This window comes from Paenibacillus methanolicus, assembly GCF_008124765.1.
Taxonomy (GTDB): domain Bacteria; phylum Bacillota; class Bacilli; order Paenibacillales; family Paenibacillaceae; genus Paenibacillus_Z; species Paenibacillus_Z methanolicus.
Genome location: NZ_VNHS01000015.1, coordinates 56220 through 113890, shown reverse-complemented (window position 1 = coordinate 113890; position 57671 = coordinate 56220). Strand labels below are relative to the sequence as shown.

The 57671-nt window shown below is 59.3% G+C and carries 49 protein-coding genes, 1 other RNA gene and 2 riboswitches (2 of these 52 cut by a window edge); of the genes, 12 read left to right on the top strand and 38 right to left on the bottom strand.

Going from position 1 to position 57671, the window contains the following annotated elements; translation table 11 throughout:
- The 10 genes from BCM02_RS31620 to rpoE all read right to left on the bottom strand — a co-directional run.
- Positions 1-1373, bottom strand: the 5' portion of a protein-coding gene (locus BCM02_RS31620; RefSeq protein ID WP_148933116.1) for an ATP-binding protein. 85 nt of this gene lie to the left of the window's left edge; only the first 1373 of its 1458 coding nucleotides appear in the window; it begins with the start codon at positions 1371-1373; its stop codon lies off the left edge, out of view.
- Between the two features lie 161 nt (positions 1374-1534).
- Positions 1535-1799, bottom strand: an RNA gene (ffs, locus tag BCM02_RS31615) — signal recognition particle sRNA large type.
- An 85-nt stretch (positions 1800-1884) separates the two neighbouring features.
- A complete protein-coding gene (locus BCM02_RS31610) occupies positions 1885-2328 on the bottom strand; it encodes a hypothetical protein (RefSeq protein WP_148933115.1) in 444 nt (147 codons plus the stop codon).
- A gap of 72 nt (positions 2329-2400) precedes the next feature.
- Positions 2401-2598: a 50S ribosomal protein L31 gene (rpmE, locus tag BCM02_RS31605; protein WP_148933114.1), complete on the bottom strand. Its 198-nt coding sequence runs from the start codon at positions 2596-2598 to the stop codon at positions 2401-2403.
- Between the two features lie 116 nt (positions 2599-2714).
- Positions 2715-3962 (bottom strand): radical SAM family protein, encoded by a 1248-nt coding sequence (locus tag BCM02_RS31600; RefSeq protein WP_148933113.1) that lies wholly within the window; start codon positions 3960-3962, stop codon positions 2715-2717.
- Between the two features lie 25 nt (positions 3963-3987).
- Positions 3988-5331, bottom strand: coding sequence for a transcription termination factor Rho (gene rho, locus BCM02_RS31595; RefSeq protein ID WP_148933112.1), 1344 nt, complete (start codon positions 5329-5331; stop codon positions 3988-3990).
- Positions 5332-5431: 100 nt separating this feature from the next.
- Entirely contained in the window at positions 5432-6685 is a 1254-nt protein-coding gene (locus tag BCM02_RS31590; RefSeq protein ID WP_148933111.1) for a UDP-N-acetylglucosamine 1-carboxyvinyltransferase, read from the bottom strand.
- Positions 6686-7326: 641 nt separating this feature from the next.
- Entirely contained in the window at positions 7327-7725 is a 399-nt protein-coding gene (locus BCM02_RS31585; RefSeq protein WP_148933110.1) for a response regulator, read from the bottom strand.
- A 162-nt stretch (positions 7726-7887) separates the two neighbouring features.
- A complete protein-coding gene (locus tag BCM02_RS31580) occupies positions 7888-9492 on the bottom strand; it encodes a CTP synthase (RefSeq protein WP_148933109.1) in 1605 nt (534 codons plus the stop codon).
- 212 nt (positions 9493-9704) lie between these two features.
- Complete coding sequence (gene rpoE, locus BCM02_RS31575; RefSeq protein ID WP_148933108.1) at positions 9705-10253, bottom strand: DNA-directed RNA polymerase subunit delta; 549 nt, start codon at positions 10251-10253, stop codon at positions 9705-9707.
- A 524-nt stretch (positions 10254-10777) separates the two neighbouring features.
- Between rpoE and BCM02_RS31570 the strand changes: the two genes are divergently transcribed.
- Positions 10778-11917, top strand: coding sequence for a S8 family peptidase (locus BCM02_RS31570; RefSeq protein WP_148933107.1), 1140 nt, complete (start codon positions 10778-10780; stop codon positions 11915-11917).
- Between the two features lie 225 nt (positions 11918-12142).
- Here BCM02_RS31570 and argS read toward each other — a convergent pair whose 3' ends face one another.
- From argS to speE, 6 genes are all read right to left on the bottom strand, one after another.
- Entirely contained in the window at positions 12143-13822 is a 1680-nt protein-coding gene (argS, locus tag BCM02_RS31565; protein ID WP_148933106.1) for an arginine--tRNA ligase, read from the bottom strand.
- 87 nt (positions 13823-13909) lie between these two features.
- Positions 13910-14380, bottom strand: coding sequence for a YwiB family protein (locus tag BCM02_RS31560; RefSeq protein WP_148933105.1), 471 nt, complete (start codon positions 14378-14380; stop codon positions 13910-13912).
- Between the two features lie 480 nt (positions 14381-14860).
- Entirely contained in the window at positions 14861-15385 is a 525-nt protein-coding gene (locus BCM02_RS31555; RefSeq protein WP_148933104.1) for a DNA-deoxyinosine glycosylase, read from the bottom strand.
- Between the two features lie 127 nt (positions 15386-15512).
- Positions 15513-15773 (bottom strand): DUF7667 family protein, encoded by a 261-nt coding sequence (locus BCM02_RS31550; protein ID WP_187434508.1) that lies wholly within the window; start codon positions 15771-15773, stop codon positions 15513-15515.
- Between the two features lie 458 nt (positions 15774-16231).
- Entirely contained in the window at positions 16232-17101 is an 870-nt protein-coding gene (gene speB, locus BCM02_RS31545; protein WP_148933103.1) for an agmatinase, read from the bottom strand.
- Positions 17102-17114: 13 nt separating this feature from the next.
- Positions 17115-17942, bottom strand: a complete 828-nt coding sequence (gene speE / locus BCM02_RS31540; RefSeq protein WP_148933102.1) for a polyamine aminopropyltransferase — start codon at positions 17940-17942, stop codon at positions 17115-17117.
- A 210-nt stretch (positions 17943-18152) separates the two neighbouring features.
- Between speE and BCM02_RS31535 the strand changes: the two genes are divergently transcribed.
- Complete coding sequence (locus BCM02_RS31535; protein WP_148933135.1) at positions 18153-20249, top strand: transglycosylase domain-containing protein; 2097 nt, start codon at positions 18153-18155, stop codon at positions 20247-20249.
- Between the two features lie 143 nt (positions 20250-20392).
- On the opposite strand, the gene BCM02_RS31530 is transcribed toward BCM02_RS31535, so the two are convergent.
- The 12 genes from BCM02_RS31530 to BCM02_RS31475 all read right to left on the bottom strand — a co-directional run bounded on the left by BCM02_RS31530 (position 20393) and on the right by BCM02_RS31475 (position 28590).
- Positions 20393-21322 carry a type II secretion system F family protein gene (locus BCM02_RS31530; protein WP_148933101.1) on the bottom strand — a complete coding sequence of 310 codons (930 nt, stop codon included), beginning with the start codon at positions 21320-21322 and terminating at the stop codon, positions 20393-20395.
- A 3-nt stretch (positions 21323-21325) separates the two neighbouring features.
- Entirely contained in the window at positions 21326-22285 is a 960-nt protein-coding gene (locus BCM02_RS31525) for a type II secretion system F family protein (protein ID WP_148933100.1), read from the bottom strand.
- An 8-nt stretch (positions 22286-22293) separates the two neighbouring features.
- Positions 22294-23724, bottom strand: coding sequence for a TadA family conjugal transfer-associated ATPase (locus tag BCM02_RS31520; protein WP_148933099.1), 1431 nt, complete (start codon positions 23722-23724; stop codon positions 22294-22296).
- 36 nt (positions 23725-23760) lie between these two features.
- A complete protein-coding gene (locus BCM02_RS31515) occupies positions 23761-24615 on the bottom strand; it encodes a CpaE/TadZ family protein (RefSeq protein ID WP_246183643.1) in 855 nt (284 codons plus the stop codon).
- Between the two features lie 85 nt (positions 24616-24700).
- Complete coding sequence (gene cpaB / locus BCM02_RS31510; RefSeq protein WP_148933098.1) at positions 24701-25441, bottom strand: Flp pilus assembly protein CpaB; 741 nt, start codon at positions 25439-25441, stop codon at positions 24701-24703.
- A gap of 41 nt (positions 25442-25482) precedes the next feature.
- Complete coding sequence (locus BCM02_RS31505) at positions 25483-26400, bottom strand: pilus assembly protein TadG-related protein (RefSeq protein WP_148933097.1); 918 nt, start codon at positions 26398-26400, stop codon at positions 25483-25485.
- Between the two features lie 9 nt (positions 26401-26409).
- Positions 26410-26790, bottom strand: coding sequence for a TadE/TadG family type IV pilus assembly protein (locus BCM02_RS31500; RefSeq protein ID WP_148933096.1), 381 nt, complete (start codon positions 26788-26790; stop codon positions 26410-26412).
- Positions 26787-27299: an A24 family peptidase gene (locus BCM02_RS31495; protein WP_148933095.1), complete on the bottom strand. Its 513-nt coding sequence runs from the start codon at positions 27297-27299 to the stop codon at positions 26787-26789. Before BCM02_RS31495 ends, BCM02_RS31500 begins: the two co-directional genes overlap by 4 nt.
- 87 nt (positions 27300-27386) lie before the next feature.
- Positions 27387-27581, bottom strand: a complete 195-nt coding sequence (locus BCM02_RS31490; protein WP_148933094.1) for a Flp family type IVb pilin — start codon at positions 27579-27581, stop codon at positions 27387-27389.
- 95 nt (positions 27582-27676) lie between these two features.
- The gene (locus BCM02_RS31485; RefSeq protein WP_148933094.1) at positions 27677-27871 is read right to left on the bottom strand and encodes a Flp family type IVb pilin; all 195 of its coding nucleotides are present in this window, start codon (positions 27869-27871) and stop codon (positions 27677-27679) included.
- Between the two features lie 95 nt (positions 27872-27966).
- A complete protein-coding gene (locus tag BCM02_RS31480; protein WP_148933093.1) occupies positions 27967-28161 on the bottom strand; it encodes a Flp family type IVb pilin in 195 nt (64 codons plus the stop codon).
- 54 nt (positions 28162-28215) lie between these two features.
- Positions 28216-28590, bottom strand: a complete 375-nt coding sequence (locus BCM02_RS31475; RefSeq protein WP_246183642.1) for a DUF192 domain-containing protein — start codon at positions 28588-28590, stop codon at positions 28216-28218.
- Positions 28591-28646: 56 nt separating this feature from the next.
- Positions 28647-28737, bottom strand: a riboswitch (cyclic di-GMP riboswitch).
- A 426-nt stretch (positions 28738-29163) separates the two neighbouring features.
- Here BCM02_RS31475 and BCM02_RS31470 point away from each other — a divergent pair.
- Positions 29164-29859 (top strand): hypothetical protein, encoded by a 696-nt coding sequence (locus BCM02_RS31470; RefSeq protein WP_148933092.1) that lies wholly within the window; start codon positions 29164-29166, stop codon positions 29857-29859.
- 206 nt (positions 29860-30065) lie between these two features.
- Here BCM02_RS31470 and BCM02_RS31465 read toward each other — a convergent pair whose 3' ends face one another.
- Together BCM02_RS31465 and BCM02_RS31460 are read right to left on the bottom strand one after the other, a co-directional pair.
- On the bottom strand, positions 30066-32285 hold the full coding sequence (locus BCM02_RS31465) for a methyl-accepting chemotaxis protein (protein ID WP_148933091.1): 2220 nt from the start codon (positions 32283-32285) through the stop codon (positions 30066-30068).
- 298 nt (positions 32286-32583) lie between these two features.
- Positions 32584-33120, bottom strand: coding sequence for a YwhD family protein (locus BCM02_RS31460; RefSeq protein ID WP_148933090.1), 537 nt, complete (start codon positions 33118-33120; stop codon positions 32584-32586).
- A 182-nt stretch (positions 33121-33302) separates the two neighbouring features.
- Between BCM02_RS31460 and BCM02_RS31455 the strand changes: the two genes are divergently transcribed.
- From BCM02_RS31455 to BCM02_RS31445, 3 genes are all read left to right on the top strand, one after another.
- Positions 33303-35372, top strand: a complete 2070-nt coding sequence (locus BCM02_RS31455; RefSeq protein ID WP_148933089.1) for a M1 family metallopeptidase — start codon at positions 33303-33305, stop codon at positions 35370-35372.
- A 39-nt stretch (positions 35373-35411) separates the two neighbouring features.
- On the top strand, positions 35412-36236 hold the full coding sequence (locus BCM02_RS31450) for a hypothetical protein (RefSeq protein WP_148933088.1): 825 nt from the start codon (positions 35412-35414) through the stop codon (positions 36234-36236).
- Positions 36237-36508: 272 nt separating this feature from the next.
- Positions 36509-36662, top strand: a riboswitch (cyclic di-AMP (ydaO/yuaA leader).
- 4 nt (positions 36663-36666) lie between these two features.
- Positions 36667-37167 carry a C40 family peptidase gene (locus tag BCM02_RS31445; RefSeq protein ID WP_246183641.1) on the top strand — a complete coding sequence of 167 codons (501 nt, stop codon included), beginning with the start codon at positions 36667-36669 and terminating at the stop codon, positions 37165-37167.
- A gap of 258 nt (positions 37168-37425) precedes the next feature.
- On the opposite strand, the gene BCM02_RS31440 is transcribed toward BCM02_RS31445, so the two are convergent.
- A complete protein-coding gene (locus BCM02_RS31440) occupies positions 37426-37869 on the bottom strand; it encodes a hypothetical protein (protein ID WP_148933087.1) in 444 nt (147 codons plus the stop codon).
- 113 nt (positions 37870-37982) lie between these two features.
- On the opposite strand from BCM02_RS31440, the gene BCM02_RS31435 reads away from it, so the two are divergent.
- Positions 37983-42527, top strand: a complete 4545-nt coding sequence (locus tag BCM02_RS31435) for a DEAD/DEAH box helicase (protein ID WP_148933086.1) — start codon at positions 37983-37985, stop codon at positions 42525-42527.
- 42 nt (positions 42528-42569) lie between these two features.
- Here the strand turns inward: BCM02_RS31435 and BCM02_RS31430 are convergent, their stop codons facing one another.
- From BCM02_RS31430 to BCM02_RS31410, 5 genes are all read right to left on the bottom strand, one after another.
- On the bottom strand, positions 42570-46670 hold the full coding sequence (locus BCM02_RS31430) for an efflux RND transporter periplasmic adaptor subunit (RefSeq protein WP_148933085.1): 4101 nt from the start codon (positions 46668-46670) through the stop codon (positions 42570-42572).
- A 239-nt stretch (positions 46671-46909) separates the two neighbouring features.
- Complete coding sequence (locus tag BCM02_RS31425; RefSeq protein ID WP_246183640.1) at positions 46910-48952, bottom strand: bifunctional diguanylate cyclase/phosphodiesterase; 2043 nt, start codon at positions 48950-48952, stop codon at positions 46910-46912.
- Between the two features lie 322 nt (positions 48953-49274).
- Positions 49275-49706, bottom strand: a complete 432-nt coding sequence (locus tag BCM02_RS31420) for a universal stress protein (RefSeq protein WP_148933084.1) — start codon at positions 49704-49706, stop codon at positions 49275-49277.
- A 358-nt stretch (positions 49707-50064) separates the two neighbouring features.
- Positions 50065-50739: a PspA/IM30 family protein gene (locus BCM02_RS31415; protein WP_148933083.1), complete on the bottom strand. Its 675-nt coding sequence runs from the start codon at positions 50737-50739 to the stop codon at positions 50065-50067.
- Positions 50739-51263, bottom strand: coding sequence for a hypothetical protein (locus tag BCM02_RS31410; protein WP_148933082.1), 525 nt, complete (start codon positions 51261-51263; stop codon positions 50739-50741). The genes BCM02_RS31415 and BCM02_RS31410 overlap by 1 nt, the downstream gene beginning before the upstream one ends.
- Before the next feature lie 166 nt (positions 51264-51429).
- On the opposite strand from BCM02_RS31410, the gene BCM02_RS31405 reads away from it, so the two are divergent.
- Together BCM02_RS31405 and BCM02_RS31400 are read left to right on the top strand one after the other, a co-directional pair.
- Positions 51430-52104 (top strand): response regulator transcription factor, encoded by a 675-nt coding sequence (locus BCM02_RS31405; protein ID WP_148933081.1) that lies wholly within the window; start codon positions 51430-51432, stop codon positions 52102-52104.
- Positions 52097-53500: a sensor histidine kinase gene (locus tag BCM02_RS31400; RefSeq protein ID WP_148933080.1), complete on the top strand. Its 1404-nt coding sequence runs from the start codon at positions 52097-52099 to the stop codon at positions 53498-53500. The genes BCM02_RS31405 and BCM02_RS31400 overlap by 8 nt, the downstream gene beginning before the upstream one ends.
- Positions 53501-53592: 92 nt before the next feature.
- On the opposite strand, the gene BCM02_RS31395 is transcribed toward BCM02_RS31400, so the two are convergent.
- Complete coding sequence (locus BCM02_RS31395; protein ID WP_148933079.1) at positions 53593-53919, bottom strand: antibiotic biosynthesis monooxygenase; 327 nt, start codon at positions 53917-53919, stop codon at positions 53593-53595.
- Positions 53920-54270: 351 nt separating this feature from the next.
- Between BCM02_RS31395 and BCM02_RS31390 the strand changes: the two genes are divergently transcribed.
- Genes BCM02_RS31390 through BCM02_RS31380 form a run of 3 tightly spaced genes read left to right on the top strand, consistent with a single transcriptional unit; the run spans position 54271 to position 57397 of the window.
- On the top strand, positions 54271-54765 hold the full coding sequence (locus BCM02_RS31390) for a DUF4358 domain-containing protein (RefSeq protein WP_246183639.1): 495 nt from the start codon (positions 54271-54273) through the stop codon (positions 54763-54765).
- Between the two features lie 6 nt (positions 54766-54771).
- A complete protein-coding gene (locus BCM02_RS31385) occupies positions 54772-56154 on the top strand; it encodes an MBOAT family O-acyltransferase (protein ID WP_148933078.1) in 1383 nt (460 codons plus the stop codon).
- Positions 56155-56173: 19 nt separating this feature from the next.
- Positions 56174-57397: a DHHW family protein gene (locus tag BCM02_RS31380; RefSeq protein ID WP_148933077.1), complete on the top strand. Its 1224-nt coding sequence runs from the start codon at positions 56174-56176 to the stop codon at positions 57395-57397.
- A gap of 119 nt (positions 57398-57516) precedes the next feature.
- Here BCM02_RS31380 and BCM02_RS31375 read toward each other — a convergent pair whose 3' ends face one another.
- A protein-coding gene (locus BCM02_RS31375) for an ABC transporter ATP-binding protein (protein ID WP_148933076.1) crosses the window boundary here: on the bottom strand, positions 57517-57671 show its 3' end. 886 nt of this gene lie beyond the right edge of the window; only the last 155 of its 1041 coding nucleotides appear in the window; its start codon lies off the right edge, out of view — the gene reads right to left on this strand; its stop codon occupies positions 57517-57519.

Genomic DNA, 57671 nt, shown 5'->3' with positions numbered 1-57671 from the left:
TCATGAACGATGCGCTGACAGACGGAAAGTCCTAGGCCGGTACCGCTTGGTTTGGTCGTCACGAACGGATCGAAAATCTTCTCCAGCATGGCCTCCGGAATTCCGTCTCCGGTGTCGTGCACTTCGATCATTACCATTGACCGCCCCTCTTCCATCCCGCATCGGCCTTTGATCGTCAATATCCCCCCGTTTGCCATCGCTTCGATCCCGTTCTTGCAAATGTTTAAAAACACTTGTTTCAGCATCTCCCGATCTGCGAGCACAGGCTTAGCGCGCGATTCAACCTCCCAGTCGACCACCACGTTATGAAGAAGCGCCTCGCTCGAGATCATCGGCAGCAGATCCTGCAGCACCTGAGCCACGTCGACGTGATCGTAAAGAATGTTCTTCGGCTTGCTGAGCAGTAAAAATTCGCCGACCAGGCTATTAATCCGGTCGAGCTCCGTCAGCATGATTTCGGTATACCCGGCTTCCTTCACCATTCCCTTATCGGTCATCGTCTTCCGGAACATCTGGAGAAACCCGCGGATGGCCGTGAGGGGATTGCGAATTTCGTGGGCCGCGCCCGCGGCGATCTGGCCGATCATCGACAGCCTGTCGCTCCGCTGCACCTGCTGTTCTAACGAACGCAGATTGGTGACATCCTTAAAAATAACGTATGCGCCTTCCGCCATGCCGGACGGCCCTTTAAGAAGACCGACGTCCATCAGCATCTCGCGCCGCTCGTCCCCCCGCATCCACGTAAACGGATGATTGCGGACGGATACGCCTTCCGAAAGCGCATGCCGAATTAATTCGAACTTCCGCCCCGGCTGTTCGAAAAATTTGCCCACCGGCTCTTCGAGCGCGGCGGCCGCATCCACGTTCAGCACTTGGCATGCTAGTTGGTTAATATCCATAATTCTCGAGTCGGAGCGCAGCAAAATAACGCCTGTCTCTTCATCCAATAGCATGGTCTCTCCGAAACGTTCCAGCAAATTAACGCCGCTTCTCTCACCGTGCTCCTGAAGTACCAGCATCAACTGCATTCCGGTCTCGGTCTCCGCGCGAAGGACGAAAGCGGTTACGATCATCGGAATACCGTCCACTCGATTAAGCATTAATAGCGGCAGCGCATCCGCACCGCCCAACTCCGGCTGCTTTCCGGCCTGCACCAATTGTTCAAATGATTGACTTTCAAATATTCGCTCCGCGCCAAATCCCATGAGCATCTGCCTCGAATATCCGCTCCGGTGTTGGAAATATGCGTTATAATTCGTGATTCGCCCGCGCTCGTCGAGCACGAGGACCATCGTGTCCCTAAGACGATTGATATGTACATCGAGCGCTTCCATGCTGAGCCGGACTAGCGGTGCAGGCGGAATACGATTCATGGTTCATCCCTCTTTTTATGCGATCCCTTGCGACGCTTTCGCGCCAATACGATAAGTACCTTCTACCATTCGCGACCGGATTGGCAAATTCCTGCCAAAATGCAAAAAACACCTTTGCGACCCGCAGGCTAGCAAAGATGTTCAACGTTTCTTGTATTGTACCGTGCACCTGCCTTCGATACATGCGATCCGGGCGGCAACTTTACTCCCAGCTCGGGACAGGCACCCCTCCGGCACATGAACTAACTTGCTTATGGCTGCTTCCTTCCGGACCTGACCCGTTCACAAGCGTCCATTGCGGAGGACCCATCCGTCAACACTGTTCGTAAAGACCAGCCCCACATCGACATAACCTCGGGCAGGAATTCAACCTCGCTAAAGCGGATTGCGAGTTACAGGGCACCGCTAACTCCCCATCTAGCACGGCAGAGATAAGTATATCGCGTTCTGTCCGAAGATGCAACCTCAAGGGGAAAGTTACATGCAGTGGCAAAACACGGCTTCCTTCCTCTTATTTCACCGTATTGACGTGAATCGTGTAGCGAGGCATGTTGTACCGAAGCAGTCCGATGGCGCGATGACGCAGCTGCATTTCGTCTACGCCCGGCTTCGGTCTGATCGTTACGTAAAGATTCGGCCCCTGAAAGGAAATGCTCATCTGTTGAATGCCTTTCAGCGTTTTCAACTGCTGCGTCGCCAGACCGGCATCCGAACGATAGTTAAGCTGCGTACCGTTCCGCGTCAGCAAATGCGGGTTGCTATTGGATAGTCCCAAATAGCCGTCATTCCCATAGGACTTCGCCTTAGTGCCGCGATTGCCGTTGTCGTTGTCTCCCGCACACCCGGATGCCAGAAGCGCCGCCGCCAACATCATGACCGCAAGCAGCACAAGCGAACGAAACTTCCGGCCCGTGCCGCCGAATCGTCTGCCGCGTTTGTTGTATAGGTTCGCCATATAAAAAAACCTCCTTCAATCCATAGGATGGCTGAAGAAGGTTCTTGTATTCTGCTAAATATCGGCAGATGATTAGATACCGTATTTCTTTTTGAACTTGTCGACGCGGCCACCTGCATCTAAGAACTTTTGCTTACCCGTGAAGAATGGGTGACAAGCGGAACAAATCTCAACGCGCAGGTTCTGTTTGACAGAACCGGACTCGAAAGTGTTACCGCAAGCGCAAGTTACAGTAGTGACGTGGTATGTCGGATGAATACCTTGTTTCATCGTTCATTCACCTCTTTCTGCCCTGAGCCTCATGCGTGCCCAGAGTAATAACGCACATAGCGGATTATAGCATGTCAAGACGGAAGTCGCAATGTCTACGCTATGCGGAATATGGATTATTTCCTAGGTGCTGGCGGAACATGAGTGTAGGATCCAATCACCACGTCTGGCAGCTCTTCTTTGAAAATTTCGAGCATTTGCTTCATCCCGTAAATCTCGCCTTTCGCTTTCGGAATAAGCTCCAAATAGCTCTCGGGGTCGATGTTCAGGTTGCGCATTTGGATCAGCCTGAGGCCGGTTCGCTTGACGAAGCCGATCATCGCCTCCATCTCTTCCTCACGGTCGGTGACGCCCGGGAAAATGAGATAGTTGATCGACGTATACACGCCCTTGTCCGATGCGTATCGCAGCGATTTCTCGACATTCGCCAGCGTGTAGGCTCTCGGCTTGTAGTAGGCGTTGTAGTGATCGTCCAACGCGCTGATCGTGCTCACCCGCATCAAATCGAGACCGGCGTCGACGATTGCGCGCATATGGTCCGTCAGTCCCGCATTGGTATTGATGTTAATGTAGCCCATATCCGTGCGACTACGTACGATCCGCATCGCTTCCACGATGATTTTGGCTTGTGTCGACGGTTCGCCTTCGCACCCTTGGCCGAAACTAATGATCGACTCCGGCGAATTCAGGTGCTCCATCATCACCTCGACCACTTCATCGACGGTCGGCTTGAAATTCATCCGGGTCTGCGGAGCCGGGAAGCCGCTGTCGTCCGGTTGTTCGGAAATACAGCCGAAGCAGCCGGCATTGCACGAATACGAGACCGGTACCGCGCCTTCCCAGCGCTGCAGGAACGTATTCGAGGAAGTCAAACACTCGTAACCGAGCGCGCAGTGAGAAAGGTGCTTATACAAGCGGTTCTCCGGGTATTTCGCTAGTAGGCGCTCTACACCGGTATTAACGTCGCCCCGGTCGCAATTATCCGGGTTCCAGCGTTCCGGATCGTCGGTCGCATGGGCCGCCACGTAGAAGCCCCCGTCTTTCCAAACAACGGCGGAGTAGCCAAACAGCGGCAGCTTCTGCGTCTTGTCCGTCTTCATATAACCCGGGATCGCCAGGCGCGTGAAGCCCTGCGGAAGCAGCGCCCCTACGGCCTGCACGTCGCCGGGAAGCGGCCGCATGTTGCCCGAAGCGTCGATGCCGATCGGACGCGTATGCGGAAGCCCCACCAGCGTGGCCCCTTCGGGCAGCGGGATCAGCTCCTCGTCCATCAGCTCCACGACCATGTCGCCGCTGCGCCCGAGGGCCGTCCAATCAGGATGATCATACAAGTTGCCTTGCTCATCCGCATATACGAGATTCATGATGTCCTCCTAAACTGTCTTGCCGTTACGATACCGGCGTCGTACGCGTCGTCGTCCGGCGTCCCGCGCTCGAACCGCTCGAGCTGCCGGCGCCGCTGCGCGCAGAAGGCCCGGATGGCACGTTAGACGTATCAAGCGAAGTCAAAAACTCTTCGTTCGTCTTGGTATCCGCCATTTTCTTCAAGAAGCTGTCGACGAATTCCATCGAATCGTTCATGCTCTTGCGGATCGCCCACACTTTATCGAGCGCTTCTTTCGTTAAGAGCATCTCTTCGCGGCGCGTGCCGGAGCGACGCATGTCGAGCGCGGGGAAAATCCGGCGTTCGGCCAGCTTCCGATCCAGATGAAGCTCCATGTTGCCCGTGCCCTTGAATTCCTCGTAAATAATATCGTCCATCCTCGAGCCCGTCTCCACCAGAGCCGTCGCCAGAATGGTCAAGCTACCGCCTTCTTCGATATTCCGCGCGGAACCGAAGAAGCGCTTGGGACGATGGAAGGAAGCCGGATCAATACCGCCGCTGAGCGTCCGTCCCGACGGAGGCACGACCAAATTGTACGCGCGGGCAAGCCGCGTAATGCTATCGAGCAGGATCACGACATCCTTCTTGTGCTCGACGAGGCGCAGCGCCCGTTCCAGCACCAATTCCGCGACTTTGATGTGATTCTCCGGCAGTTCGTCGAACGTCGAAGCGATGACTTCCCCTTTGACGGAACGTTGCATGTCCGTAACTTCCTCCGGCCGCTCGTCGATCAGCAGCACGAACAACTCGATCTCCGGATGATTGATCGCAATACTATTCGCGATTTCTTTCAGTAGCAGGGTTTTGCCGGCTTTGGGCGGCGCCACGACCAGACCGCGTTGTCCGAGGCCAACAGGTGCGAGCAAATCCATGATACGCGTCGAAATTTTAGTCGGGGAGTGTTCCAGCACCAATTTCTTTTGCGGATAAAGGGGAGTCAAGGCAGGAAAATGAAGTCGTTCTGCAGCTTGTTCGGGGCTTTGTCCATTGACTGCATTTACCTGAAGCAGGCCAAAATAGCGTTCATTCTCTTTCGGAGCCCGGCACTTGCCGGATACGAGGTCTCCCGTCCTCAAGTCGAACTTGCGAATCTGCGAAGCGGAGATGTAGATATCCTCGGTACTTGGCAAATAGTTGATCGGTCTTAAGAATCCGAAGCCTTCCGGCAAAATCTCGAGCACGCCTTGCATGAACATTAGCCCGCTCTTCTCGGCTTGCGCGCGCAATATCGCAAAAATAAGTTCCTTCTTCTTGAGCTGCCCGTAGTACGGGATCTGGTATTGCTTAGCCAGCTTATACAGCTCGGTTAGCTTCATCTCTTCCAGATCAGCGATCTGAAGATCTGTCATATTCTCACCACTTTGTCCATGATCTTGATTCCATCCATCATTGCCGGAAATGGCCCGGTCTATTCCGTCCCGGGCCTTCCGGTGCCAAGCGGCCCTGCGATTACTCGTTCTCGCGCCAAACGTCGGCGCCAAGCGCGCGAAGATTCTCGACCAGGTTGTCATATCCGCGGTCGATGTACTCCACGCCGGAAATCTCGGTCACGCCGTCCTCTACCGCCAGCGCCGCCACGACAAGCGAGGCCCCGGCCCGAAGATCGGCGGCGCGCACCTTGGCCGCGTTCAGCGGACCGCCCTCGATAATGGCCGAGCGGCCTTCCACGCGAATGTTCGCGCCCATGCGAGAGAGCTCTGGAACATGTTTAAACCGATTGCTGTAAACGTAATCACTTAGTATGCTGACTCCCGCTGCCTGCGTCAGCAAGCTGGTCATGGGAGATTGAAGATCGGTTGCAAAACCCGGGTACACGAGCGCCTTCACGTCGACCGCTTCGTATCGAGGCTGACCGACAATCCGGATCGATTCGTCCATCTCGTAGACGTGGACGCCCATCTCTTGCAGTTTTGCCGTCAACGCCTCCATATGCTTCGGAATGACATTATCGATAAGAACGTCGCCACGCGTCGCCGCGGCCATGATCATATACGTACCGGCCTGAATCCGATCCGGGATAATCGAGTGGCGGCAGCCATGCAGGCGATCCACGCCTTCGATTCGAATCGTCTCGGTGCCCGCGCCTTTAATCTTGGCGCCCATGGCGTTCAATAAGGTCGCTACATCTATGATTTCCGGCTCTTTAGCCGCATTCTCGATAACCGTCGAGCCTTTGGCCCTGGAGGCCGCCAGCATAATATTGATGGTCGCGCCCACGCTTACGACGTCGAGATAAATCTTCGCGCCCCGCAGCTCCTTCGCGACAATGCGAACGGAACCATGGTCGTTGGTGACCTCCGCGCCAAGCGCCTCGAATCCCTTGATATGCTGTTCGATCGGCCGCGGCTCGAAGTTGCATCCGCCCGGCAAGCCGATGGTCGCCTCGCCGAATCTTCCCAGCATCGCGCCCATGAGGTAGTACGACGCTCGAAGCAACTTGACGTTGCCGTTGGGCATCGGCTTCGAGGTCATCGTGGCGGGGTCGATCACGAACGCATCGCCGTCCCAGCCCACGCTGCCGCCGAGTTCTTCTAAAATCTCGCTGTATACCGCCACATCGCTAATGTGCGGCAGGTTGTCCAATACGACCGTCGACTCCGCCAAAATGGCAGCCGGAAGAAGCGCTACCGCGCTGTTCTTGGCGCCGCTGATCTGAACGGTGCCGCGCAGCGGGCGTCCGCCGCGAACCATTAATTTTTCCATGAACTCTTAAATCCTCCCATTCGGAAAGACACTAGCGTTTCTCCCAAAAGTGAAGTGTACCGTGAATTTTCCGGATTGCTGTACGATTGCGAATTGCGACTCTCGGAACTGACTCCTGTGCTGTAAGCAAGAATGAGGGCACGGTGAAACGGTTGGCGCCGTTTATGGCGTCGACGAGAGTTTCATCCAGGGGAACTACAAGATGATGGATAAGCGTAGAACTTATACATTCTTGTATTTCAAAAAACGCCGGAAGCAACGCATCCCGCCCCCGGCGAGAGAGCGGCAGGCTAGCGTGCGAACAGCTAAGCCGCCGTCCTCTGTCGAGATGCGGGATCTCGCCGCCGATGAGCAGCGTTCGCTTCCTATGTCATGTAACGCGTTTCCATGTCGGCTTCTTTACGAAAAATGGACTTGACTTGTTATCCTGTGCCATTATACCACATCGCCGTCCCGTTTTGTACAACCCGCCAATCCCGTAACAACCGCTCAATGAAAGGGGGATTCGCACCTCCGCTGCGCATGCAAGGCGAACGGCTGGCGCCGTCTTTTGCGGCGAGGGGCGTTTCATTTCGGGAAATTATAAGTTCATTAATACAGGCGGAGCTTATCCATTCTTAGCACAAAAAAGGACCCTGAAATCAGGATCCTGTCGCGAACCAGTTGCCCGATCCTTTGCCGCGAAGCTGCATGTTTACCGCAATCCTCATCTCGTCAATGTCGAACGGCTTCGTAAAATGCATCAGCGCGCCATGATCGGTCGCTTCCTTAATCATATCCAGCTCGCCGTATGCGGTCATCATGATGACTTTGATGTCCTTGTTAATGGCTTTGACGTGCTTCAATATTTCGAGCCCGTCCATGCCGGGGATCTTCATGTCCAGCAAGACGAGGTCAGGCGATTCGGATCTGACGATTTCGAGCGCCAACTTGCCGTTGGAAGCTTGAAAAGTATTGTAGCCTTCGCTGCTGAACACTTCCATCAGCAAGACACGAATCCCGTTCTGGTCATCGACGATCAACACTTTCTTATTATCCAACCTGAAAACCTCCCATAAATCCGCGACGCCAGGCGACACGATTTGGTCAACTCTTCCATAATCGTTAATATATTCGCGCGCTTAACCGCAATATCCTGCTTCGGCCTCGAAAAAAAACGGGGAATCTGCTCTCGGCAGACTCCCCGCATCTCTGACTGGCGCTTATGCTTCCGATGCTTCCAGTGCCGCTCTCACGAAACCGCGGAACAGCGGCTGCGGACGGTTCGGACGGGACGTGAATTCCGGATGGAATTGAACGGCCAGGAACCATGGGTGATCCGGCAGCTCCACCATCTCGACGAGACGGCCGTCCGGCGACGTGCCGGAGATGCGAAGGCCGGTCGCTTCGATCCGCTCGCGGAATTCGTTGTTGAACTCGTACCGGTGACGGTGACGCTCGTAAACGAGCTCGTCTCCATATTCGCGCTCGGCCAGCGAGCCCGGAACGGTCTTGCACGGGTAGAGCCCCAGGCGCATCGTGCCGCCCAGATCCTCGATATCCTTCTGCTCCGGCAGCAGGTCGATTACCGGATAAGGCGTCGACGGGTTGATCTCCGAGCTGTTCGCGTCCAGCAAGCCCGTCACGTTGCGCGCGTGCTCGATGACGGCCACCTGCATGCCCAGACAGATGCCGAAGAACGGAATGCGTTGCTCGCGCGCGTAACGGATCGCGTTGATCTTGCCTTCGATACCCCGATCGCCGAAACCGCCCGGCACGAGGATGCCGGAGACGCCATGCAGCTTGTCCGCCACGTTCTGCTCGGTTACTTCCTCGGCGTTCACCCAACGCACTTTCACTTCCGCGTCCCATGCGAAGCCTGCATGGCTAAGCGACTCCACGATGGAGAGGTAGGCGTCGTGAAGAGCGACGTACTTGCCGACGATCGCAATCTCGGTCGTACGCTTCAAGTTCTTCACGCGGTCCACGAGCCCTTGCCATTCGGTCATGTCCGGCTCGCCCGCGTTCAGCTTGAGGTGGTTGACGACGAAATCGTCCAACCCTTGCTCGCGAAGCATGAGCGGCACTTCGTAGAGCGTCGGCGCATCGATGCACTCGACGACCGCGTTCGCGTCGATGTCGCAGAACAGCGCGATCTTGCGCTTCAGTTCTTCGGCGATCGGCTGCTCGGTCCGGCACACGATGACGTTCGGCTGGATGCCGATGCTGCGCAGTTCCTTCACGCTGTGCTGCGTCGGCTTCGTCTTCACTTCGCCCGCCGCCTTGATGAACGGAATCAGCGTGACGTGCACGTACATGACGTTGTCGCGGCCGATGTCGCTCTTGATCTGACGGATCGCTTCGAGGAACGGCAAGCTCTCGATATCGCCTACCGTGCCGCCGATCTCGGTAATGACCACGTCCGAACCGGTTTCTTTGCCTGCGCGGAACACGCGGTCCTTGATTTCGTTCGTAATATGCGGAATGACCTGTACCGTGCCGCCTAGGTATTCGCCGCGGCGCTCTTTGGTAATAACGGTCGAGTAAATCTTGCCGGTCGTGACGTTGCTGTTCTTCGACAGGTTAATGTCGATGAAGCGCTCGTAGTGGCCTAAATCAAGGTCCGTCTCCGCGCCGTCGTCCGTCACGAATACTTCGCCGTGCTGGTAAGGACTCATCGTGCCCGGGTCCACGTTAATGTAAGGATCGAACTTCTGGATCGTCACTTTCAGACCCCGGTTCTTTAGCAAACGGCCGAGCGACGCCGCCGTGATACCTTTGCCCAGAGACGACACGACACCGCCGGTTACAAAAATGTACTTGGTCACTGATGATACCCTCCACGCTAGTAAGTTAAAGTATAGGTTTTCCCAAATTCCGCACAAAAATGGTGCTTAAAAAAGAAAAAAGTGACACCCGAATACGGGGGCACTTTTTGACTTTTGTCGTATATCTAATGTCCGAACTTGAAGCCCATGCAATAGTTTAATATGCCGGACATCCCGTGTCAAGACCGCAAAACCAGCGATTTACGTCTCGTTTACTTCTCGTCCTCGGATTCCGATTCTTCCGCTTCTTCTTCCTCGGCTTCCTCGTCGTCCGACTCCTCGTCCTCGAGCTCTTCGTCGTCGATGAGCACTTCCTCGTCGACTTCTTCCTCGGCTTCGACTTCTTCGTCGAAGATTTCTTGATCCTCGTCGTACAGATCGAAATCCTCTTCGTCCGCCGCGTAGGTTTCTTCTTCCTCGTCGTCGCTGTAGAGATCGTCGTCGTCGTCGTCGTTGATAATGCGCGGACGCTTCGCGTTTGTAACCGGATCTTCGTTGCGTTCAACCGGGTACCAGCGTTTCAATCCCCACATGTTGCTGCCGACGCACGCGAAACGGCCGTCGATGTTAATTTCCGTATATACTTGCGCAATCACCTGGTTGATTTCTTCTTGGGACAATTTCCGGACCTTCGCGATCTCCATCATCAGGTCCCGGTAATAAAACGGCGTATTGGCGGCTTTCAGCACTTCAAACGCCAAGTCGACCATCGGCATTTCCTTCACGCGCTCCGGATCGAGTTTCAACGTGAACTCGCTCATGGGTACACTCCCTCTCGTACGAATACGAATCGTCTCTTCGCTGCTGTTTGCGTTCCTTTTTCAACCTATAGTAAAACCTATTTTTTTCAAAAAAGCAAGCTTGGACGGCGGGCATGCGGGAAATGCCGCGCAGCCCGCGGTTGCGCGATCGGATTTGCACCCGCGAGAGGACGCGCGACAAACAAGGCGAAACGGCTGTCGCCGTCTTTTGCGGCGAGGCGCGTTTCATTCCGGAGAGTTCGAAGCTGATGTATGCACGCGAAGCTTATAAATGCTTAGAATACGAAAATAGCGGAGGGCTGGGCCCTCCGCTTCGACTGTATCCCTCCCGCCGCCTGCTTGCGACAAGCCGCTTTGCGGGAATCAAGAACCGCTCCCGCGGCTCTTCCTATATAGTATGAAGGTCCGCGCGAAATGACACTGTTCGCCGCCTATTTTGCAAAAAAAGGTCACTCGCTCATACGGCTTGGAACGCTCGGTCATACAATACCTCAGCAGTTCCGCCGTAGGAGGGGACGCCAAATTTGGACAGAACCGAGATACTCCGTTGGTTGCATCGTAAACTGGCCGCGCCCGCTACGGGCACGAAGCGGCGGATCGTCCGTTTCCGGCGGCACGGCGACTACAAGCGGTTTCTGAATGTCTGGACCGAATGGGCCGCATCATCCGCAAAACGGGAACGCGTTCGCCATCTGCCGCTTATTCAAGGTTTCTCGTTCCCCGATGAGGGGGGGGCTTCGTCCGGCTTCCCCGTAAAAGCCGTCTGGCTGGAAGCGGATCAGCCGGTCGCCGTCGACGCGCCGAACATCATGCCCAAGCCGACCACCGCGGACCGGGGCATCCCTTGGGGCGTGCAGAAAATCAAGGCGCCGCTCGCTTGGAGCTCGACGACCGGCCACCGGATCAAAGTCGGCGTCATCGACACGGGCGTCGACTTCAATCATCCCGATCTGAAGCAGTCGCTCGGCCGGGGGATCAATCTCCTCAATCGCAGCGCGCTGCCGTTCGACGACAACGGGCACGGCACGCATATCGCGGGCACGATCGCCGCAGCCAACCAGGTGCACGGCATGATCGGCGTCGCGCCCAGGGCGACCGTCTACCCCGTGAAGGCATTCGACAACAACGGAAGCGCCTTCGTCTCGGATATCGTGCTCGGCATCGAGTGGTGCGTCAATAACGGCATGAACGTCATCAATATGAGCTTCGGCATGAAGTCGCGCAGCAAATCGTTGCTCTCCGCCGTCAACCACGCGTATAACTCCGGCGTCATCATCGTCGCGTCCTCCGGCAACGATGGCAAGCGAAAGGCCGTCGATTATCCGGCCCGTTACCCGCAGACGATCGCCGTCGGCGCCACCACCCGGCTGAGGCGGGTCGCGCCGTTCAGCAACCGCGGCATGCATATCGATATTTACGCGCCCGGCGACAAAATCCTGTCGGCTTGGCTGCGCGGGAAGTACAACGAAATGAGCGGCACGTCCATGGCCACCTCGCATGTTAGCGGCGCCATCGCGCTACTGCTCGCCCAGCATCCGGATCTGTCGCCCGGCGACATCAAGACGATTCTGAAGAAGTCGATGGTGCCGCTGCGGGGCACGAAAGTACCGCGCGTGACCGGCGAGCTCGACATCGTGCGCATGCTGCAGGCCGCCGAGCGTTAGCCCGGCTGGCGTGGGGATTCGCAAAGCATGCCGGCTGCGATAACGTTAGCGGGACTTTCACGAATCGGGAGAGTACTAGTCTTTGAGATGCGATCGACGTGCGCGCCGGCCGCAGCGCGCGGAAACCGTGAACGGTCTACGTTCGGGCAATCAAGAACCCGGGAGCATGCGAGGCTAAGTTGCGCTCGCTCCCGGGTTCTTGATTTTGCGCAAGGCAGGACAGGTCTACATGCGCTCCGGCGCCGATACGCCGATCAGGCGCAGCACGTTGGCCAGAACGGTGCGGACGGCCGATAGCAGGGCGAGGCGCGCCTGCGTCTGGGCGGCGTCCTCCGTGATGACCCGCTCCGCCCGGTAGTAACTGTGGAACAGCGCGGCCAGCTCGTAAACGTAGCGCACGAGGCGGTGCGGCGCGTATTGCTCCGCCGCTTCGGCGATCTCCTGCGGCAACTCGCCCATTTTGCGAAGCAGATCATACTCGTGCTCGGTCGATAACTTGGCGAGGTCCACCTCTGCCAAATTCGCGAGCGCCACGCCTTGCTCTTCGGCTTGACGGAATACGCTGCAGATGCGCGCATGCGCGTATTGCACGTAGAACACCGGGTTCTCGTTGGACGTCGAAATCGCCAAATCCATATCGAAATCCAGGTGCGAGTCCATGCTGCGCATCGTGAAGAAATAACGGATCGCGTCGACGCCGACTTCGTCCATCAAATCTTCCATCGTGACGGCTTTGCCCGTTCGCTTGGACATCTTCACCTTCTCGCCGTTCTGGAACAGGCTGACCATCTGCGCGATCAGGACGACGAGCTTCTTCGAATCGTTGCCGAGCGCCTCCATCGCCGCCTTCATGCGCGGAATGTAGCCGTGGTGGTCGGCGCCCCAAATGTTGATCATCCGGTCGTAGCCGCGCCCGTACTTGTCGCGGTGGTACGCGACGTCCGGCGTCAGGTACGTGTACGAACCGTCGTTCTTCACGAGCACGCGGTTCTTGTCGTCTCCGTACGCCATCGTGTTCAACCACGTCGCGCCGCCTTCCTCGAACACTTGGCCGCGCTCGCGCAGCGCCTCGAGCGCCTGCACGACTTGGTTCGTCTCATAGAGCGACGTCTCGCTGTACCAGCTGTCGAAGCCGACGCGGAATCGTCCCAGGTCGCGCTTGATTTTGTCCAGCTCCCGCTCTAAGCCGTATTGGCGGAAGAACGCGTAGCGCTCGTCTTGCGGTAGCGACAGCAGCCGGTCGCCTTCCTGTTCGGCCAGCTCCTTGGCGAAGCCGACGATATCCTCGCCGTGGTAGCCGTCGGCCGGCATCTCGGCGTCTTGGCCGAGTGCCTGCTTGTAACGCGCTTCGATGGACAGCGCCAGGTTCGCGACCTGGTTGCCGGCATCGTTAATATAGTATTCGCGCGTGACGTCATAGCCCGCGAAGTCGAGCACGTTGCACAGCGCATCGCCGACGGCCGCGCCGCGCGCGTGGCCCAGATGGAGACTGCCCGTCGGGTTGGCGCTGACGAACTCGACCTGCACGCGCTGACCGCCGCCGGCGCTTACGCGGCCGTATCCGTCGCCTTGGCCGAGCACGTCCGCGATGACCGGATGCAAGTAGCTGCGGTCCAGGCGGAAGTTAATGAAGCCCGGGCCCGCGATTTCGGCGGACTGAATCGAGGCTTTCGCCGCATCGAGATTCGCCACGATCGCTTCGGCGATCTGGCGCGGGTTCTTCTTCGCGATCTTGGTCAGCTGCATGGCGGCGTTCGTCGCGAGGTCGCCGTGCGCCTTCTCCTTCGGCACTTCGATCGCGAATACCGGCAGTTCTTCCCGGCTTGCCAGCCCTGCCGCGACGACCGCGTCGGCAATGGCCTCTCTTACTTGGGCATGCAGTTGTTCCAATACGTTGGTGGTCATTCGAACATCTCCTTCATATAAGTTGGGCGTACCGCCCCGGTTGTTTATTTATCATTGAACATCCCTATGTATCGGCGCAGACGTTACCTACGGCGTATTGGCCGATTCCTCGGTCTCGGCCAGCAGGCGGATGCGGAACTGTCCGACCGATTCCCCGCCGACCCATAACATATACCGCCACTCGAGGAGCAGCGGCAGCGAAGGCCTTGGCAAATTGTCCGCCGTGCCCGTGCTGCTCTCGTCGCCGGTCTGCATCCAGAGCAGCAGCGTCTCCGTCTCCAGCGGGAACGTCGCATGCTCGGACTTATACCGGCCCGGCAGCCGCTGACCGGCCGCGAAGCTCTGTTCGGCCTCGATGCCGCCGTGCCGGGTCAGCCGCAGTTCGCCTTCCCGCCATCTTACGGTCGTGCGTACTTCGCCGTACGTCTCGTCCCGCTCTTCGTACCGGATATAGACCGTCCTGTCTTTCCGATACCACTCGCCGGTGAGCTGATGCGCCTGTTTCTCGCCGTCCACGTCGCTCTCGAGCGTAATCCGAATGTTTGCTTTATCGTCCATAGACGCTAATCCCGTCTCCCTCCATTACGCGATAGGCCGTGCCCCGCGCTTCGTCCCCGCAAGGCGAACCGGCTGCGCCGTCTTCGTCGCGAAGCTCGTTTCGTTCCGGAGAATTCTAAGCTCGTTTATACACGCGAAGCTTATAAATTCTTAGAATTCAAAAAAGCCTTCGTCTCCGGAAAGAGACGGAAGGCTATCCGTGGTACCACTCTTCTGAAACCCGCGTCGGCCCGCACTCGCCGGGCGGCGTTCCACTTGACAGGATAACGGCCTGTGCCGGGTCTCCCTACCGGCGAGCGCTCGCGGCCTCTCGCTTCAGGAAACCGACTCCCGGGTGCGCTTCCGGCTGCGCTTCCGTACCGGCTCCCACCACCCCGGCTCGCTAAAACGGCTTCTCGCTAGCGTACTCTCCCGATCATTGTCGCTGAATTTGGTTCTATTATAGTCGTCACCCGCCAAAAAAAGCAAGGGGCGGCATGATCAAGACGACGACGCGACGCGCGCATAGTCGACGATCGGCCGCCACGCTGCGATACGATCGTCGGCCCCGCGCATCTTGGGCGTCGGGATCGGACTGGTGGACGGCAGCTTCAGCAAAACACGTCCTTTCGTGCATGAATGATGGCGAAAATGCTTCATGAAGGTATCGTGCGCTTTGCTGCCGTTAAAGACGAGGCATCGAATGCCGGGATACGCGGTTAGCAGCTCCGGAATTGCATTGGGCTTCTCGCCTTTAATATTCGCGTCCAGGCTGCCTTCCCGCTCGCCGGCGGCGATGACGTCCCATAGCGCCAGCCGGTTCCGGGCCGCGAAAGCCAGCCGCTCGCCATAATCCGGATCCGGCGAAGCCCCGTCGCCGAATAGGGCGTATACGACCGTCCAAAAGTAATTGCGGGGATTGCCGTAGTACTCCTGCACCTGCAAGGAAGCATCTCCGGGCAAGCTCCCCATAATCAGTACCCGGGCCCGCTCGTCGATCACGGGCGGAAATGAGTGTTTACGCATGGCTCTCTCCCCTTACGGCGGCCTGGAGAGATAGACGCCGCTTCCCCATGCCGCGCGAGGGAGGAATGCTCCCGGCAGACGGGCTTCATGCGCGCAGCCCGGCCCGTATGCCGCAGCCGTCGGCGTCTTATGCCTCCTCCGTCCGGCGCGATGCCGGCGGTTGGCCGTTCATTTTTTCGATCCGCGCGCAAATCTCGTGCTGCCACTCCGCATCATTCGTCATGGAAGCCAGCAGCGACAGGTTGTACAAGTGGGCCAGCTGCCTGCAGAAGACGGCGTTCGCCGCCAGGCAGTGTTCGAAATCGGCCGATTCTTCCTCCGTCAGCTTCCGCTTCGTCCGCAGAATATACAGCTCCGCCAATCGTTCATGTACCGGTAAAATGCCCATTGCCCAGAACTCCCTTCTCTTTTAGGCCCATCACCTTAGGTAAATGCTGCTCCCCTATCGGGATCGCAAACCAATTACCCTAGGTAAATGCTGCTCCCCTATCGGGAGCGCAACCAATTACTCTAGGTAAATGCTGCTCTCCCTACCGGGAGCGCAAACCAATTACCTGTTACTAGCCAGTATGGCCAATAGAGAAAAGATTCATAGGCTGGGCGCGCCGAAAATTTCGCCCGGTTGGCGGGGGCCTGGCGAGCAAACGGACGGCATTGATCGGTACAGCAGCTATCGAAGCCGCCTGCCGGCGTTGGTCGCCGCTATGCGACCGGCGCTCGTAAGCTGCGAGCGGTGCGGGACAGAATCCCCGCCCTCGCTCGATCTCTCCTAAAACAAACCGGCCCGCCCTTGCATCAGGATGCAGGACGAGCCGGTGCGGACGCCGGGCAATACGCCCGAACGAATTACTTAATAAAGCCGAGCAGCATCTCGCGAATGACCTTCGATGCGACGATCTGCGTCATCTCCGAGTGGTCGTAAGCCGGAGCAACCTCGACGAGGTCGCAGCCGACGACGTTCACGCCGGAATTCGCGATCGCGTGGACCGCTTCGAGCAATTCCTTGCTCGTAATGCCGCCCGCTTCCGCCGTGCCCGTGCCGGGCGCCGCGGACGGATCCAATACGTCGATGTCGATCGTCAGGTAAACCGGACGGCCCGCCAGCTCGGGCAGCGCCTTCTTCAGCGGCTCGAGCACCTCGTACGGATGGAAGTTGATGTTCTCGCGCGCGTACTGCCACTCTTCGCGGGAACCGGAACGGATGCCGAATTGGTAGATGTTCTTGCCGCCCATCAGGTTCGCTGCCTTGCGCAGCGGCGTGGAGTGGGACAGCGGCTCGCCTTCGTAGTTCTCGCGCAGATCCGCGTGAGCGTCGAAGTGGATGATCGCCAAATCCGGGTACTTCTTGTACACCTCTTGGAAAATCGGCCAGGATACGAGATGCTCGCCGCCAAGACCGACCGGCATTTTGCCGTCGGCCAGCACGCCGCTCACGAATTCGCCGATGATGTCGAGCGAACGCTGCGCGTTGCCGAACGGCAGCAGCAGATCGCCGGCGTCGAAGTAGTCGATGTCTTCGAGGCTGCGGTCGAGGTACGGGCTGTACTCTTCCAAGCCGATCGACACTTCGCGAATGCGGGCCGGGCCGAAGCGCGAACCCGGACGGAACGAGACGGTAAAGTCCATCGGCATGCCGTAGATGACCGCTTTGGAAGCGGCGTAATCGTCGGAGCTCAGGATAAAGACGTTACCGGAGTATTTTTGATCCAGACGCATGGGCGGGTCCTCTCTATTTCACCAGGTCTTCCACAAACTTCGGCAGCGCGAACGCCGCTTTGTGCAGACGAGGGGAGTAGTATTTGGTATCGATCTCCGGGATGGACGACTCGTCCACCGCGAGCGGGTCATGTTTCTTGCTGCCGAGCGTGAACGTCCACAGGCCGCTTGGGTATGTCGGCACGTTCGCCCAGTATACGCGAACGATCGGGAATACTTCCTTCACGTCGCGATTAACGCTCGAGATGAGGTCGGACTTGAACCAAGGGTTGTCCGTCTGCGCGACGAAAATGCCGTCTTCCTTCAGGGCGTCGTAGATGCCTTGGTAGAAGCCGCGCGTGAACAGGTTGACCGCTGGGCCGACCGGCTCGGTGGAGTCGACCATGATGACGTCGTACGTGTTCTTGTGGTCGTGGATGTGCATGAAACCGTCGTTCACGATGACTTCCACGCGTGGGTCGTCCAGCCCGCCCGCGATGTTCGGCAGGTATTGCTTCGAATATTCGATGACTTTGCCGTCGATCTCGACGAGTACGGCCTTCTCGACCGAAGGGTGCTTCAGCACTTCGCGGATCACGCCGCCGTCGCCGCCGCCGACGACGAGCACGTGCTTCGGATTCGGGTGGGTATACAGCGCAGGATGGGCAACCATTTCATGATAGACGAACTCGTCCTTGTCGGTCGTCATGACCATGCCGTCCAGTACGAGCATCGTGCCGAATTCTTCGGTCTCGATCATGTCGAGCTTCTGGAAATCGGTCTGCTCGCTCACGTACGTCTCTTTAATTTTGGCCGTAATGCCGTAGCTGTCGGTTTGTTTCTCGGTATACCACAATTCCATGGCTGTTAGGTCCCTTCTTTCTTGTATGTTGGATTCCTATTATTCGTTAGGTCGATGGTTCACACTGTATTATAGTGCTTCCGGGGGAAAAATCAACCTTTCGCGTCTGCCTGCACAAAAAAAACATTTTCGCTCCCGAGAGGGGTGAATAGGCGCCCCTCGCGTTTTCCATACTAAGGAAAAAGAGATGCGAACGTGAGGGATGCCACCATGACCAAACCCGCTTCCAAACCGGCGGCGCGCAAACGCGGCACGCCTTGGCGCGTGCGAGCCGAACGGTGGATGCCGCTGATCCGCCGCCTTCGCAAGGCAGGCTTCGTCGCCGGATGCTGCACGCTGGCGATGCTTCTCGTCGCCTTCGGCTTCCTATATTATCTGCGCCATCAAACGCTGCCCGCCGCTTCGATCACGCAATCGTCCCAGATGCTCGACCTGCAGGGGAACGTTATCGATACGTTCCATACGGGCGAGAATCGGCAGTCCGTCCCGCTCAAGGCGGTCTCCCCCTTCCTCATCGACGCGACGCTCGCCATCGAAGACCAACGGTTCTACGACCATCTCGGCTTCGACGTGAAGGGGCTTGCCCGCGCGGCCGTCGTCAATCTGGAGCATATGGAGACGAAGCAAGGCGCCAGCACGATTACCCAGCAGCTGGCGCGGAATCTATACCTGACGCACGAACGGACGTGGAACCGCAAAATCAAAGAAGCGATGTATACCGTTCAGCTCGAGATGAACTACACCAAGAACGAGATTCTCGGCATGTATCTGAACCAAATTTATTACGGGCACGGCGCTTACGGGGTCGAGGCCGCGGCACGACTGTACTTCGGCAAACACGCCTCCGAGTTGACGCTGGCCGAGAGCGCCATGCTGGCCGGCATTCCGAAGGGGCCCAAGTATTACTCGCCTTATAATGATATGAAGAACGCCAAGGACCGACAGCGCACGATCTTGGGAACGATGGCCGCGCAAGGCTATATTACCCGGGAGGAAGCGGACGCGGCGGGCAAGGAGCTGCTGGCATTCCAGCCGCTGGGCGGCGGGCAGCAGGACGGTACCGCGCCTTACTTCCGCGACTACGTCCGCAGCATCGCCGTCGACCAACTCGGCATTAACGAGCGGCTGTTCAGCGAGGGCGGCTTGCGCATCTTCACGACGCTCGACGAGGAAGCCCAGCTCGCCGCGGAAGACGCGGTCGCCAAGGGCATTCCGACTTCGTCGCAGCAGCAGGCGGCGCTCGTGTCGATCGATCCGCGAACCGGATACATCAAGGCGTTGGTCGGCGGACGGAACTATAAGACGAACCAATTCAACCGCGCGCTCGCGAAGACGCGGCAGCCCGGCTCGTCCTTCAAGCCGATCCTGTACTTGACCGCCCTGCAACAAGGATCGATGACGCCGGTCTCCCGGTACAAAAGCGAGCCGACGATCTTCACCTATGACGAAGGCCGCAAGACGTACGCGCCGCACAATTACAACGATAAGTACGCCGAGGACTACATCGACATGCGGCAGGCGATCGCGAGTTCGGACAATATCTACGCGGTCAATACGATCATGTCGGTCGGGGCGGACAACGTGATCGACATGGCCCGCCGCCTCGGCATTACGGCCACCCTGCAGCCGGTGCCGTCGCTCGCGCTCGGCACGTTCCCGGTCAGTCCGTTCGAGATGGCGTCCGCCTTCGGCGTGTTCGCCAACGCGGGCCAGCGCGTCGAACCGACCGCGATTCTGCGCATCGAGGATAGCAAAGGCGAGGTGCTGTACGAGGCGAAGCCGGTGCACAGCCAAGTCGTCGATCCGGCGCACGCGTACGTGCTGACGAGCTTGATGGAGAGCGTGTTCGAGACGGGCGGCACCGGCAACCGGGTCGCGGCGCTGCTCAAGCGGCCCGTCGCGGGCAAGACCGGCACGACGGCGACCGATGCCTGGCTCGTCGGCTATACGCCCGAGCTGGTCACGGCGGTCTGGGTCGGCTACGACAAGGATCGGAAGCTAACGCCGACCGAAGCGCACCGCGCCGCCCCGATCTTCGCCAACTATACCGAGCACGCGTTGGCCGCCGTGCCGCCGAAAATCTTCCCCGTGCCCGGCGGCGTATCCACCGTGTACGTCGATCCGAAGACCGGCAAACTGGCCGGCAAGGGCTGCCCGGACCGGCGGCTGGAGACGTTCGTCACCGGCACCGAACCGGCGGAGTTCTGCGGGGCTCACGGCGATCAAGCCGCATCCGGCGGCGAAGACGCGGTCAAGGAGACGTCCAAATCGTGGTGGTCGCAGTTGAAGCGATGGTGGACGGACTAACGGACCGTCGACAGCTGCAGCATGCGCGCACGGCAAGTTGTCGCAATCGGAAAGAGCCTCAGACCCATGCGTTCGGCACGGGTCTGAGGCTCTTTGGGCGTTGTCGGGCGGCGAGGTTGCCGTCCGCTGGCGCTGTGCGCCCTCTACTTAGAGAATGTCTCGATGAACTGAATGACCGCCGGGCCAAGCAGCACGATGAAGAGACTGGGGAAGATGAAGAGCACGAGCGGGAACAACATCTTGATCGGCGCCTTCATGGCCTCCTCTTCGGCGCGCTGCTTGCGGCGATCGCGCACCTCTTGCGATTGGACGCGAAGCACCGTCACCATGCCGATGCCGAGCTTCTCCGCCTGCAGGATGCTGCTGATCAGCACGCGCAGCTCTTCCAGCGGCAGCCGGTCCCTTACGCCCGCCAGCGCTTCGCGGCGCGTCTTGCCCAGGCGGATCTCCTCCAGGCAGCGCCGGAATTCGCCGGCGAGCACGCCTTCCTTGCGGGCGACCAGCTTATGAAGCGCGGAATCGAACCCGAGGCCGGCCTCCAGGCTGACCGTCAGCAGGTCGAGCACGTCGGGCAGCTCGCGAAGCGCAAGCTTGGTCCGGGCTTTGGTCTTCAGCCGCAAATAATAGCCGGGCAGAACCAGCGCGAGCCCCAGGCCGGCGAAAGCCATCGTCAGCCATCCGCCCGCCGCAAGTCCAAGCAGATAGCCGTAACCTCCCGCCGCGCACGGCAGGAGCGCCGCCAACGCGATTTGCAGCAGCCGGTAATCGACGGGATTCATCTGGAACGGCCGGCCCGCCTGAAGCAGCGCCAGCTCGATGCTGGCCTCCTTGCGCTCCTCCAGTCGACGGCTGAACGCGCGCCGCAGCATCCGCAACCCCGGCTTCAGCAGCCGGTTCAGGAAGGAGCTCTCTTCGCCGGTCACCGAGGTGGGCTCCGGCTCCCGCCGTTTCTCCTCCAACGTCCCGCTGACCTGGGCTAGCCTGCGCTTCAGCCGGCTGCCCCTCTCCTCCCGCAGGACGTACAAACCGTAGATCGCCAGCGTGACCGTTAAGCAGAACGCCGCATACAGCATCGTTTACACCTCGATTTGGGTCATTTTGCGAATCAACACAAAACCGATCATCCCCGACACGCCGCCGCCGGCCAACAGCCCCATGCCGATCGGGTGCCGGAACAGCGTGCCGATATAGTCGGGTTCGATCAAATAAAGCAGCACGCCGAGCACGAGCGGCAGCAAGCCGATGACCATGCCCGAGAGCCGACCCTGCGCGGTCAACGTCGTCACTTGCCGCTGGATGCGTCCCCGGTCGCGAAGCGTCTGCACGATCGTCTCCAGAATGACTGCCAGATTGCCGCCGATTTGACGCTGGATGAGAATCGCCTGCACCAGCAGGTCGAGATCCTCGCTCGGCATACGCTCGCGCCAGTTGCCAAGGGCATCCTCGACCGACGCGCCGTACTGCATTTCCTTGAGCACGATATCCGCTTCATCGCGCATCGGTCCCGTCGACTCCTCCACAACCGTCTTGAGCGCCTGCACGAAGCTGAAGCCGGCCCGCAGCGAGCCAATGATGGTGGTGAGCATATCCAGCAGGCTGTCATTGAAGGCGGCCAGCCGCTTGCGGCGAAGCCGATCTACCATCCAACCCGGGAACAAGAAGCCCGCGACCGCGCCGACGGCCAACAGCGCCGGCTGGCCCGTCAGCAAGTACAAGAGACCGCCGCCAAGCGCGATGCCCACCCACTGAAAAAGGATGTATTCCTCCGGCTTCATGGTAATCCCCGCCCGGCTTAGACGCTCTTCGAGCCGCTGACTCTTCTTCTTGGTCAGCACCCGCTCGCGCACCGCTTGCTTGGACAGCTGCAGCTGGACGAGCAGGCCGAACTTCCGGCGTCCGAGCGGCTTCTTATCGTGCAGCACCAAATAATGCCGCAACCGTTTCTCCATCCGCTTATCCGTCTGCAACAGCTGCAGCACGGCAATGAACAGCATCAGGCTGGTCGTGAAGACCATCGCCGTGAGGATGACCGCCATATGCCCACTCACTCCTCTTCAATAAATACGGAAGCCGGAATATGCATGCCCGAGCTCTCCAGACGCTCGTAAAACTTCGGCCGGACCCCCGTAGGCGCCAGCTTGCCTACAATCTTGCCCCGCTCGTCCACCCCGGTCTGCCGGAAGGCGAAAATGTCCTGCAGCACGATAACATCCCCTTCCATCCCCTGCACTTCGGTAATGTTGGTAATCTTGCGGGTGCCGTCCTTCAGCCTCGACTGCTGAATGATAATATCGATCGCGCCCGCGATCTGCTCCCGGATCGCTTTCACCGGAAGCTCGATCCCCGCCATGAGCACCATCGTCTCCAGACGAGCGATCATATCGCGCGGGCTGTTGGAGTGACCCGTCGCCAAGGAGCCGTCATGACCGGTATTCATCGCCTGCAGCATGTCGAGCGCTTCGCCGCCGCGCACCTCGCCGATGACGATCCGCTCCGGGCGCATCCGCAGCGAGTTGCGGACGAGGTCGCGAATGGTAATGGCCCCCTTGCCCTCGATGTTGGGCGGACGCGATTCCAGCGACACGACGTGCTCCTGCCAAAGCTGCAGCTCGGCCGCGTCTTCGATCGTCACGATCCGCTCGTCGCTGGGGATGAAGCCCGAGAGCACGTTGAGCGTCGTCGTTTTGCCCGAGCCGGTACCGCCGCTGACGAACATGTTCAGCCGCGCCTTGACGCAAGCCTCCAGGAAGATCGCCATATCCCGGGTAATGGTGCCGAAATCGACCAAATTCTCGATCGTAAAGGGATCCTTGGAGAATTTGCGAATCGTGATGGTCGGCCCTTTCAGCGATAAAGGCGGGATGATGACGTTGACCCGCGAGCCGTCCGGCAGCCGGGCATCCACCATGGGGCTGCTCTCGTCGACGCGGCGTCCGATCGGCGAGACGATTTTGTCGATGATGTTCATCACATGCTCGTCGTCGCGGAACTGCACGTAGGACAGCTCGATTTTGCCATTACGCTCCACGTACACCTGGTTGGGGCCGTTCACCATGACCTCGCTGATCTCCGGATCGAGGAGCAGCGGGTTAATGGGGCCAAAGCCGGTCAGATCGTGCAAAAGCTCTTCGACGACTTTCTTGCGGTCGACTTTACCACGCAGCGATTCATCCTCCATGATGATTTCGATGGCCATGGCGTCAATCTTGGGGATCACCGCCTCGACGTCCTCGTCCTTGAGGTCGTTCAGCACCTGCTTATGCAGCTTGTTCTTCAGCTCCTGATGCTTCGAGATCGGCGCCTGCGCTTCCTTCGGACGCGGATCGGTGCCCCGAATCTGCCGAAAGGTCGCCAGCAAATCCTTCCTCGGCGTCTTGCCCGCGGGATCCGCGGCGGGAGCTGCGCCAACTTCGCCCTCCGTCGGTTCCGCTCCGGAGGCCGCGGCTTTGGCTTGTATTTTATCGAGTAAGCTCATGGTTTCGCCCATCTCCTCGCCTTTGGTATCGGCCCGCTACGCTTTGGCCGTCTTGCCGAACAGCTGCTGGAAGAAGGAGCCCTGCTTCGGCCGGAACGTCGAGATTTCCCGCCGCGATATGAGCTGCTCCGCCATCTTGAACACCGTCTTGGCCAATTCCGACTTGGCTTGATTCAGCACGAACGGAATGCCGATATTGAGCGACTGCGCCACCAATTGAAAGTCGTTCGGGATATAGGTCGCGCTCTCCATGCCGAGAATTTCCGGCACGTCCGCGGCCTTCAGCACGCTCTCCATCGTCGATCGGTTCACGACCAGCTGCGTTTTGTCCCGAAGACCGAGCACCTCCAGCGTCTCCAGCATCAGCTTCGTATTCTTGACCGCCGTCATCTCGAGCGTCGTCAGCATGAAGACATGGTCCGCCTTCTCGATCAGCTGCAGCGTCCGCTCCTGGAGCCCCGCCCCCGTATCCACGATGACATAGTCATGATGGGCCAATAACAAGTCGCACACCCGGTCAACCACCTCGGCCGTCACGAGATCCGCCAATTCCGGTCGTTCCGGCGCGGCCAGCACCTTGACGCCCGAATGATGGTGAATGAGATAACCCGCCAGCGCATGGCGGTCCAGCTGCCCCAAATGACCGATGGCATCCTGAATGGTAAAGGTCGGATGTAGGTCGAGCGCAAGCGCGACGTCGCCGAATTGGAAGCTGGCATCCAGCATGGCGATCTGAATATTTTTTTTGGTCAGGGCAACTGCCAGATTAACGGCCAGCACGGTCCGCCCGATTCCTCCCTTGGCGCTGCAGACGACGATCATCTCGCCGCGCTTGCCCTCCGATGCCGCAGCCATGCCCTGCTCTCCGCCGCCGTGATCCGCTTGATTCATCTCGGCCATCCTCCTCTACCCCATTTCCGCTTTCGCCCGATGCCGGCGACGTCATACGTCGGCCGCGGCTCGGTCCCCGTTACCACTACGACTTGTTCGTGCTCCCCGCGGTTTTGGCAGCCGGTTGACCCGCCGTCTTCCCCGCCGCGCCTGCCGGCTCCTTCGGTCCGACCGCTACGCTGCCGCGCAGCATCAAGCTCACCGTGCCCGCTTCATCTGCATGAACCACCTTAACGCCATCGGCGGGTTTCACCTCCAGCGTGACGGTCGCGTACTCGACGTAAGGCGTATCCGACCTTGCTTCCACCATGCGTCTGCCGATGGCGAGCACGCGCACGTTCTCCAGCAGCATCGTGGACTTCATGGTCTGAGCCGTCTTCTCCTGAACGGTGTAGACCACGTCTACGTAGTCGCCGGGCTCGATGAGGTTCGAGACGGATTGGACCAGGTTGACCCCGACCGCGGCCGCCCGGTAGCCTTCCCGGATTTTCTTGGACACGACCAACGCTTCATCTTGCCGGTCCTGCAAATGATGGGGCAGAATGACCTCGCCCGGCACCAGCGCAGAAGCGGTTACTTTGCCCGCGGCCGCCGCCGGGTCCCGCAGCGCCGTGGCATTGATGGCCATGGCCGGCACCTCGACGAGCTGAAGCATGCCGCCGGATAGCTGCGTGTTTTCCGCCACCGCCTGTTTTGCCGCCAACACGCGAATCATCGTTTTACCCGAATCGGCCCGCTCGTCCACCTTCTTCATATAAGTGAAGAATAGCGCCGTGGTCGCCAAGCCCATGATAACCGCGGCGAATAATATGATTTTTGATCTCATGCGCGTTCCCCGTCCTCCGCTGTCTCTTGATGTCTGCAACGCTATTCAATTAACCGGATCGCATAAGCGCCTTTATTCACGATGTCCGTCCCGGCGTAACCGGTTCCTGCCCGCTCGATGAACATCCCCGTGATGGCGGTGTCCTTGCTCGACATCGGTTCGAGAATGTAGAAATAGGCGAACCCGGTAACCTCGATCGTCTTGAGCTGATTGGAGCCGTAATGGTAGGGCTTGTACACGGGGATCAGGATGACCCGGGAGGAGTCCCGGTGCCAAAATTCGCCCGCCGGATACGGGTCCTGGTCGATGCGCAGGTTGATGCTGTCGCGCGTCTTGCCCGCCACGTTGCCGGTCTGGGTGTCGATGATATCGCCCGTCTCGATCTCGCTCGGGTACCCGTACTTCAGATTACTCTCGTACGTCGAGGCGCCTGGCCCGCCGAGCGCCAGAATGCCGAAATACCCGGCTTCCACCCCGGAGCTGTCGACCTTCAACTTGTACGGCTTCAGGTATTCGAGCGTAATCGATTCGTCGATACCAAGCGGCGCGACCCCGGCGGCTCGGCCCATCGGCATGATCCGCGCCGCCGCTTCCGCCGTGACGGTCGCGGTGGCCTTCCCGAGCAGCTTGGCGAATCCCAGCCCGATCTCCTTCTTCAGCTTCACGCGTACGGTGGACATCGGCACGATCTCGGCGCTGATCAAACTGCCCTGTTCCCCGTGCGCCTCGAGGATCGATTGGACCACCGCCTCGGCCGCCCCGGAACGACCCGTCAGTTCCTGCGCGCCCGACAGCGCGGCCGCGTTGGCCGTCTTCTGCAGGTGGCTCTTCTCCGCATACATGATTCCGCCGTCTACGACCAACCCGGCGATGGTAAGCAGCAGCAGCATCGACAAGCCTGCCAATACGATGGTGCTTCCGCGTTCTTCTTCTATAAAAGCGGCCAATCTTTTGTTCATCGCGTCCTCCTACTCCACCCGAATCGTGGAATGGGCTGAAAGAATCGGGGCCGGAATAATCCGCGTCATGACGGGCGTCAGAAGCGGCAGCGAGTAGCGAAGCGTCACCGTCACGTTATCGCCTGACGCCCGGGCCGCCTCATTCGGCGTAATCGCGACGGTCATGTCGGCGGGATCCCCTACCCGAAGATGCGCTTTGGCATAGGCCGTCATCTCTCCGTCGCTTCGGCCTAGCCCTCCGAGGCGGGCCGTCTCCTGCACGGTCATCTGCAAGCTCGAGTAAGCGAAGAGCAGCCTTCCCAAATCCGCGATTCCGCATAACAGCAACAGCAGCAGCGGCAACAACAGCGCAAACTCGACCATCGACTGGCCACGCTCATCCCGGATCATCCCGCTCCCCATCCTTCCAGCATAAACCCGAGCAGGCAACCGCTCGCGATCGCCACCCCGTAAGGATACGTCCCGGAGGCGAGATGTCCTTGCATCGGCAGCTTCAGCCTGAAGCGGATGCACACCAAGACGTACTGCATATATCGGATTCGCGCCCGAAAACCATCCTTAAACAGCACGATCGCCAGCGCCATGACCGCCCCGGCCAGCGCCATGTATACCGAGGCGGTCAGCACGAAAACCGCACCCTTCAACGCCCCAACCACCGCCAACAGCTTAACGTCCCCGGCACCCATGCCGCCAAGCAGGTAGGGGATCAGCAGAATCGCGAGCCCCGCGCCAAGTCCCATCAGCATTTGGAGCAATCCGCTCCAGCCTGCCGTTACGGTATGAAGCACGGCCGCCAGCAGCAGCGCCGGTGCAATGACGTTATTATAAATTTTGCGACTGCGCAGGTCGGTCACGACGCATAATACCAACACGAGCAGCAAAATCGCATTTGCCCACATATCCGCGGCCTCCTCTCGACTTGTTGTCACCTATAAAAGGAAGGGCCGCGCGCCACTAATTGACGCACGGCCCTTCAGCAAGGAAGATTAAGGCGTTCCGCCCATTTCCGTCACGCCGGTATTGACCGTATCTTCCGCATTGTCGAACAAGTCGATGATGTGGCCGCGCAGCGTGATCAGCGCCGTTACCACCGCGACCGCGATCAACCCCAATACCAATCCGTACTCTGTCATCCCTTGACCTTGCTCATCATTCCAGAAGCGGCGAATGCTGTTCATCATGTTGTTTGCCTCCTATATGAATGGTTGTTGTCGTTAGGTTCGAATGACTTCGGTGCTTGCCTCTGTCTGTCAGCTATGGTTAACAGTCGGACGACTTAAGGCGTTCCGCCCATTTCCGTCACGCCGGTATTGACCGTATCTTCCGCATTGTCGAACAAGTCGATGATGTGGCCGCGCAGCGTAATCAGTGCCGTTACCACCGCGACCGCGATCAAACCCAATACCAAGCCGTACTCCGTCATCCCTTGACCTTGCTCATCGTTCCAGAAGCGGCGAATGCTGTTCATCATGTTGTTTGCCTCCTATATGAATGGTTGTTGTCGTTAGGTTCGAATGACTTCGGTGCTTGCCTCTGTCTGTCAGCTATGGTTAGGAGTCGGACGACTTAAGGCGTTTCGCCCATCTCCGTGACGCCGGTGTTAATGGTATCTTCCGCGTTGTCGAACAGGTCGATAATGTGGCCGCGCAGCGCGATCAGCGCCGTGACGACCGCGACCGCGATCAAGCCGAGCACCAATCCGTACTCCGTCATCCCTTGGCCTTGCTCATCGTTCCAGAAGCGGCGAATGCTGTTCATCATGTTGTTTGCCTCCTAAGATTGTGGTTGGTTGATCGTGATCAAGCTTGCTGTGTGTTACGGTTCCAAAATCGCGGTCTGTCCCAGCTCGACCTTCGCGGCTGCCAGCGTGCCGGCCGGAAGCTCGACGACGGAGCGCGTCCCTTCGAAAACCGCCCCGATTCTCCCCGGCTGCAGCCGATGCTCCATGCCGACGATGACGCCTGCCTTGTCCAGATGAAGTACATCCAGGTCGCATGTCATGAAGAACATATGGACCGACTTGCACGGCTGAATATGAAGGCCGCTGCCGCTGGAGAGAGATCGCCTTCCTACGAGGCCTCTCAGTCTCCGCCAAAACGTGTAAGCGCGTTCAATTTGATCGCCAAGCCGTTCTCCGCTCTCCCGAATGACCAGCTTCATCCGGTTCGCCACCTCCTCTTGCGTATGCAAAATAGCCCACCTTTAGGCCCGAAAGGAGGGTTCAAAAAAAGAACTCCCCTGCATCTTTCGGCAGCTGGCTGGCAGTCCCGCGTCTTCCGCGGCTTAGCCCCTGTAGCTTTGCGTCGCCGGCTTTCGCCGGTTTTGCCTTTATCGAGATCCAGCGAAGTTCGTTATGCTTGTTCGCCGTTCCGATATCTTGATCACATCTTACCCCGAGGTCCTATGTTCCGTAATCCGACAAATTCCCCTATTTTCAGAATATTCATTTTAGTTCTTTACACCCTATAAATAGTGATACATAAGCACTAATTTATGGCTTGTCTTAATCCTTTGTACCTCAAACACAAAGGTATACCCCTTGTTTGCCTAGGTAACTTTAACCAATACAGATAGGCCGAATCATCATGCGACCAAAGGTTTGTTTTTCGGCTTACGCGCTTGCCTCGGTCTGATGCTCACCGTTAGCGACGGCGACTCTGGTGACGGTTCGTTGTGAATCCAGCGCTTCCCATAAACAAAGGATTGTGACGTCATCCCGTGGAATATACGACGGAACGACTACGACGTACGGGAGGCACGGCCATGCACCCATCTCTAATTATTGAGCGATTCCTGCGAGACGACGATATCCCCGTCCCGCTAACCGAAGCGTTGCTGCTAGCTATTCATCGCGAACTTAAACATGCCGCCGCGGAAGAAGTCTTCTGGCGCAAGCTCAACCTTCTCTATCATGATCCGCTTCCGCCGTCCATTGCTTTCGATCTTATCGACCGAAACGTGGCCGTGGTTGAATTGGGGCATTCTAGACAAGAGATGAATGTGATGTGGGCATTGGCGGGAAAAATAGACGAAGCGTTGCTGACGTTAGCCATCGATATCTACGTGAAGCCGGCTTTTGGCATGGAGGATGCCGAACGGTTATTTGCCGGCTATGACCACCATGCTTGGATGCTGGAGACATTAATCCGTCAGGAACCTTCCTCACCAGGGAAGAGAACGCTACTAGAAGCGGCGCTTCAACGAAACGCACACGCCGATGTCCTATTGCGTCTGTTAGCCTCAAGGGATAACGGAAACCATGCAAAACGCGACGATTTACCGGCAGAAAGCTATTACGACCTCTTCCGTACGAACGATTCGCATGTGTGGCTGTCCCTCTCTCAAAATCCAAATACGCCTGAAGAGCTTCTGCAGCGCCTCTTAAAGGCAAAAGATATCTCCAACGCGCGCCTGATTAGGGAATCGGCGCGACTAAATCTCGGACGGCGGGAGCGATAGATAGCGGCAGGCTACGGAGGGAGCGGCCATCGAGGCGGTTAGCAGCGACTTCGGAGGCCTGCACGAACGAACAGACACGACCTAGACCCGGCGGCGGTTCGCCGAGGAGGTCTGCCCGCCTAAAACAAAACGGCCTCCGTCCCGCAATTAGCAGGATGAAGGCCGCCGAAACCGCTCATATGGCAAGAACAACGTCTATCTATCGATTATCCCTTCTTCTTCCACGGCAGCGCAAGCTTTCGTTTCGCGCCGCTGCGACCCTTCGGGACCTTGGTCTTCTTCTCTTTCTTCGCTTTCTTCTTCGGCAGCTCCTCGAGCGCCAAGGCCGCGGATTCGCCCTTCACCTTGAACTTCAAGAGCGCCTGCTGCAGCTCGATCGCCGTCTCGCTGAGCGAGCCGGAAGCGGTCAGCACCTCTTCCATGGAGACGACCTGCGCTCCCGCCGACTCGGCCGCTTCCTGCGCCTTCTCGGCCGCGCGCGCGGCATAACCTAGCGATTCATGCACCGATGCGGCGACTTGCTCCGTGCCCGCGGACATTTGCTCCGTGGCCGCCGAAATCTCTTCGACCTGCGCCGCCACCTGTTCCACCTCGTTCAAAATCGACGCGAACATGCCGTTGACGGCATCCATGAGCGCCAGTCCCTCGGTCGTCTCCGCCACGCCCTGTTCCATCCGCGCCGCCGCGTTGGCCGCCGACTGCTGCATGGATACGACGAGCTGGCCGATGTTGGACGCAAGTTGTCTGGATTGATCGGCCAGCTTGCCCACTTCGCTTGCGACGACGGAGAAGCCTTTGCCGTGCACGCCCGCGCGCGCCGCTTCAATATTGGCATTAAGCGCAAGCAGGTTCGTCTGCTTGGCAATGCCGGTAATCAAGTCGACGATGGAACCGATCTGCTCGGACTGGACGCGCAGCTGCGCGACCGCTTCGGCCGTCGAGCCCGCCGTTTCGCGGATCGTATGCATCTGTCCCGCCGCCTTCACGACCGTGTCGCGGCCGTTCTTCGCCTCGTTCGAAACGGCTGCCGCCGCCTCGTTCACCACCGATGAGGTGACGGCGACCCGGCTGATACCCTCGGCCATCTCGGTCATGGCCGTCGCGTTCTGCTCCATGCTCTTGGCTTGATGCTCCGCTTCGCCCGCCATATCCCGCATGACCGCGGCAATCTGATTGGCCGCGCCGACGGAATCGTGCGCCGTCCGCTCCATTTGGGCGGAGGAGCCGCTCACTTGCTCGGCAATGTTCTGGTTGCGGCGAAGGACGTCCGCGAACGATTCGGCCATGCGGTTGAACGCTTCGCCGACGCGCGCCAGCTCGTCCTTGGTCTTCAATTGAACGCGGACGGTCAAATCGCCCTGCGCCATGCGGGAGCTGTCCTGCTCCAGGCGATCGACGGTTTGCTTTACGTTCAAATAGAACGCGATAAAGAAGATGAGCACGAGCAGCAGCACCACGCCGACAATGGCGATCATCGTGTCGCGCTCGACTTCCATCCGGTCGATCCGCTTGTCGACGAGCTTGCCGAGCAGCGCGAGCGCCTCGTCGTACAACGCGGACGCTTCGTCGACCGCCTTCGTGCCGTCGGCGAAGAAGGAGGAGGAGCCGAGGCTGCTACTGCCCGATACGACCTGCATGACGAGCCCGCTGAAGCGCTGCGCCGCCTCCGTGCTGGAGCCCACCCGCTTCTCCATGGCCCCCATGTCGGCGCTGCCGTCCATCGCGTTGCTCCAGTCATGACCGATTTCATCCACTAGTCTGTCGATCGCGTCGGCCTGCTTAACCAAGTTGACCTGCGCTTCCGGCGTTATCGGTTCGCCGGCCAGAATCGAGCGGCCGAGTCCGCGCGCGAGCGCTTCGTTCTCCATCATCGACGGAAGCCGATTAATGATCATATTGACGAGCGAGAAGGAGCTCAGCTCCGGATCCATCGTCATGTTCGAGCCATCGGAGATATCCAGCTGCATCTCCAGCAGTTGTTGAATCAATTTAATATGCCAAGACACGCTCTCGTCCACGGTCAAATCCGCGTACTGTTGTTCCAGCAGCGACCACCCGGACTTGAAGCTGCTCCACTGCGCGCTTGTGCCGAACGCCTCGCCGTACTTGACGTCCATCGCGTCGACGAGCCCGATGCGCTGCTTCATCTCGGCTTTGATCGCGTCGACTTGGCTGGCAGCCAGCTTATTGCCGTTGTCGACCATGCTGCGGCTCTTCTGCATCTGCATCATCAGCGTCTTCACGGGCGCGAGATACGTGACGCCGTCGCGTTCCTGCTTCGACACTTCAATCGACGATTGCAGCGTGCGGAACAGATCGACGGAAAGAATAGAGATGGGGATGAGGACAAGCAGTCCGATGAGAAGGAATTTCTTCACATAGGACAATCGGTTCATGATGTATACAAACGGAGCGAAGACTTTCACACGCGAGCTCCCCCTTCGATGATTATAGTACTAGTTTAATAGGGGAAACCGTTTGCATCAACAACAATCGACACGATATTCGCGCTTTACACTAGTGAATTAGCCCCATTACTACTAAAATTAGGGGTTGAAAGCCATTCCTTATCCGATTGTTCCTTGCCTATCCAAATAACGCCTGCCATCGTGCATGCGTTGCACGGATTTGGGCGATGAGGCAGCCTTGCCGATAGCGTACAAGAAAGAGCCTCTGATGCGGTTGCAGGCATCAGAGGCTCTCTCGTTCCGTCTGGAATTGAATCTACGCCAACGCTTCCTTCAGCACTTCCGGCGAATTCGCCCACCACTCCGCGTTGTGGCTGACAAGCAGTCCTTTGAGCGCCGCTTTCTCGTCGGCGGTCAGCTCGTCGAGCATGTAGCGGCGCTTGATCGCGTAGTCAAGCCGGTTCACGTGGTCGGCGAGGATCTTCCACCCGCGCTTCGCTTCGGTATCGATCAGCATCGGGCAAGCCGTCGCGCCCGCGTAATACGAGCCGGTCTCGTTGCGGTCGACAGCGACCCATACAATGTAGCAGAGGCGTCCGTTCGGCGTATCTTCCTTGTTCGGCGTGAACTTGATGCCGCGTTCGATCTTACTCTTGGCGTGCATCGCGCCTACATCTATATAAGCCTCGCCGTTATCGATCATGACGCAGGACACTTGGCTCAGGTCGATCGTGCCCGCGCCGAAGCCCTTGTGCGCCTTGTTGCTGACGACGTTCAGCGCAAGCTGCTTCTTCTCTTTCTTCGGCGCTTCTTCCCCCGCCGGCTGCTGCTGGCCTTGCTCTTGTTCAGACATCTATTCCAGGCTCCCTTCCCTCTGAAAACCGCGCTCCGAAGACGCGGCTCTACCGTGCTTAAATCCAATAATGGCGCGGGTTTGCCCCGCATGTCCACACATTAATTCCATTTTAGCTAATAATCCTGGAAAAGCAAACATATACATGCCTTAGATGCTTGTCAACGGGAGGGAATCGTTCAATGACGCCACGTCTTGCCAAACGCTTACTGCTCTTCGCCGTCGCCGCCGCCCTGCTCGGCGTATCGGCGCGGGAAGGGTTCGGGGATGCCTGGGTATCGCAATATACGTACGCGTACGCGCCTGCTCAAACGGATGCCTCGCTTACGGCCAAGCCCGGGCCGGTCCAATCCGCGCCGAAGCTGGCGACGCCCGCGGCCCCCGTTCCCAAAACGACGCTCCCCCAGACGAACGCGCCCGTGCCGGAATCGGTGCTCAAGCCGAAGCCCGTCGCGCTCAGCAAACGCGTGGTGGAGTACCACATCGACGTCAAACTCGACGAACAAAGCAAATCGCTCACGGGCGAGCAAACGCTCACGTGGACAAACCCCGGCAAGTCCGCCGTCTCGGAGATGTATTTCCACCTCTATCCGAACGCGTTCGAATCGCCGGAGACTAGCTTCATGCGGGAATCGGGCGGCCAATTGCGAAGCGACAAGGCGACGGCGGCAAGCGTAGGCGGCATGACGATCGATTCGCTCCAAACCGAAGGCGGCGACAGCCTGCTCCCAAGACTGCATTACGTGCAGCCCGACGACGGCAACGCGAGCGACAAGACGCTGGCCAAGCTGCGGCTGCCCGATGCGATCCCGCCCGGCGGCAGCGTCACGCTAAGGGTCGGCTTCACGGTCAAGCTGCCGCAGGTGTTCGCGCGGATGGGCTACTACGACGACTTCGTCATGGCCGGGCAATGGTTTCCGAAACTGGCGGCTTACGAGACGGCCGGCACGCGAGGCCGGACGGCCGACGGCTGGAACGCGCACCAGTACCACGGCAATTCCGAGTTCTACAGCAACTTCGGCATTTACAACGTGCGGATCAACGTGCCGGCGGACTATACGGTCGCCGCGACCGGCTTCCAGACGAAGCCGACCAAGGCGGACGGCGGACGACGAACGTTCCAATTCTACGCCGACGACGTGCACGATTTCGCCTGGACCGCATCGCCCGATTTCATCTATAGCGAAGAAGCCTACTCGACGACCGGCATCCCGGGCGTCCGCATCAAGCTCTATTTGGATCCGATGCACGCCGAGCTCAAGGAGCGCTATATGCATGCCGCCAAATCCGCGCTCGGCAAATTTGCCCAGTGGTACGGCACTTATCCGTATTCGACCTTGTCCATCGTCGTGCCGCCGGAAGGCGCGGGCGGCGCGGGCGGCATGGAATACCCGACGCTCGTCACCAGCTTCGAGGCCGATTCGCCCGATCCGTCTATCGACAGCCTGGAACGCACGGTCGTGCACGAGGTCGGTCACCAATATTGGTACGGCATGGTCGCCACCAACGAGTTCGAGGAAGCATGGCTGGACGAGGGCTTCACCTCCTATGCGGAGGACAAAGTCATGGAGAGCGCCTACGGCATCGAGCCGAATCTGACGCTGGAAGCCAGCTACATGACCGACCCGGCTCCGCTCAAGCAGCTGTCGTGGTCGTATCACGGCTCGGACAGCTATGCCGAGAACGTGTACATGCGCGCCAAGCTCGTGCTAATCGGCATCGAGAAGCAGGTCGGCGCTTCGACGATGCGCAAAATTTTGCGAACCTACTTCCAGAAGTATAAATTCAAGCACCCGTCCACGGCCGACTTCCAAAACATCGTCGAGCAGGTGACCAGGACGGAATGGGACGAATACTTCAGCCATTTCGTGTACGGCAAAGACATGGCGGACTACGCGGTCGAATCGATCGCCGTGCGTCCCGTCGCCGAGAACGGGAACAAGCAGTACGAATCCACCGTGCTGGTCAAGCGGCGCGGCGGCTCGAACGGTCCCGTCCCGGTCGTGCTCCAATTCGCCGACGGCACGACCATGCCGAAGATCTGGGAAGGCAAGGAAAGCCAGACGGTGTTCAAAGTGGTGCACCCTGCCCCGCTCCTCTACGCGACGGTGGACCCGGACTATGGCAACGTGCTGGATAACCGGCACATCAACAATTACATGAAGGCCGAAGTGCCGGAGAAGACGCGCACCCGCTGGGGGATCGGCTTGACCAAGCTGATCGAAGGATTGTTCGCGTCGCTGGCCTGGTAACGGGCGGCGCCGGATAGGCAACGAAAGGAGGATCGCGGCATGAGACGGCATTTAAAGCAAGGCTGGTGGCTGACGGGACAGCACTTCTTCATCGTCATCGTCCTGTTCCTGTACGAACTGCTGTGGGGCTTCTTCCTCTACCGGACGATTGATTCGATCGTGACGCCGCTGCTGCAGCGGTATCCCGGCGCCGAGGGCGGCGAGGACGCGGTGAGGCTGTTCTTGACGGAGGCGCAGTTCCAACTGATGAAGACCGACCTCATTCATCCTTATTTGTGGCTGTTCGCGGCGCTGCTAGCCGGGCGCATGCTCATCACGCCTTTGGTCAACGCGGGCCTGTTCTACTCCCTCCACGCATCGGAAAGCGAAGGCGGCACGCGTTTCCTCGCCGGGATTCGCGCGGCTTGGAAACCGGTCACGATGCTGTACTTTCTGGAGATCGCGCTAACGGTCGTCCCCGGCATCTGGCTGGTGCCGCGTCTGTATCACGCGCTGATCGGAAGCGACACGCTCGCCGAGCTGAGCGCGAGCGCGCTGCCGCTGGCCGGCGGGTGGTTCGCGGGCGCCGTGCTGCTGCACCTGTTGTTCTTGGCGATGCAATTCGGAGCGGTTACGGGCAAAGGCGCCATGGGCGGCTTGAGCGACGCGCTGAAGAAGCTGCTGCCTTTCGCCGGCATCTCCTTCCTCATGTGGGCGATCGGGCTGCTGCTCAGTCTCACGGCCGCGTCGGTATCCATGCTATGGGCGGGACTGCTCGCGCTGATTCTGCACCAAGGGTTCCACTTCGTGCGCACGATCATGAAGGTATGGACCGTAGCGGCGCAATTTGCGGCCTGGCAGTCGAATGAAGCCAAAGAAGGTTGAGAATTGAAAGCGGGGGACAGTGCCGACAAGGTGCTGTCCTTTGCTGTTGGATTAGGAAGCTTGCGCATGAAACGAAGGCGCATCGGGAAGGTTCGTGCCTGTATGGGGGCGCATAGCGGAGCTACTGTCGATTAGACGGACGACCCTAGTGGGGAAAGAGAAAAAACGATACGATATAATAGCAAAAAAGTTGCACTCTTAGAATTCTAATGTGTGAACAAATTGTGAACTTAGAAGGGAAATTGTGAAAATGATCGAATTCATAACGCGGAATGAAAAAAATGCCGAATTCTCGCAAGAGAAACGGGGGAACCATCTTTGGGTGAATTGATCCCGGCGGATGCGACAAGCATACGCCCGAGGCGATCATAGGGTACCTTCAACCGAACCCCACAGCTAACCTCGTAGGCACCGGAAGGGGTTTCTATTCTTGAAGAAGTTTTCTGCACTGCTGATTGGCCTGGCCATGATGCTCGCGTTCCAAGCTGGAAGCGCATTCGCGGACTCCAAAATGGACGGCGTCATCGCCGATCTGATCGGAACGCCATACAACTATGGCGGCACCACGACCAAGGGGTTTGACTGCTCCGGATTCACGATGTACGTCTTCAAGAAATTGAACGTCTCGATCCCGCACGCGTCTTCCTCTCAAGCCAAGCTGGGCAAGAAAGTGGCGAAAGCCGACTTGATCCCAGGCGATCTCGTATTTTTCAATACGAGCGGCAAAGGCATTTCGCATGTCGGCATTTACGTTGGAGACGGTAAGTTCGCTCACTCGTCTTCCAGCAAGGGCGTAACTATCAGCGGACTTAGTGATTCCTACTATCAGAAGCGCTATGTCACGGCCCGCCGCGTTATGAGTCCTGAAACCTTTGAGAAATATGCCGACGAGCCGTCGGACGAAGTAGTCGACACGACCGACGTCGACTAACTCGCGACCGGGATCGATCGCCCCCGCGATGATCCCAAACAACGAGCCGCCGTGTTTGTTCCCCCGGACAAGCACGGCGGTTTGCTGTTCCGCCGCGCGTGCCGGTATTAGTTCTTCTTCACCACTCGCGTAGACCTATGAAACAAGCTAGGACGCATGTTCAATCGGTTTTGGCGGAATTATTTGATTATTCGGATAATTAGAGGGGTAGTCGGATACGTAGGCGTATTGCGCGGGAATTCCACTGGTTACGCTTCGTTAACCTAATGCTTCATGCGCGCGCGCGCCGATCTCGTAACGGACCCACCAAAACGTCCGCCCGACTTGCACGTCCAGCGCCGTCCCGGCCTCCGCGAATAGCTGATGCAGCTCAAAAGCCGACGAGCATCCTTCGCCCCTTCGATCGGCAATGACGACCATGGCCCCTTGACCTAAACGCGCGTGCCACGCCTCCAGAAAGGCATTCCGCTCCTCTGCCTTCAATTCGCTCATGCAAAAGCAAGCCAGTCCCGCTTCATAAGTGCCCGATAGGCCCGTCAATTGGCCCGACCGAATCGTCTTGGTCGCCGGCGGCAGCAATCTCGGCGTTCGAGGTCCCGCGACGCGCAGCACCCGCCTACCTTCGAGCGCGCGGCTAAGCGCATCCTCGACCTGCCTCCATTCGTTCCATCTCTCCTCCAACGTCTCCCGCCATCTTTGCATACATACCCTCCCGATTGGTGTTACTTCTAAACGTATGAGATGCCGCTCAGTTTCTGAACCAAAAACAGGTATAATGAAAGTAACACTTCTTCTCGAAATGGAGCTGACTTTCGATGTCTTCTTCCTCCGATGCGCTGCAAGGCTTTCACCCTATCCTCGCCGGCTGGTTCGACCGCGCGTTCGGCGAGCCGACCGACGTCCAGCTGCAGGCATGGGCCTCCATCCGAAGCGGCGCGCATACGTTGATCGCCGCCCCGACCGGGTCAGGCAAAACGCTCGCGGCGCTGCTGCCCTGCCTGGACCAAATCGTTCGCGACAAGCAAGCGTCCGGCGGCAGCTGGTCCGCTGGCGTGCGCACCTTGTACATCACGCCGCTGAAGGCGCTCAATAACGATATCCAGCACCATCTGGTCGGCTTTATCTCAGAGATCGAGCAAGACGTAAGAGAACGGACGGCGGGCGGGGACAACGACGGCGAATGGCCGGGAATCGCGACGGCCGTCCGCACGGGCGACACGCCTTCCTCGGAACGAGCCCGCATGGCGCGCAGGCCGCCTGAGGTACTCGTGACCACGCCGGAATCGCTGTATTTGCTGCTAACCTCCGCCAAAGGACGCGCCATGCTGCGGACCGTCCGCTCCGTTATCGTGGACGAAATTCACGGCATCGCCGGAGACAAGCGGGGCGCGCATCTGACGCTTTCGCTGGAGCGGCTAACCGCGCTATGCGAGCATCGCGTGCAGCGGATCGGCGTCTCGGCGACCCAGAAGCCGATGTCGCGCATGGCGCGATTTCTCGGCGGATGGGAGGCCGCGAATGGCACGGATTATCAGGATGATCGAGCTGATCCGGGCGAAGAGACGGATGAAGCACAGCCGCTCCGGCACGTGCTCGGCTACCATCCTCGGCCCGTCGCGATTATCGAGAGCATGATGGCCAAAACGATGCACGTGCGCGTAACGATGCCGGACTTCAGCCGATTCGCGCAATCGCGCGAGGCGGCGGTGTGGACGCCCATCGTCGAGCGGCTCCTGCAGCTGATGGCGGGCGCCACGTCCGTGCTCCTCTTCGTGAACAGCCGGCGGCTGTGCGAACGGCTCGTGCTGCGCCTGAACGAGCAGGCGGGCGAAGATTTCGCCCGCGCTCACCACGGGTCGCTGGCGCGCGAGCGGCGCCTCGCGGTCGAGGAGCAGCTGAAGAGCGGCCGGCTGCGCTGCTTGGTCGCTACCTCCTCGCTGGAACTTGGCATCGACGTCGGGCACATCGACCTCGTCCTCCAGGTGGATCCGCCCATGGACGCCGCCTCGGGCATCCAGCGGATCGGCCGCGCCGGCCACGCGGTCGGCGATATCAGCCGCGGCGTAATTCTCGCCCGCAGCCGCAGCCAGCTGCCGGAAGCCGCGGTACTCTGCCGCAGCGTCGTTCGGCGCGAGATCGAGGCGATCGAACTTCCCCGGCGGCCGATCGACGTCCTCTCGCAGCATATCGTGTCGGCCGCGGCCGCCGAGGAAATCGGAGTGGACGAGCTGCACGCGCTCATCTGCGGCAGCGAGTGCTACCGCGAGTATCCGCGCGCGGAGCTCGAATCGGTCTTGATGGTGCTCGCTGGCTTCTATCCGTTCGCCCGCCCGCTGATCGATTGGGATCGCGAGCGGGACGTCGTCGCCCGCCTCCCGCTTACCCCGGTCGCGGCCGTCACCGGCGTCGGCACGATCCCGCAATCCTCGGCGTATCCGGTCCATCATGCGGACAGCCGCGTCCATCTCGGCGAGCTGGACGAGGAGTACATCCATGAAAGCCGGCCGGGCGACGTATTCCAGCTCGGGACGTCGTCGTGGATGATCAGCCGCATCGATCATGACCGCGTGTACGTCCAGGAAGCGCCGAACCGCTTCAGCGAAATCCCGTTCTGGCGCAACGAGCCCGGCGGCCGCGGCGTGCGGCTCGGCGTGCGGCTGGGCCGGTTTCTGGGCGAACTGTCGACGCGGCTCCGGTTGCGGGACGCGCAAGCGGACGACGACGAAGAGGCGGAAAGCCTGCTCGAAGCGGACACCGTTCGCTGGCTCGACGCCGAATACGGGCTCGACCGCACGGCCGCCGAACAGCTTATCGATTTGGCTCGGGCGCAACATAAGGCGTTGGGACTGCCGACCGACAAGCTTATATTGATCGAGCATTACCGCGACTTGACCAATCAGACGCGGGTCGTCGTTCACACGCTGTTCGGCCGCAAGCTGAACCGGACATGGCTGCTCGCGATCGAGCAGCAGTTCGGCCGGCTGCTGCCGTACAAGCTGTACGGCAACGCGAAGGACAACGGAATCGAGCTCGTCCTTGCCGAAGGCGACAACTCGTGGCTGAACAAACTGTGGCACATCGCCGCGGATTCGCTGGAGCAGCTGCTGACCGAGGCGATCGCGGGCTCGCCGATGCTCGGCATCTCGTTCCGCCGAATCGCGGAGACGTCGCTGCTGCTCTCGCGCAGTTTCACGCGCACGCCGATGTGGCAGAAGCGGCTGCGCAGCGAAGAGCTGCTGAAGCAGGCGCTGCCTTATGCCGATCAATTCCCGTACCTGCTCGAAGCGATGCGGGAGAGCTTGCATGTGTATTTGGACGCCGAGGGGTTGAAGCGGCTGCTGACGGAAATCGCGGCTGGCGAGATCGAGATTGTCGTCAAGGAGACGAAAGCGCCGTCCCCCTTCGCCGCGCAGTTCATCGCCGACTATGTCAACACGCAGATCTACGAGGGCGACGGCCTAAGCGCGGCGACTCAGCTGCAGCTGCTTAGCGTCAGCCGCTCGATGGCCAGCGCGCTCTTCGGCGAGACGGCGCTTCGCGAGGCGGTCGATCCGGCGGTCGCGCAGGCGGAGCGAGCGCGGCTATCCGCCGGACAAGGAGAGCTTCGGCGACCGGACGATCTCTATGCGACGCTGAAGCGGCGCGGCGATCTCGCGACGGACGAGCTGGCCAAGCTGCTCGAGGCGGATGACGCCGCTATGGCAGAAGCGCTGGAGATGCTGGTCGCAAGCGGTCGAGTCGTCGCCTACCGTTTCGGGGATGCGGGGGAACGTTGGATTTGCGCGGATGAGCGGGAGTTGTACGAGCGATTCCCTGCCGGAGAAGACGCGGCCGCCTTCATCGCCGGCCGTTACGCGGAGCATCGGTTGTCATTCACCGACGCGGAGCTGAGGAAGCGGTATCCGGCGCTCAATGCAACCGATGCTGCGGCCGTGGTCGAGCTGCTGCTTCGTCACGATCTCATCGAGCAGGCGCCGTTCGCGGAGAATGCGGAAGAGCGCCTCTGGACGAGCCGCCGCATCGCGAAGCGCCTGATCCGTCTGACGATGGAGAAGGCTCGCAAACAGGCCGAGCCCACGGCGCCCGTTCGCTGGTGCGCGGAGATCTCGCGGCTGCAGCACGTGCTCGAGGGGACGCAGCTCGCGGGCATCGACGGCCTGCGCGCCGTCATCGCCCAGCTGCAGGGGTTCTATTTGCCGGTCTCCCACTGGGAGAGCATTATTTTCCCTTCGCGCGTGAACGGGTACCGCAAAGAGGATCTCGATCTGCTGTGCGCATCCGGGGAGGTGATCTGGCTCGGGCGCAAGGAGGAAGGGGAGAAGGAAGGCAAAATCGCGTTCTTCCTCGCGGAGTCCCGCGCGCTCTATCTTCCTTGCTTAAAGAAGGGCGGGCCGGCAGTTGCCTCCAAGCATCCGGAGCTGCTCGCGCGGCTGCGGGAAGGCGGGGCCATGTTCCTGACGCGGCTCGGGCGGGAGAGCGGACTCGCGCCGTCCGAGCTGCTCCCGGCGCTGATCGACCTCGTCTGGGAAGGCGCGGTCGCCAACGACCAATTCGCGCCGATGCGGATTCACGCCCAAACGAAAGGCAAGCAGCTCGCTAAGACCGGCTCCGGACTTGGGCGCTGGTATTGGACGGGCAGCCTGTTAGAGGAAGATTTTCAGCCGGATGACGGCAATAATGCGCATGGAGGAAGAGGCGGTGGCGAGACGGAATCAATTCTGCAATGGACCCAGCATCTCCTGGATAGCTTCGGTCTCGTCTCCAAGGAGCTCGCGGGTCATATCAGCCCGTACGGTTGGGATGCCCATCTTCAGGCGCTCCGTCAACTGGAGCACCTCGGCATCGTGACGCGCGGCGTGCTCGTCGCCGGCGAGCCCGCGCTTCAATTCGCCCGACGCGAACAGCTTGCGGCCGTCGGCCGTCAGATCGCGCCCGGAGAGACGGACGGGTATACGATTATCTCCGCCGTCGATCCGGCGAATCCGTTCGGCCTGAGCACGGACTGGCCGGAAGCTCCGGGCGCCGGATTCGCGCGCAAGAGCGGCAACTATCTCGTGCTGCAGGGCGGACGCTGGCGGTATTGGATCGAGAGCAACGGGCGTAAGGTCGTGGCGATGACGCAGGAATCGGAGATGACGGACGTGGCCGTTGATACCGCTCCGGCCTCCGCCTCGCTTGACGCGCCGGGACTGAAGCAGGTGCTTCGCACCGTGCTGCGCCGCGGGAGCTTGAGCAAAATCAAAATCGAGCAATGGAACGGCGCGGCGATCGCGGATTCCCCTGCAGCCGGCGTGCTGCAGGCGCTCGGAGCCGAGCGGGATAAGCAGTCGCTGGTGTTGTGGCCGAGTAATTTGCAATAAAAAACGGCCGGAATGACAACGTCATTCCGGCCGTTTTGCATGCTAGACTGGTGGCAGAGGCAAGTATAGATAATAACCGTCGCTGAGCCAGTTACCCAAGACGCTGTCGATCGATCTAGGCTTGAATTTCACCTTTAGCGAGAGAAAACCGTTGTTCTCGGTGCCAAGTTCATCCCAGTTGCTGACGATGGCGACTAATTCATTATCTGCAAGCCCGTGTTCGATCGACATCACTTCCAAAGCTCCAACCTGTTCGTTGCCATCCATTACAAGGATTTCCTCGATGATGGCCGGATCGAATGACTCTGCTTGCAGCAGCCGTAACGAGAGATCGGCTTCAAAGCTCAATGTAATGCGACCTTCCACAACAGGGGAAATCATCATGTCGAGCGGATCCGCTTCTAGTAGGAGCTCGGGATCCCCGGACGGGGCTTCGATCAGCTTGGCGGTAACGCTATGGACGAAATATACGCCTGGATCTTCTCCGGCTCCTTCTTCCAAAGGCACAAGCCCGATGGTGAGAATCTCCTCACCCTCTCCAGGCACCCATTCGAAATCAAACTCCCTGTCTTCCACGGCATCGATAAACGCCTCTTCGACCTGACTACTGGCATATTCCGTGAGCCTTTCGCTAAATCTAATCTTGAGCGGGGCATCAACCGTCAGATATGCCGGACTATAATCCGCTTCTTCGTCATGATAAGCGCTCTCCACAACGTAAGGATGGAAGTCCAAGTAATAAACAAACTTAACCGATTGCGACCACGCGACAACCACGTTCTCTTCCGTTAACAAATCCGTGTCTTCTAACGTGGAGGGCTCATAGCTATCTTCTTCGTAAATATTAAAGTCTTCCACGCTCTGCAAATACATGCGTAGATCCCCTGCTGTCAGCCCGATCGGCAGATGAATGGTCCCCTCATCGTCGATCTCAACCGAATCCGGCGCGTCCTCTGCCAGATACAACGGCGGTTCGACATAGAAGATCGAGATTGGGCGAGAGGCTGCCGATACGTTGCCCGATTCATCTACCGCGAACAAGATGTAATTGCCGGCACTAAGGTCCATCGCTTCAAATGTCACGTCTGACTCCGAAGTCTCCCGCCTTAACCCTCTCTCATCGGAGATGATGGCTTCCAGCTCGTGTACGCTGACTTCCGAAGCTACATCGTCGTTAGCCGGCACGATATAGATCATGCCGGATTCGTTGCTTTGCGCATAAATGCTTCCGGTTTGCCATGGGATTTCCTCGGCAGGTCCACCTTCGCCATCCTCACTCGTCGTAACGTCAAGCGTAGGCGCTTCAACATCCGGCACATAGAACTCATCAATAAAAATCGTTTTTGATGGCGCCGACACTTTCAACGCCTCGTCCACGGCGTAGAAGACGAATTCGCCATCTCCTAAATCCGCGGCTTCGAACACGACGTCCGCTTTCACAAACGGACGGCTGTATCCGATCTCATCCGAGACCACGGCATTCAAAGCCTCCAGCGTCATTTCCGAAGACGCTTCCCCGGCAGGGATCGCGAAGATCGTGCCGGCTTCCGTACTTCTCGCCCAAATGCGGCCGCCATCCAGCGGAATCGTGTTACCGTATTCGCTCGTCCGCACCTCGACTACCGGAGCTAACTGATCTTCAACACGAATCGTATCCGAAGGCGCCGACAGTTTGCCCGCTTTATCGACCGCGTACAGCACATAGCCGCCTTCTCCCAATTCGCTTGCGTGGAAGAGAACATGCCCCGCGACGTACGCTCGTTTCAGTCCTTTTTCAAGCGTAATCAATTGATCCAGATCCGAAGCGGTAACGCTCTCCGGCAACTCGCTCTCAAGTACCGCATAGATCGTGCCCGCCTCCGAGCTGCTAGCCCAAATGCGGCCCTCTTCCAGCGAAATCGTTTCCGCCAACTCGCCAGATTCGACCGTCTTAACGTCGTCCAACGTCGGCGCCGCCGAATCGAATACGCTTATTGTGCCCTCCGGCCACGATAAGTTACCGGCCTCGTCGACAGCTACCACGCCAAAAAGGTTAATCCCTAACCAAGCCGCCTGGAACGTCACATTCGATCCCGCATAGGTCTGCTTATAAGCCTCTCCCCGCCCGACAAGCTCCTCCAACTGATCTTCGGTTCTGATATACTCCACGAGCGCCCATGGAAACACGTAAATGATTGCATGCTCTTCGCTTCTCGCCACAATGCGCCCGCTCTCCAATGCAATCGTCTCCGCCGGCGGCTGCCCGATGACGTCGCCGGTCGATACCTTTAGCGCCGGCATCGTCAGGTCGATCCAGATCGTATGCTCCATCGCGACGCTTGCCGACACGAGTGTTTCGTCCTCGGCGTCTTGCGCGTATACCGTGACCTCCACCGTATCGTCCAGCGGATCCTCCTCGCCCAAGAAGTAGGACGTAACGTCCACGGATACCGTGACCGTCTGCTCCGCGCCTACATCGTTAAGGGCGTCGATATCGTCGCTGTTCAGCGCATGGATAACCGATTTATAATTCCTCTCGCCTCCGCGAAATTCAACCACTATGCGATCGCCGATCGCATAGTCGGGGTCTGCGTCCCGATTGCCTTGCAACACAACCTCCGCCATCACGGGCTCTTCTGACCAGCCTAATGCATCCCTGGCCGGTCGGTTCAACACGAATTGTCCTTCTTCGTTAATCGGTACTTCCCAGTTGAGCGCGACCGATACCGGAGCAGCGGGAGCCACGGGCAGTATCTCCACCTCTACCGTTCGGCTAGCCGACTTTTGCCCCGAGGCATCCGTGGCATAAATCTCGTAACTGCCTGCCTCGAGCAAAGAGGTGGCCAAACTGCAGCCATCTCCCACGCTACACGCAAACCCCAAATCCGTCGCCATCCCGCGCTGCGTCAAATAAACCTTCGCTTGCGGATCGTTCGCCGTTACCGCGATCGGCTCGCCTTGAACGACGCGCTCCGGCGCAGTCAGGATGAGCGGCGCAACGTCGATGCCGAACGCTTCCTCCGCCGTGCTGCCCACCGCCGCGCTGCTCTGCGAAGCATTCGCGCCATTGCGTACGAACGTGCTGTAGCCAATCGCGGCAAGGTCGGTTCCCTGCTCGTTCAAGAACGAGCGTATATCGATATCGAACGAAGCCGCTTCGCCCGTCTTCTTCATGCGGGCCACGTCCGACGCCTTCAACGTATAGTCATACTCGCTACCCTCGCTCGCTCCGACCGTCAACACAATCTCATCGCCCGGGCGATAATCATCGAATCCGCCGTCCGCGGCCGGCAGCACGACCCGCAGCGATGCGCCCGCGGCGCCTTCGTCCGTGCCGAGCTGCTGCCGGTCCGCTTCGCTGAAGACGCCGTCCGCGAGCAGCGAGCCCGGCGTAAGCCCGACCGACTGCGGCGCGCGCACCGTGCGATATTTGGCGCCGACCGGCTTGAAGGCCGCCAAGCTCGCCTCGATCCGGACGCGCGCCGCGTCGAGGACGCGCTGCGTCGAGGAAGCCGCCGCGGCAACCGCCAGCGCTTGCTCCCGCGATACGCTTAATTGATTGCGTTCGGCGTCCGTCCGTCCTTGCGTCGCCGCGAGCAGCGCGTCCGCCTGGGCGATCGCCGCCTGCAGCTGCGTCCGATCCGGCAAGCCCAGGTCCAGCAGCGACAATAGGAATCGCACGTCCGTGCCATCCAGTCCGCCATGACCGGCAATATTAGCATCGCCTTCTGCGGCCTTCAAGCGGTTCATATAAGCCATGGCATCTGCCAGCTCGAAGCCGCTGCCTTCGGGATCCAGCTCGTTCTTCAGCTTGAGCGCCCCGGATTCGGTGACGATCCGGTACGACGCGACGGCCGCGTTGCCGGAACCTGCCACGATCCCCGCGCCAAACACGGTATTCGCCGCCACCGAGACGTCGACGTAATCCCCGGTCGCCGTCTCTTCCAGCACCACGAATACTTCGCGTCCTTCCGCATACGCCTCGGCAACGCCGCCGGACTGTCCGTTCACGCCGAAATTGTCGTCCGTCAGCGCCAATGCATCGCCCGCCCCGGCAAGCATCCGGTCGAACGTCAGCGCGAGCGTTCGCTCATCCGCCATCCGTCCCGCGATCGCCGCCGGGGCGCCGGTTTCGCTTGTCGCGCTGGCACCGACTCGTCCCATATTGATAGGAACAACGCCCCATATTAATAGAAAAGCTAGTCCAAACCCCGCTATCCTGCGCAACGTAATCACCCTTTAGTATGAGTTTACCTAGCGCTAATTCTATCATATTCCAACTGTAGTCGATATGAAGGATTGGGAATTTCCCAAAGGTTTCCCGGGTGGATAGGGATACAAAAAAAGCCATCGGCCCCAAGAGTCGTCCTCTTGCGTCCAATAGCCCTTCCTGCCTACTTATTTTATTTCACGCGCATGAGCTGGCCGCTCACCTGATTGTCCATAAACCATTGTTCGATACTCTTCGTGTCCATCGGCTTGCCGTAGTAATAGCCCTGCATGATGCTGCACCCGCGCGAGAGCAGAAACTCGATCTGCTCCTGCGTCTCGACGCCCTCGGCGACGACTTGCAGCTTCAAGTGGCCCGCGATCGCGATAATCGTGCTAATAATCGCCTGCTTCGATTCCATGGCGCTCTGGCGAACGAACGACTGGTCGATCTTCAAGACGTCGATCGGGAGCTCGTCCAGACTGCCTAGCGAGGAGTATCCCGTCCCGAAGTCGTCCATGGATACATGGACGCCCAGCGCGCGCAGCTGCTGCAGCTGCTCCACGGTATCCGCCACTTCCTGCATCGCGATCGACTCGGTAATCTCCAGCTCGAGCAGCGACGGATCCAGATTCGAAGATTCCAGCGCATCATGCACCATCTGCGCCAGCGCGCCGCCTTCGAACACGCGAATCGACATGTTCACCGATATCCGAACGTTCGCCATCCGGCGCTTCTGCCAATTCCGATTCTGCGCGCATACGTCGCGAAGCATCCAACGCGTCATCGGCACGATCAGCCCGGTTTCTTCGGCGATGGGAATAAACTCCGCCGGCGACACGAGTCCGAGCTCCGGATGCCGCCAACGCATGAGCGCCTCCAGCCCGATAAGCCGATTCTCCTTGGCGTCCCATTTCGGCTGATAGCAGACGAACAATTCCTCGTTGGCAAGCGCCTTGCGCAAATCCCGCTCCAGCTCCATCCGACGCACGTACTGGCGGTCGATTTCCTCGTCGAACAACCGGTATTGGTTGCGCCCCAGCTCCTTTGCCTGATAGAGGGCCATATCCGCGGTCTTGAGCAGCGCCGTCCGGTCGGTGCCGTGATCGGGCGCCAAGCTGATGCCCACGCTGATCGTCAAATGGATTTCGCTGCCCGCGACATCCATCGGCTTGCGCAGCACGCGGACGATATTCCCCGCCAGCTCCAAGGCGTCGTCCTTCGAACCTTTGGCCGAGGCCACGAGGAATTCGTCCCCGCCCAGCCGGAACACGGTCTGGTCGCCCGTCACCGTCAATTTCAGCCGCTCCGCCGTTTCCTTAATGACAATGTCGCCGGCATCGTGCCCGAGCGTATCGTTGACGTTCTTGAAGCGGTCCAAATCGAGAAAAAGCAGAAAGCCCGTTTCTTTACCCGTAAAGGAAGTTTCGAAATAGTGCAGCAGGCGGTGGCGGTTGAGCAGGCCGGTCAGCGCGTCGTAGTACGCCATGCGCTCCAGCACCGTGCGGTCGAAAAACATGAAGCCTGCCGAGATCGCCAAAATGAGGAAGGTCGCCATAACGACCGTTATCAGCATCAAAAACTGAGGGGGAGAATCGCCGACGGCATGATGGACCGCCAAGGCGTCAGCGCTCATCTGGAAATTCGTCGCCATCATGCCCGTATAGTGCATGCCGCACACGGCATGTCCCATGACGACGGAACAGATCAGCTTCCAATAAGAAAAGCCTTGCACGCGGCTCAATTTGCTGAACAAAAAGAGCGCCGCATAGGAAGCGCCGACCGCAATGCCGACCGACAGCGCCACCATCGACGCGTTGTACGTCACGATGACGGGTTCTTCAATAGCCGCCATGCCGGTGTAATGCATTCCCACGATGCCCGCGCCCATATATAAGCCGGCGAAAATGCGCCGCCAGTAGCTTATATTCGTGAGCGACGTGACGCGAAATGCGATGAACGAGGCGCCAATGGAGAAGATCATGGAGGCGGCGGTCGTCCATACATTGTATTGCACGTTGACGCCGAGGTGAAAAGCCATCATGCCGACGAAATGCATCGACCAAACGCCGGCGCCCATAATGAACGAGCCGATGGCCAGCCATATCGTCCGGCTTCTGCCCGATACTCGGGAGATTTTACCTGCCAAATCAAAAGCAGAGTAGGATGCAGCCATCGCAATGAAGAAGGACAGCGCAATGATCCAGTTGTTATATTCCCCCTGCATGTGATGCATGACCTTATCCGCTCCAGTCGCCTAAATCCTGATGTTAGCTCTATTATAGTGGATAATGATTTTAAAGAGAATGCTCAGTATTCCCCAATTCGACAAAATGAGGCAAAAAGTTAGACCAAATTCGACATTAATCGCGTAAGCGCATTCATATCCGATTCGTTCGAAGACATGCAAAAAAACCTTGTGCGCCCGTCCGAAGACGAGGGCGCCAAGGCTTACCGTATTAACCGCGTCGAACCCCAGGACCTCCGCAGCGCGTACCGCTCCGAACGCGCGGTCGTTAGCTCCACGGAGGCAGTCAAACCTCGAAGTCCGTACGCGCTTACTTAATCACGAGCACGGGCACCGACGCATGCTGCACCACGTTGTGGCTGACGCTGCCCATCATGAACTCCCGCAGGCCGCCGAGACCCCGGCTGCCGATGACGATGAGCGCGGCGCCGTGCTTATCGGCATACTGCAGCAGACTGTCGGCCGGGCTGCCCTGCATCAGCTCAAGCTTGGCATGGAGCAGATGCGCCGTCCGTTTGCCGGCTTCGGCCAGCAGCGCTTCGGCCCGGTCGTACATCTCCTTCTGCAGCTCGGCCGGCGCGTAGATCGTCGCTTCGGGCACGACCATATAGGGCACGTTGTACACATGAACGACGCTCAGCCGCTCCGCCAGTCCGTTCTCGGCCAGCTTGATGGCGTATTCCAACGCCCGCCAAGCTTGGACCGATCCGTCGAATGCCGTCACCACATGGGAAAATAACATGGGAGAACCCTCCTTCTGCCTTTTACCTTAGGAGGGTTATTACCCGTTATGCCGGACCGCAACGCAAAAAACACGGCATTCCCGGAGCCAATCTCGGTTGGAATGCCGTGCATGCGGCGCCGCGAGGAAGATCTCGTCGCGCCAGTCTGAACGCTTATCCGCGCGTCAGCCGCCGGAGACCGTTGCGGCCGAATCGGGTTGTTGGCCGTTGCAAACGGGACTCCTGCTCGCGTCGTCCCCTGCTGCGGTATTGTCCCCCGCAAAGATAGCGACGGCGCGGCGATCTTGCCCGACCGGCTGCAGCGCAGCCGGGCCCGAGCGACCATGACGCATCCAAGCTTCCTGACTCGAATCCCCGTTAACCTTGCGCGCTTTCCTTGCGCTGCTGCTTCATCGCGTCGAGCTCCAGCTTCACATTGTCCTCGAAGCCGTCCAGACGGGCGGCAGCCGCGGAACCCCACTGCCCTTGCGCCTGTTTGCGCGCCGTGGCGGACGCTTCCAGCTGCCACACTTTCTCCTCCATGCGGGCGAAGCCGCGCGCCGCTTGGTTCGGATCGAACGCGTTCAGCGTGCTGCTGGCACGCTCCATCGCTTGCGCCGCCTGCATCCGGGAGATCAGGTAATGCTTCTTCGCCTGCAGGGCGTCGTACGTATGTTTCATCTGCTCGATCTGCTCGCGCAGCTGAGCCGTCTGTTCCTGCAGCGATTGGTATTGGCTGCGGTAATGCGCAAGCCGCTCCTGGTGGATGAGCTTCTCGCGGATCGCGATCGTCGCGATCGCGTCCTCCTCGCGGTCGACGGCCAGCTCCGCCTGACGGCTGCGCTTGGCCAGCAGCGCTTCGGTCTGCTCAATGAGCGCGGCATGCTTCCGCTCGGCCAGCAGCTGCAGCGACAGCGCCTGCACAGCGCGATCCAGCTGCTCCTCCAGCTCGCGAATGTACTGCTTCACCATGTTGATCGGATCTTCCGCCTTATCCAGAAAGCCGTGCACGTCGGACTGCACGATCGTTTTCACTCTTTTGAAGATACCCATTAGTTGTTCGCCTCCTTATCGAGTTGCCGTTCCCATTGATCGAGTATGTGGACTTGATTGTGCGCCGGCGACGGCGCAAGCCATTCCGCCGAAGCCGTTAACTCAAGTGGATCGTTCGATGTCGTTCTTCTGCGCATGTAGACGTAAGCCGCGATCGCAAGCGCCGTGATGGCGATCGTCCAGAACGACAGCAGCGACCAGAGCGCTAACAACGCGATGAGGGCGCCGCCCCATTTCAACACGGACTTGCCTTTCGCCAGCAGCGCCGCGCCGATCAGCAGCACGCCGATCTTCAGCAGCAGGTGCGCGAAGGAGAAGCCTCCGCCTTGCCCGCCTCGAATTCCTTGCTCGATGCGAGAGCCCCCGCCCAAGAACGGGCTGCCGCCGCGGCCGAACCCGGCCTCGTGCCCGCCTCTTGGCCCGTGCATGCCGCCGTGCGTCCAACCGGAGCAGATGACCAGCACGACCACGACCAGCCCCGCGAGCAGCGGCCATTTCAGCATTTTCCATCCCGCGGATTTCATTCGTTCTCACCTCCTTGGCGTTTCGTACAACCCTAGGTTACAAGCGTTTGGTGAAAAAACGGTGAAACGAAACATTCATGCGGCGGTCAGGTTTCTTTCAGCTTGATTTCAGCTTGTCCTGTTATGGTAGTGCCACACGCATAGGCGGAAAGCGAGGCGTTCGATAATGAACCTACTATTAGCGGAAGACGATATTCGTCTGGGCGAATTGATCGTGCATATGATGGGCGTCAAGACCGGCGGCCGGATCGACTGGGTCATGACCGGCGAAGAGGCGTACGATTACGCGACGGCCGCGGCGTACGACGTGGTGCTGCTCGACTGGATGATGCCGGAGGGCGACGGGGCGACGGTGTGCCGAAGACTGCGCCAGGCTGGGTATGCCGGCGCGATTCTCATGCTGACCGCCCGGGACACGGTGCAGGATCGGGTCGCGGGCCTCGATGCGGGGGCCGACGATTACCTCGTGAAGCCGTTCGAGATCGACGAGCTGCTGGCGAGGGTTCGCGCGTTGACCCGCCGCAATTTCGCGCCGTTAGTGGAAGATACGGTGCAGCTCGGACCGATGCGGCTGAACCGGAGCAGCCATGAGGTGCAGCTGGGCGAGCAGCGGATACTGCTCACGCCGAGAGAATTCCAAATCGTGGACCTGCTGGCCGTCAACCGGGGACGGGTGCTCACCCGCGAGCTCATTCTCGACCGCATCTGGGGCTACGATTCCGACGTCAGCCTGAAGGTCATCGACGCGACCGTCAAGCTCGCGCGCAAGAAGCTGGAGCTGGCCGGGCAGAAAGGGCTCATCCAGAGCGTCCGCGGCGTCGGGTACCGCATCCATGCGTAAGCGGATCGGCTGGCGCAAGAAGGAACATGCCGGGGATATCATCCGCCGGGCAAGATGGCGGCTCACCGCGCAGTACAGCCTGCTGCTGCTCCTGCTGCTCGGCTTGTTCGCGGGGGCGGCGTATTCGCTGCTGGAGGCGTCGGCGCGCAGCGAGCAGGAGAGCCAAATCCAGGCGCTGTTGGAAGACGAATTCCGGCTCATTGACGAGCACGGCGGCAATACGAGGGGCAAAGGCTTCATGGCGGAGAAAGACGACTATTTCGCGGTCGGCGGCGATCAGGCGTTCTATTATTGGATCGACGCCCAAGGCAGCCTCTTGTTCGGGGATGAGAATCAAAACGGACTTCGCGAGCAAGCGCTCCAGTCGTTCCGGCAGTGGACCGCCGGCGAGGACGAATCCCGCGTCGTCGAGCTCCGGGCGGAGAGCCGGATCCGCCGGGATCGGGACGCCTATCAGGAGGGTGGCGAGCGCACGCCCTACCTCGTCGCCAGCCGGACGATGACCGCGGGCGGACGGGAAGTCGGGACGTTATTCGTCGGCATCGACATCTCCTCGCAGGAGCGCATGCTGCGCAGCGCGGCGTTCGTGCTGGGCGGCCTGACGCTCGTCTTCTCGATCGCGGCCGTGTACGTCAGCCACTTGATGTCCAGACGGGCGATGGCGCCGATCGAGCGGTCGCTTGCGCGCCAGCGCGAATTCGTCGCCGATGCTTCGCATGAGCTGCGAACGCCGCTCAGCGTGCTGCTCGCGTCGATCGAAGCGCTCGGCATAAGCGCTCCGCCTTCGGCGGATAAGAAAGAAGAGGCGCGATTCGCCGAGCGGACGCTCGGGCATATGAAGGAGGAAGTGAAGGGCATGACGCGCTTGGTCGGCGACCTGCTGTACTTGGCCCGAAACGATTCGGGCGCGGCGCAGCTGCGGCTGGAACGGTTCGACCTGCGAGTCGCCGCGGAGCGGACGGTGCAAGGCATGACGCCGTTGTTCGAAGCCAAATCGATGACGCTCGCCTTCCATGCGCCGGAGCCTCTGCCGGTCTACGGGGACGAGCAGCGGCTATCCCAACTGCTGGTCATTCTGCTCGACAACGCGCTGAAATATTCCCCGTCCGCAAGCCCCGTCCAAGTGACGATCGCCGAAGAGCGGTCGCGCCAGCAGCGCGCCGTCATCCTCTCCGTCGCCGACCAAGGCGTCGGCATTCGGGCCGAGGATCAGGCGAGAATTTTCGAGCGGTTCTACCGCGAAGACAAAGCCCGCACCCGCCAGCACGGCGGCCACGGGCTGGGGCTTGCCATCGCCAAACAGATTACGGATGCGTGCGGCGGCACGATCCGCGTCAAGAGCGCGCCGGGGGAAGGGAGCACGTTCACGGTCCGCATCCCGGCCGAATTCCGATGACAGACCGCAAAAAGAACCTCCGTCCTCACCGCAAAAGCGAGTTCGGGGGTTCTTCTCTTTCCTGTATGAAGCAATTTGGCCCAACTGGCCGGTTACACGTTCGCCGTGCCGCCGCGTACCGTCTTCACCTCGTACATGCTGACGGTGGTGCTGATGACGAATTCCGGCTTCGGCTGACCCGCGCTCTGGCGGTGGCCCTGGATATGCACGTCGCTCTTCTCCCAGTTCTTCCACGCTTCCTCGGACTCCCAGCGGATCATGACGAGCACTTCCTCCTGGTCCTTGGCGCGCTTGTTCACCATGACGGTCCGGTCGATGAAGCCCGGCATGCCCTCGATCGGGCTCTCCTTGCTGAACCGTTCGACCACCTGCTCGGCATTGCCTTTCTCGATCATAATCTGTCTCGTTTGAATTAACATGCGCGCACCTCCGCGAATAATATGAATGCTGCAAAATCAGCCACGCTGACGGTCGTTTGATCTTGTTGAATGGCTGGTCGACAGCTTATGAAACAATAAACGCATACATTTGTATACGCTCAATTCTAAATGATACTGATTATCAGTGTCAATAACCCCGCTGCCTGCGTCCCCGTTCTCCCTACCCCAGACTATGCATAGCGCACCTCTTCAGAATGCGAATCGCCCGCCATACATACTGCCCTCGAAGCTAGGGGATACTTGGAAAACTATTGCCCTGCAACATTATCCAGCCCGCTCCCGTCAAACATACCTGACAACACAACCAAACCCACATTGGAGATGAGAAACATGATGAAAAAAAGCTATTTCGCACTTGTACTCGTTGTATTGGCCACCCTGCTGTTAACCGCTTGTTCGAATAACGACGGCGAGGAAGCGGCAGCCGACCCCGGCATGACGACCGTCGAGATGGCCGACAAGCTGGCGAAACAAGGCGAACAGCCCCCGCTCGTCGATCTGACCGAGAACGAGATTCAGAACCTCTACCACCTGGACCCGGCGCTCCTGGAAGAATTCACAATCCGCGTCCCCCTCATGAACGTGAAGACGAACGAGATTGCGGTGGTCAAGGTGAAGGACGAGAAGGACGTGCAGACCGTCATGGACGCGATCAAACAACGTGCGGCCGACGTGCAAAAGTCGTTCGAAACCTATCTACCCGACCAGTACGAGAACGCTAAAAACTATAAGTTGGTCGCGAAAGGCCAATACGTCGGCTTCTTCATCGCCGACGATTCGCAGCAGCCGCAGGACACGTTCGAATCGTTCTTCGCCAAGAAGTAACGCCGCATGGTCTTCAGCAGCCTGCTGTTCCTGTTCGCCTTCCTGCCCGCCGTGCTAGTGCTGTATTATGGCGCGCCAAGGCAGGCCAAGAATGCGATTCTGCTCGCCGCAAGCCTTCTCTTCTACGCGTGGGGCGAGCCGGTCTACATCGTCCTGATGCTGTTCTCGACCGTCATGGACTACTTGTTCGGCCTCGCGCTCGACCGGGAACGCACGCCCGATTACCGGCGCAAAGCCATCGTAGCCGGCTCGATCATCGTGAACTTGTGCTTGCTCGGCTTTTTCAAATACGCGGATTTCCTCATCAATAACGCGAACGCGCTGCTCGCCACGGACATCCCGAAGACGGATTTGCCGCTGCCGATCGGCATCTCGTTCTACACCTTCCAGTCGATGTCCTACATCATCGACATCTACCGGCGCACCGCCCCAGCCCAGCGCAACTGGCTGGACTTCGCGACGTTCGTCGCGCTGTTCCCGCAGCTCGTCGCCGGTCCGATCATCCATTACGGCACCGTATCGGAACAGATCCGGCACCGTACCATAGATGCGTCCATGTTCGCGGAGGGCGTGCGCCGCTTCATTATCGGCTTGGCCAAAAAGGTGCTGCTCGCCAATAATATCGGGCTGCTCTGGGCGACGGTATCGGCCAGCCATGCCGACACGCTGCCCGCCGCGACGGCATGGCTGGGCATCGTCGCGTTCGCGTTTCAAATCTACTTTGACTTCAGCGGCTATTCGGATATGGCGATCGGCCTGGGGCTAATGTTCGGCTTCCGGTTCAACGAAAATTTCAACCTGCCGTACATGGCGCAAAGCATCACGGACTTCTGGCGGCGGTGGCATATTTCGCTTAGCACGTGGTTCCGGGACTACGTCTACATCCCGCTCGGCGGCAACCGGCGCGGACCGCGGATCCAATCGCGCAATATTATGACCGTCTGGCTGCTAACCGGTATATGGCATGGGGCAAGCTGGAATTTCCTGCTGTGGGGGCTGTATTTCGGCCTGATTCTCATGGCCGAGAAATGGTTCCTGCTCGCGCTGCTGTCCCGCTCCCCGCGCTGGATGCGGCATGCGTATGCGCTCCTGCTCATTTTGATCGGCTGGGTGCTGTTCGCTTTCGACGAGCTGAGCGGCGTCACCGGTTACCTAAGCGCGATGTTCGGCGCGAACGGAGCCCCGCCGTGGAACGACGAGACGCTGTATCTGCTGTATACGAACGCGGTGCTGCTCGCCCTCCTCGCGGCGGCTTCCATGCCGGCCCGCATCCGGCTGCGGCATCAAGCGGCGGCGGTGCAGCTATTCGGCTATGGCGCGTTGTGGCTCATGTCGATCGCCTATTTGGTCGATGCCACGTTCAATCCGTTCCTATACTTCCGTTTCTAGCGGCAAAGGAGGCGTATCGATGACATCCGAAAGTTCGGATAAGCAAGCGGGAAGGACGGCGAACACGGGTCTCGCCGCGGAAACACGCTCTGCCGCCCGACCGTCCCCGCGCGCGGACCGGCTCCTCGTCGCGGGTTTTCTGGCGGCGCTGGCCGTCATGCCCGCCCTCTACCTGATCCTGCCCGGCCGGACATTCTCGGAGACGGAGAACCGGCCGCTGCAGGCTTGGCCAGAGCTGTCGTGGAGCAAAGTGAAGGATAAGACGTTCGCGGATGAGGCCGAGGAATACGTAACCGATCATTTTCCGCTTCGGGACCGGTGGGTGTGGGCCAAATCGTCGCTGGAGCAGCTGCGGCTGCAGCTGGAGAACAACGGCATTTACAAAGGAAAAGACGGCTACCTGTTCGAGAAATTCGCGGAGCCGGACTGGACCAAGCTGGACGCGCAGCTCGCGGCGGTGCAGGCATTCGCTCGGCGGCATCTTGAATCGCGGCTTACCTTCCTGCTCGCCCCGACCTCGATCGGCGTCTACCCGGATCGCCTGCCTTGGAAAGCAGTCAGCTATCCGCAGACGGAAGTGAACCGATACATCGGCGATCAGCTCAGGGACAGCCTGGCATTCGTGGACGGGTTTGATGTTCTCGCGCCGGCCGCGGAGAAGCCAATCTACTACCGGACTGACCACCACTGGACGACCTACAGCGCCTATCTGGCTTACCGGGCTTCCAGCGAGCGGATGGGCTGGACGCCTCGGCCCGAGACGGGTTTCGACGTTCGCGACGTATCCGCCTCGTTCCTCGGCAGCTTTCATACGCGTGGGCAGTTCAGCGGCATTACCCCCGATACCATCCAAGCGTATGTGCCCAAGCATCCCGTAAGCGTCGAAGTCACGGTTGCCGATACCGGAGATACGTCGGGAAGCTTATATGCGCCCGCTTATTTGAAGAAGAAAGATCAGTATTCGTATTTTCTCGGCGGCGTCCATGCGCTCATGACGATCAAGAGCGATCTGGCGAAACAGGAACGAAAGCTGGACAAACTGCTCGTCATCAAAGATTCGTATGCGCATAGTGTCATTCCGTTCCTGGCGCAGGACGTCGCGGAGCTGCATGTAGTGGATATGCGCTATTATAACGGCAGCGTCGATGGGTATATGAAGGAGCACAGCATTACGAACGTCCTGATGCTCTATAATACCGCAACGTTCACGGGCGCGGCCGATCTGTTAAAGTTGGCGCGTTAAGCGCCGCGGTCGAGCACCGAGGAGGCAGCCGCCTTCACAGCGGCCGGCCTCGCATAAACGCGAACAAGCCGGCGGCCCTCATGATGCCCATGACGGCCGCCGGCCTTTCTTCTCGCAGGCTAAGAACTCTTCCGAAGCGGGCTGCACGCCTCGCGCGGAATATACAGCTTCACGTCCGCCGCTTCCTGCAGCCGCCGCGAATGCGCGTCATGCAGCGCATCGACCGTCACGGTCCCGAGCGCGCCCGCATCGACCTCGAACCGCTTGATGCTGC

Excerpts from the sequence above, each read along its gene's own strand:
- BCM02_RS31555 (WP_148933104.1), bottom strand. The coding sequence starts at position 15,385 with ATGCGTAAACACTCATTTCCGCCCGTGATCGACGAGCGGGCCCGGGTA.
- BCM02_RS31480 (WP_148933093.1), bottom strand. The coding sequence starts at position 28,161 with ATGATGAACAGCATTCGCCGCTTCTGGAACGATGAGCAAGGCCAAGGG.
- BCM02_RS31425 (WP_246183640.1), bottom strand. The coding sequence starts at position 48,952 with ATGCATCACATGCAGGGGGAATATAACAACTGGATCATTGCGCTGTCC.
- BCM02_RS31550 (WP_187434508.1), bottom strand. The coding sequence starts at position 15,773 with ATGGGCATTTTACCGGTACATGAACGATTGGCGGAGCTGTATATTCTG.
- BCM02_RS31525 (WP_148933100.1), bottom strand. The coding sequence starts at position 22,285 with ATGGCGGTCATCCTCACGGCGATGGTCTTCACGACCAGCCTGATGCTG.
- speB (WP_148933103.1), bottom strand. The coding sequence starts at position 17,101 with ATGCGTCTGGATCAAAAATACTCCGGTAACGTCTTTATCCTGAGCTCC.
- BCM02_RS31435 (WP_148933086.1), top strand. The coding sequence starts at position 37,983 with ATGTCTTCTTCCTCCGATGCGCTGCAAGGCTTTCACCCTATCCTCGCC.
- BCM02_RS31410 (WP_148933082.1), bottom strand. The coding sequence starts at position 51,263 with ATGAAATCCGCGGGATGGAAAATGCTGAAATGGCCGCTGCTCGCGGGG.
- speE (WP_148933102.1), bottom strand. The coding sequence starts at position 17,942 with ATGGAATTGTGGTATACCGAGAAACAAACCGACAGCTACGGCATTACG.
- BCM02_RS31505 (WP_148933097.1), bottom strand. The coding sequence starts at position 26,400 with ATGAACAAAAGATTGGCCGCTTTTATAGAAGAAGAACGCGGAAGCACC.
- BCM02_RS31500 (WP_148933096.1), bottom strand. The coding sequence starts at position 26,790 with ATGATCCGGGATGAGCGTGGCCAGTCGATGGTCGAGTTTGCGCTGTTG.
- BCM02_RS31440 (WP_148933087.1), bottom strand. The coding sequence starts at position 37,869 with ATGCAAAGATGGCGGGAGACGTTGGAGGAGAGATGGAACGAATGGAGG.
- BCM02_RS31610 (WP_148933115.1), bottom strand. The coding sequence starts at position 2,328 with ATGGCGAACCTATACAACAAACGCGGCAGACGATTCGGCGGCACGGGC.
- BCM02_RS31485 (WP_148933094.1), bottom strand. The coding sequence starts at position 27,871 with ATGATGAACAGCATTCGCCGCTTCTGGAACGATGAGCAAGGTCAAGGG.
- BCM02_RS31390 (WP_246183639.1), top strand. The coding sequence starts at position 54,271 with ATGATGAAAAAAAGCTATTTCGCACTTGTACTCGTTGTATTGGCCACC.
- BCM02_RS31460 (WP_148933090.1), bottom strand. The coding sequence starts at position 33,120 with ATGTCTGAACAAGAGCAAGGCCAGCAGCAGCCGGCGGGGGAAGAAGCG.
- BCM02_RS31385 (WP_148933078.1), top strand. The coding sequence starts at position 54,772 with ATGGTCTTCAGCAGCCTGCTGTTCCTGTTCGCCTTCCTGCCCGCCGTG.
- BCM02_RS31560 (WP_148933105.1), bottom strand. The coding sequence starts at position 14,380 with ATGGACGATAAAGCAAACATTCGGATTACGCTCGAGAGCGACGTGGAC.
- BCM02_RS31405 (WP_148933081.1), top strand. The coding sequence starts at position 51,430 with ATGAACCTACTATTAGCGGAAGACGATATTCGTCTGGGCGAATTGATC.
- BCM02_RS31590 (WP_148933111.1), bottom strand. The coding sequence starts at position 6,685 with ATGGAAAAATTAATGGTTCGCGGCGGACGCCCGCTGCGCGGCACCGTT.
- BCM02_RS31415 (WP_148933083.1), bottom strand. The coding sequence starts at position 50,739 with ATGGGTATCTTCAAAAGAGTGAAAACGATCGTGCAGTCCGACGTGCAC.
- cpaB (WP_148933098.1), bottom strand. The coding sequence starts at position 25,441 with ATGAGATCAAAAATCATATTATTCGCCGCGGTTATCATGGGCTTGGCG.
- BCM02_RS31400 (WP_148933080.1), top strand. The coding sequence starts at position 52,097 with ATGCGTAAGCGGATCGGCTGGCGCAAGAAGGAACATGCCGGGGATATC.
- BCM02_RS31450 (WP_148933088.1), top strand. The coding sequence starts at position 35,412 with ATGAGACGGCATTTAAAGCAAGGCTGGTGGCTGACGGGACAGCACTTC.
- rho (WP_148933112.1), bottom strand. The coding sequence starts at position 5,331 with ATGACAGATCTTCAGATCGCTGATCTGGAAGAGATGAAGCTAACCGAG.
- BCM02_RS31490 (WP_148933094.1), bottom strand. The coding sequence starts at position 27,581 with ATGATGAACAGCATTCGCCGCTTCTGGAATGATGAGCAAGGTCAAGGG.
- rpoE (WP_148933108.1), bottom strand. The coding sequence starts at position 10,253 with ATGAGCGAGTTCACGTTGAAACTCGATCCGGAGCGCGTGAAGGAAATG.
- BCM02_RS31535 (WP_148933135.1), top strand. The coding sequence starts at position 18,153 with ATGACCAAACCCGCTTCCAAACCGGCGGCGCGCAAACGCGGCACGCCT.
- BCM02_RS31380 (WP_148933077.1), top strand. The coding sequence starts at position 56,174 with ATGACATCCGAAAGTTCGGATAAGCAAGCGGGAAGGACGGCGAACACG.
- BCM02_RS31455 (WP_148933089.1), top strand. The coding sequence starts at position 33,303 with ATGACGCCACGTCTTGCCAAACGCTTACTGCTCTTCGCCGTCGCCGCC.
- BCM02_RS31600 (WP_148933113.1), bottom strand. The coding sequence starts at position 3,962 with ATGAATCTCGTATATGCGGATGAGCAAGGCAACTTGTATGATCATCCT.
- BCM02_RS31430 (WP_148933085.1), bottom strand. The coding sequence starts at position 46,670 with ATGGGACGAGTCGGTGCCAGCGCGACAAGCGAAACCGGCGCCCCGGCG.
- BCM02_RS31520 (WP_148933099.1), bottom strand. The coding sequence starts at position 23,724 with ATGAGCTTACTCGATAAAATACAAGCCAAAGCCGCGGCCTCCGGAGCG.
- BCM02_RS31470 (WP_148933092.1), top strand. The coding sequence starts at position 29,164 with ATGCACCCATCTCTAATTATTGAGCGATTCCTGCGAGACGACGATATC.
- BCM02_RS31420 (WP_148933084.1), bottom strand. The coding sequence starts at position 49,706 with ATGTTATTTTCCCATGTGGTGACGGCATTCGACGGATCGGTCCAAGCT.
- argS (WP_148933106.1), bottom strand. The coding sequence starts at position 13,822 with ATGACCACCAACGTATTGGAACAACTGCATGCCCAAGTAAGAGAGGCC.
- BCM02_RS31515 (WP_246183643.1), bottom strand. The coding sequence starts at position 24,615 with ATGAATCAAGCGGATCACGGCGGCGGAGAGCAGGGCATGGCTGCGGCA.
- rpmE (WP_148933114.1), bottom strand. The coding sequence starts at position 2,598 with ATGAAACAAGGTATTCATCCGACATACCACGTCACTACTGTAACTTGC.
- BCM02_RS31395 (WP_148933079.1), bottom strand. The coding sequence starts at position 53,919 with ATGTTAATTCAAACGAGACAGATTATGATCGAGAAAGGCAATGCCGAG.
- BCM02_RS31495 (WP_148933095.1), bottom strand. The coding sequence starts at position 27,299 with ATGTGGGCAAATGCGATTTTGCTGCTCGTGTTGGTATTATGCGTCGTG.
- BCM02_RS31530 (WP_148933101.1), bottom strand. The coding sequence starts at position 21,322 with ATGCTGTATGCGGCGTTCTGCTTAACGGTCACGCTGGCGATCTACGGT.